Raw genomic sequence first — 56,931 nt, 5'->3', positions numbered from 1 at the left:
GGCACCCAGGTCGTGGTCGTCGGAGACGACGACCGGGCCGAGTGGCGCTCGGTGCATATCCGGCGCGATTTCGGGACGACGATCGAGATCGACCAGGGCCTGACCGGGCAGGAGCGGATCGTGCTCGGGCCGCCGGCCGACCTTCGCGACGGCCAGCGGATCAAGCGCGATGGCGGCCCCGGCGAGGCCAAGCCGGTGCAGGCGGCGGCGCGCTGAGGGCGCTCAGTTCACCCGGACGATGAGCTTCATCTTCGGGTGGATGCCGCACAGCACGAGGAAGGTGCCGTTCTTCTCGAACGTCACCGGCGTGCGGCTGCCCGGGACCTGATCGCCGGAATCGAAGTTGAAGGCGTCCGACTCGATGTAGATGTGGTGGAGCAGGTCGCTGTCGTCGTTGACGATGGTGATCGTGTCGCCGCGGGTGACGACGAGGCTGTTGGGCTGGAACGCCCGGCCCTTCTGCGACACGAGGTGACCGCTCGCTTCCAGCCGGCCGACGAAGGCCATGCCTGCCAGAACGCCCGCGACCAGCGCCGCCGCCGTGCCGGCGACGGCGCGTGGGGCCGAGCGTGGGCTCGCGCGGCCGATCACCGATTGCCTGAGGTTGGGCATGGCGTCCTCGAAGATAACGCCTCATGGTTGCGCGGCCGTGGTTAAGATTCTGCTGATGTCGACGGCGGCTTTCGCGTGCTCCACAACGTAACTGCAGCGTTGCATCGGGCTTCGGTACGAGCCTCGGTGCCCGATCCAGCCGCCGATACGCGGCGCACCGGCTAATGGCGCCTTAACATTTCGCATTTAACTTGGCCGAGCGCGGGCAGAAAGAAGCTACGTCTCGATGCGATGGAATGGGACCGGACCGAATAGGAGGCCACGCTCGGCAACGAGCGGGATGCCGCGCATGGTGGATGCGCGGGTGACCATCCGTGGCCGGATCCTCCTGGCGTTCCTGACCATGAGCCTGATCACCGGCGCGCTCGGTCTCTACGCGATCCGGGGCCTTCAGGATGCGGGCGAGCTCGTCAACCGCACCTACGACGAATCGCTGATGTCGATCAATTACGCGCGGGCCGCGGCAGCGGACTTCGCCAAGATGCGCTCCGCCTTCGCCCGGCGCATGGTGACCGGCGATCCGGCGGCCGCCTCCAAGCTCGATGCCGAGATCAACGAGCTCGCCGCGACGCTCTCCGACGACCTCGGGATCGCCGTCGAGCGCTCGCAATCCGACCGTGTGATCCGTTCGGCCAAGGCCGTCCAGGAGGGCGTGGAGCTCTGGGAGTCGATGCGCCACGGCCTCGACGGATCGACCGGCAAGAGCGCCGCCTGGGACGCCCTCGACCGCCAGGCCGGCATCGTCGACGGGCAGATCGAGCTTCTGGTCAACTATACCGCCGGCGACGGTTTCGTCTTCCGCCAGACCGCCCGGACCGTCGTCGCGCAGGAGATCCGCTTCAACGTGATCGCGATGGCGGTGGCGCTGATCCTGTCCGGCTTCGTCGCCTACCTGCTGAACCGCCGGATCATCGGCCCGCTCGCCTCGGCCTCGGCGGTCGCAGAGCGAATCGCGGCCGGCCGCCTCGACGACGCGGTGCCGACCGGCGGCCGCGACGAGCTGGGTGCGCTCCTGCGGGCCATGGCGACCATGCGCGACAACATCCAGGCGATGATGGAGCGCGAGGTCAGCCAGCGCCGCTCCGCCGAGGCCCTTCTGGCCGACGCGCTCCAAAGCTCGCGCGAAGGCGTCGTGGTCGTCGACGCCCACGGGCGGATCGCTCTGGCCAACGCCCAGGCGCTGGAGTTCTTCAGCGGCCTGCGCTCGGCCGTCGAGGTCGGATCGTCGGTGATCGCGCTCGCCAACGGCGAGATCGACGCGCCGGCCCCGATGATCGACTGCGCGCGGACCCTGTCGCGCGATGGCGAGGTCCTGCTCGCCGACGGCCGCTGGTTGCGCGTCAGCCGCAGCGCCACGCAGGAGGGCGGGTTCGTCGCCGTGTGCAGCGACATCAGCGTCCTGAAGGAGCAGGAGGCCGGGCTCACGCAGACGAACCTGCGCCTCGACGCGGCGCTCGACAACATGAGCCAGGGCCTGTGCCTGTACGATGCCGACCACCGCCTGATGGTGGTGAACCGGCGCTACGCCGAGATCTACAACCTGCCGCCCGGTTCGGTCGTGCCGGGCATGTCGGCCGAAGCGGTGCTCCAATGCAGCCTCGGCGCCGGCCACCATCCGGGCTCGACCCTCGCCGATATGCTGCGCGAGGCCGCCTGCATCTTCGGGACGAGCCGCCAGCGCACCCATTTCCAGGAACTCGCCAACGGCCGGGTCGTCGCCATCGAGCAGCGGATGACCGCCGATGGCGGCTTCGTCGCGACCTACGACGACGTGACCGAGCGGCGCCAGGCCGAGGCGCGGATCGCCTATCTCGCCCACCACGACACCCTCACCGGCCTGCCGAACCGGATCCTGTTCAGCGAGCAGGTCGACGCCGCGATCGCGCAGGCCGGGCGCGGCACCGGCTTTGCCGTGTTCTGCCTCGATCTCGACGATTTCCGGCCGGTGAACGACACCCTCGGCCACGTGGTCGGCGACGAGCTGCTGCAGGCGGCGGCCAACCGGATCGGCGCCTGCATCCGCGAGATCGACAGCTGCGCCCGCCTCGGCAGCGACGAGTTCGCGATCCTGCAGCGCGGGATCGACACCGCCGAGGATGCCGCCGTGCTCGCCCGCCGCCTCGTCGAGGTGCTGGGCGCGCCCTTCGTCCTGTCGAGCCACACGGTGACCCTCGGCGTCACCCTCGGGATCACCCTGGCGCCGTACGACGGCACGAGCTGCGAGAAGCTCCTGATGAACGCCGACGTCGCGCTGGCGCGGTCGAAGGTCGACGCCCGCGGATCGTTCCGGTTCTTCGAGCCGGAGATGGATGCGCGCCTGCAGGCACGCCGGCTGTTCGAGGTCGACCTGCGCGAGGCGGTCGCCAACGAAGCCTTCGAGGTCCACTACCAGCCGATCTACTGCCTCAACGCCGAGCGGATCTGCGGCTTCGAGGCGCTGCTGCGCTGGAACCACCCGGTGCGCGGATGGGTGTCGCCGGTCGAGTTCATCCCCGTCGCCGAGGAGCTCGGCCTGATCGTGCCGCTGGGCGAATGGGTGCTGCACCGCGCCTGCGAGGAGGCCGCCCGCTGGCCCGAGGGCCTGAAGGTCGCCGTGAACGTCTCGGCGGTGCAATTCACCTCCGCGAGTCTGATCACCGTCGTGCGCGAGGCCCTGCAGCGCACCGGCCTGCCCGGCCAGCGCCTCGAATTGGAGATCACCGAATCGGTGCTGGTCGCCAACCCGGGCGCGACGACGGCGATCCTGCACAATCTCAAGATGCTCGGCGCCCGCGTCTCGATGGACGATTTCGGCACCGGCTACTCGAGCTTGAGCTACCTGCGCAGCTTCCCCTTCGACAAGATCAAGATCGACCAGTCCTTCGTGCGCGACCTGTGCGCCGAGAACGGGACCGAGTTCATCGTCCGTGCGGTGATCGGCCTGGGCGCCAGCCTGCGGATGACCACGACGGCCGAGGGCGTCGAGACCGAGGCGCAGCTGTCCAAGCTGCGAGCCGAGGGCTGCGACGAGGTGCAGGGCTACCTGTTCAGCCGACCGGTTCCCTCGGTCGAGCTGCCCGCCCTGATCACCCGTTGGAACGGCGCGGCGCGGGCGATCGCCTGATCCGCGCCGGCCGGTTCGGCCGACGCGGATTCGATCGGTCGAGTCGCGGGCCGGCGGTCCTACTCCGCCGCGTCGAGGCGCGGGCGTTCGATCACCGTGCGGCCGCGCTTGACCAGCTCGGCCGTGCGGAACGCCACTTCCAGGGCCTGCTCCGCGTTGAGGCGCGGGTCGCAGTAGGTATGGTAGCGATCCTGGAGGTCGTCGGCCGTCAGCGCGCGGGCGCCGCCCGTGCATTCGGTCACGTCCTTGCCGGTCATCTCCAGGTGGATGCCGCCCGGGATGGTGCCTTCGGCCGAATGGACGCCGAAGAAGCCCTCGATCTCCTGCATCACCCGCTCGAACGGGCGCGTCTTGTAGCGGCCGGCCGAGATCGTGTTGCCGTGCATCGGATCGCAGACCCACACGACGCTGCGCCCCTCGCGCTCGATCGCGCGAACCAGGCGCGGAAGATGCTCGCCGACCTTGTCCGCCCCGAACCGGCAGATCAGGCTGAGCCGACCGGCCTCGTTGCCGGGATTCAGCTTGTCGACGAGCCGGATCAGGCCGTCGGGCTCCATCGACGGCCCGCACTTCAGGCCGATCGGGTTGCAGATGCCGCGGGCGTACTCGACGTGGGCGTGATCGGGCTGGCGCGTCCGGTCGCCGATCCACAGCATGTGGCCAGACGTGGCGTACCAATCGCCGGTCGTCGAATCGACGCGGGTCATCGCCTCCTCGTAGCCGAGCAGCAGCGCCTCGTGGCTGGTATAGAAGTCGGTGGTCCGCACCTCCTGGTGCGTCTCGGGATTGATCCCGATGGCGCGCATGAAGTCGAGCGCCTCCGTCATCCGCTCGGCGACGTCGGCGTAGCGAGACGATTGCGGGCTGTCCTTGACGAAGCCCAGCATCCAGCGGTGGGAGTTCTCGAGGTTGGCGTAGCCGCCGGTCGCGAAGGCGCGCAGCAGGTTGAGCGTCGCCGCCGACTGCCGGTACGCCTCGAGCTGCCGGCGCGGGTCCGGGATGCGCGCCTCGTCCGTGAAGGTCAGGCCGTTGACGATGTCGCCGCGGTAGCTCGGCAGGCTCACGCCGTCGAGCGTCTCGGTCGGCGAGGAGCGCGGCTTGGCGAACTGCCCGGCGATGCGCCCGACCTTCACCACCGGCGACGCGCCGGCGAAGGTCAGCACCAGTGCCATCTGCAGGAACACGCGGAAGAAATCGCGGATGTTGTCGGCCGAATGCTCGTCGAAGCTCTCGGCGCAATCGCCGCCCTGAAGCAGGAAGGCCTGCCCGGTGGAGACGCGCGCGAGCGCCGTCTTGAGCTTGCGCGCCTCGCCGGCGAAGACCAGGGGCGGGAAGCTCGCGAGCTGGGCCTCGACCGCTTCGAGGGCGGCCGGATCCGGATAGGCCGGCACCTGCTGAATCGGCAGGTCACGCCATGTCTTCGGTGTCCAACGCTCGCCCATCACACAACTCCCCCGCACCGTGCGGCGATCTTTCCTCCACGCCGAAGCCTGGCGCGAAGCGCGGCTTATAGAGTGCTTTTTTCCGGGGTGCGAGATGAGGCCGGCGCAGGCCAGGGCGGATCGGGGGTCAGGTCCCGTATCCGCCTCCGCGAAGATCAGCCTTCGCCGTCCTCGACCTCGATGCCGTGCTCGGCCAGGATCCAGAAGATCGCTTCCAGGTCCTCCGCCGAGACGTCCCGGGGCGGAAGCGCCTCCTCCAGGTCCTCGTAGGTCAGGCAGCGGCTGCGCCGGGCCGCCGCCTTCGTCAGCAGCGCCTCGATCGCGCCCTGGATGTCGGGCGCCAGCGCGTCCCGGCTCGGCAGGGTGGTGGTGAAGGCCGGCCGGAGCGCGTCGGCCAGGAGGCCGTCGATCACGCGCTGACGCCGCGCCTGCGCGTCGCCGGCGGTCGGCACCGGCTCGGCCGGGCCGGCCTTGCCCGGCTCGCGCTTGCCGGGGTCTTTCTTGCCGGAGTCTTTCTTGCCCATCGATCGGATATGGCTCGTGAAACCGCGCCGTCGAGACCCGGCGCGACCGGGATCGTCAGCCGACGGCGACGGGATGCTTGGTCACCTGCGGGACCCGCATGGTGACCAGTTCCTCGGACGCGGTCGGATGCACCGCGATGGTGCGGTCGAAATCGGCCTTCGTCGCGCCCATGGTCACCGCGATGCCGACCGCCTGGATGATCTCGCCGGCATCGTGCCCGAAGATGTGGACGCCCACGACCTTGTCGCTGGCGCAGTCGACCAGCACCTTCATCAGAATCTTCTCGTCGCGTCCCGACAGCGTCGCCTTCATTGGCCGGAAGCTCGCCTTGAACACGTCGATCTTGCCGAAGATCGCGCGGGCGGTGTCCTCGTTGTGGCCGACGACGCCGATCTCCGGGGTCGAGAACACCGCGGTCGGGATCAGGCGGTGGTCGACGCAGGCCGGCTTCTCGCCGAACACCGTGTCGGCGAAGGCGTGGCCCTCGCGGATCGCGATCGGCGTGAGGTTGGCGCGATTGGTGACGTCGCCGACCGCGTAGATCGAGGGCACCGCGGTCCGCGAGTAGGCGTCGACCGGGATCGCGCCGGCGGCGTCGGTCTCGATCCCGACGCGGTCGAGGCCGAGCCCGCCGACGTTCGGGCGCCGGCCGGTCGCGATCAGCACCTGGTCGACCGTGATCGTCTCGCCGTCGTCCAGCGTCGCGGCGATCCCGCCCGCGACGCGCTCGAGCTTCGCGAGGGTGCGCCCGAGCTTGAGCGACATCCGCCTGGCGTAGGCTTCGCCGAGCGCGTCGCGGATCTCGTCGTCGAAGCCGCGCAGCAGCCTGTCGCCGCGATGGAGCAGCGTCGTCCGGCTGCCCAGGGCCGCGAACACGCCGGCGAACTCGACGGCGATGTAGCCGCCGCCGATCACCAGGATGCGCTCGGGCAGCGTCTCCAGCTCGAACACCTCGTTCGAGGTGATCGCCAGCTCGGCGCCCGGCACCGCCGGTTTCTTCACCGGATGGGCGCCGACCGCCACCAGGATCACCTTGGCGGTCACGCGCGCGCCGCTGCCGACGAGGCGGATCGTGTGCGCGTCCTCGATCACGGCGCGCTCCGGCACCACCGTGACCCCGGCGCGGATCAGGTTGGCGTCGTAGATCCCTTCGAGCCGGGTCACCTCGGCGTCGCGCCTCCGCTTCAGGACGCTCCAGTCGAAGCGCGGTGCCTCGACGGTCCAGCCGAACCCGGCGGCGTCCTCGAACTCGTCGGCGAAGCGACCAGCATAGACCATCAGCTTCTTCGGCACGCAGCCGCGGATCACGCAGGTGCCGCCGACGCGGTACTCTTCCGCCATGGTCACGCGGGCGCCGTAGCCGGCCGCGATCCGCGCGGCGCGAACGCCGCCCGAGCCGCCGCCGATGACGAACAGGTCGACGTCGTAGGTGTCGGTCATGACGGGGTCCGATCGGGCGCGGCCGAGGGCCGGGGAAGGGGTGCCTGCGCGGTGCGGTGCCCGGCATCGCGCAGCCAGGTGATGGCAGCGCCGAGGCCGGCGGTCCACCACGCCGCCCAGGTGTTGTGCTCGACCAAGGCGATGGCCGCCGCCGCCGCGATCAGGGCGAGCGCCGTCGCGCGCTCGGCCGGATCCGAACCCGCGACCGGCGCGAGCATCAGCATCGAGACGGCCGCCACGAGCACGGCGCCGACAACGCCGAGCTCGGCCCAGACCTGAAGGAACGCGTTGTGCGGATGGCCGACCGCCAGAAGCGTGCGCATCTCGGGATCGAGGCGTTGGGCCACCGGCGTCTCGGCGAAGCGGGCGGAGGTGCCGAAGCCCGCCCCGACCCACGGATCCGCCGCGACCGCGGCGCCGAAGCTGCGGGCGATGGCGACGCGGGCGCGCGACGAGGAATGCACCAGCCGCTCGTGCGCGGCCTCCGGCATGAAGCGATCGAGCAGGTCGCCCTCCACCGGCGCCAGCGCCACCGCGAGGCCGAGACTCAGCCCGGCCACGCCGACGGCGAGCCGGCCCGGCACGAGCCGCGCGAGGGCGAACATCGCCCCGCCGGCGATCAGCCCCATGGCGGCGGCTCCGCTCACCGAGCGCAGGATGCCGAGGGCCGCGAAGGCCAAAGCGACGAGGGCGAGAACCCGCCGGCCCTGCCGCCACAGCGCCAGGGCGAGCGGGCCGGCGACGACGGCGAGGGTCAGCGCCGGGCGGTTGTAGACGAATTCCGCCACCCGCTGACCGAGCGCGCGCTGCAGCGGCAGGCCGGTGGCGAGGCCGACGGCGATGGTCAGCCCGGCGAGCACCACCATCGCCGCCGCGAGCGGGGCCGCGAAGGCCGGGATGCGCCCCGGCGCGAGGCGGACGAGGAGGTAGGCGGCGACGAGCGTCGGCAGGAACTCGCCGGCCATCCGCAGCGACAGCGCGGGGAACGGCGTCCAGGCCAGGGTGAGCGCGCACCAGGCGAGGAACGCCAGCGCGGCGAGGCCGATCGGCCTCGCGAGCGGCGGGACGAGGCGGCGCGGGACCGCGCCGGCATCCTCGACGCAGCGCCCGGCGAGGAACAGGACGGCCGCGATGGCGACGACGAGGGGGCTCGACCGGTTGGCCAGCGCCATCGCCAGGGGCATCACGGCGAGCGCGACGGCGCCCGCTGCATAAAGACGTCGGGACGGGGACACGGGCCGGCCGCGCGGTCGATTCGTGTGCCTACTGGAGCTGGTGCCCGCGCTTGCCCATCTCGGCGCGCACGCGGACCATGACGTATTCCGAGACTTCCTGGGTCCAGGTCTGCATCGCCTGCACCATCTCGTCGAGGATCTGAGGCTGGGTCTCGACGTAGCGCTTGCCGGCGGGCGAGCGGAAGAAGGCCGCGATGTCCTGCAGCTCGGCTTCGCTCAGCTTGTTCGCGTAGATTCGCGCCGCGGTGTCGATGATGCGCTGCTTCTGCAGCTCCATCTCGGGGTTGAGGCCCTGCAGCACCTCGTCGAGGTCCTTGCTCAGCTCGGGGCGGGTGACGGTCTGCTGCTTGATCTGCTCGGCGAAGGCCGGAATGATCGAGTCGAACGAGCGCGCGATGCCGGAATTGAGCATCACCTCGCGGGCGAGCGCGAGATGGTTGGCGCCGATCGTCGGGGCGCCGCGCGTGGCCGGGGCGGCGGGCGCGGCCGGCGTCGCGGCGGGCTTCTGAGGCGCAGCCTTCTGGGCCTGGGCGAGGCCGGGAGCAGCGGCGACTAGGGCCGCGACCAGCACGGGGAAGAGGCGGCGGGAGAGGACGGGCATTCCGGGCATTCCTGAAGCGAGGGGAAGAGCCGGCGCCGGCATCCGAGGCCGTCGCCGGGGCGCCGTCGGGCGCGCTGATGCAGCTATTCGAGGCTGCCGATCACGGTGATCTCGGCCTGCCCGTCGCGGTCCTCGGCGAGGATGGCCGCGGTGGCGATCCCGAGGAACAGGCCGTGCTCGACCACGCCCGGCACCGACCAGAGCAGCGCCGACAGCCGCTCGGCATCGGCGATCCGCCCGAGGCGCGCGTCGAGGATGTGGTGGCCGCCGTCGGTCGTAAGCGGCGCGCCGCCGGGGGCCATGCGCAGCGCGACCGCACCCGTGCAGCCGGCGCGCGCGATCGCCGCCTCGACGGCGCGCCGGGTCGCCGTGAGGCCGAAGACGTTGACCTCGATCGGCAGCGGGAAGGCGCCGAGCGTCCCGACGCGCTTGGCGGCATCGGCGATCACCACCATGCGGCGGCTGGCGCAGGCGACGATCTTCTCGCGCAGCAGCGCCGCGCCGCCGCCCTTGATCAGCCGGAGATCGGCATCGACCTCGTCGGCCCCGTCGATCGTCAGGTCGAGCTCGGGCAGTTCCTCCAGCGTCGCAAGGCGGATGCCTTCCCGCGTCGCCGCCGCGTGGGTCGCCTCGGAGGTTGGGACGCCGACGACGTCGAGGCCGTCACGAACCCGCGCGCCGAGCAACGCGACGAAGGCCGCCGCCGTCGATCCGGTGCCGAGGCCGAGCCGCATTCCGGGCTCGACGAGATCGAGGGCGCAGGCGGCGGCCGCGCGGCGCAGGTCCGGGCCGCTCACGACGACGTCCCGCCGTCGGGTCTCACGAAAGGATGCATGCGCAGGGTGCCGGTCCGTCCCGTTGGGATGCGGCACGCCCTAGCATGGCCGCCGTCGCGCCGGGAAGCCGCGGTACCGGCCGAGACCGGTATTCGGATGACGATCCCCCCGGTGGGATCCGGCTTCGTTAGAACCGGCTGCCCCCCTGCGGCGGCGTCGCGCTCGCGCCGGCCCGGCCCGGGACGCTGCCGACGAGCGGCGCCTCGGCGGCCCCCTCGGCCGACGGGTTGGTCTGCTGGGTGCAGACGACCTGCTCCTTCTTCACCAGCACGAAGCAGATGCTCATCTCGCCGGTGCGGTAGTTCACGCGGAACACGCCCGCCTCCCGGGTGTGGCGCGTCGCCACGAGCCCGTATTCCGACGGGGGCTGCGCACCGGCGCCCTCGCCGGCCGCGAAGCAGACCGTGAGGCCGATGCCGCCGGCGCCTTCCTGCAAGCCGTACTGGCACGAGGTGACCTCGCCGGTGACCTTGTCGACCCGATACATGCGGTTGAGGTCGGCCTGGGGCGCCGGAACGAACTCGAACGAGGCGGCGGCGGCGACACCCGGCGCGAGCAGGCCGAGGCCGAGGGCGAGCAGAGGGAGTTTCATGGGGGGTCCCGGAGGGTGTGACGCCCCTCCTTTCGAGGGGGTTTCGGGCAAGTGTGGGGCGCTGCACGCCGTCTCGCGCACGACGCGCACGGTTTCGAAACCTGCCCGCAACCTTGCCCCGCCGCGGGCGGCCGGCTAGCGAGGGCCCCTCCCCCCGCCGCCCCGGAAAGACCCGATGCCCACCCTGCCGAAGATCGCCGTGTTCGACCTCGACGGCACCCTGGCTGAGACCGCGGGCGACCTCGTCGGCACGCTCAACGTGCTGCTTGTGCGGGAAGGCCTGCCGGAACTGGCGCTCGAGGAGGCCCGCGACCTGATCGGCGCCGGCGCCAAGGCGCTGATCCGCCGCGGCTTCGAGGCCGCCGGCCGCGAGCTGACGCCGGCGCGGCACGAGACGCTGTTCGGCGACTTCCTGGAGCATTACGGCGCGCATCTGTGCGAGCGCTCGCACCTCTATCCCGGCGTGGTCGAGGCGCTGGATCGGCTCGAGGCCGAGGGCTTCCGGCTGGCCGTCTGCACCAACAAGGTCGAGGGGCTCGCGGTCGACCTGCTCGACCAGCTCGGCATCGGCGGCCGTTTCGCCGCGATCTGCGGGCGCGCCACCTTCCCCTACAGCAAGCCCGACCCGCGCCACATCACGCTGACCATCGCTCGGGCCGGCGGCGATCCGGAGCGCGCGGTGATGGTCGGCGATTCCCGCGCCGACATCGACGCCGCCAAGGCCGCCGGCATCCCGGTGGTGGCGGTCACCTTCGGCTACACCGACACGCCGGTGGACCAGCTCGGGCCGGACCGGGTGATCTCGCACTTCTCGGACCTGCCCGGTGCCGTCGCCGAGCTGATGTCGGCTCAGGCGTAGTCCTCCGGCACCCGGACCTTGCCCGCGCGCAGCAGCGTGTAGAGGAACGGCACGAACAGCAGCGTCGCCGGCGTGCCGAAGGCGATGCCGCCCAGCACGGCGCGGGCGAGCGCGGCGTTCTGCTCGCCGCCCTCGCCCGTGCCGAGCGCCATCGGGATCAGGCCGAGGAACATCGCGCCCGCCGTCATCAGCACCGGGCGCAGGCGCGTCTCGCCGGCGAGCAGGGCGGCGTCGACCGCCGAGCACCCCGTCGCCTCGCGATGCTCGCGGGCGAAGGTCACGAGCAGGATCGAGTTCGCGGACGCGATGCCCACCGACATGATCGCGCCGAACAGCGACGGGATCGAGAAGGTGGTGCCGGTGATGAACAGGCTCGCGACGATGCCGCAGAAGGCGAGCGGCAGGGCGGCCAGCACCACGAAGGGATCGCCCCAGCTCTGATAGTTCACCGCCATCAGCAGGTAGACGGCGATCAGCGCGATGCTCAGGCCGACGCCGAGGCGCAGGAACGCCGAGTCCATGTTCTCGATCTGCCCGCGCACAGTGATCTTGTCGGGCACCGGCAGCGCCTTCTGCTCCTCGTCGACGATGGTGCGGATCTCCCGCGCCACCGAGCCGAGGTCGGAATCCTGCACCGCCGCGTAGATGTTGTAGGTCGGCGCCGTGTTGACGTGGTTGACCACGGTCTGCGTCGCCTCGCGGCGCAGGGTCGAGACGCTGGAGAGCAGGGTCAGCACGCCCGGCTGGTCGCTGTTGGCGCGCACCAGCAGCGGCGTGTTCTGCAGGTCGGTGAGCGAGGCGTTGCGGTATTCCGGCGTCTGCACCCAGAGCTGGTACGGGATGCCGGTCTTCGGGTCGGTCCAGAAGTTCGGCGTCACCTGGAAGGAGCCCGACAGGGAGACGTTGAGCCCCTGCGCCACCTGCTGCTGGGTCAGCCCGAGCTCCGAGGCGAGGCGGCGGTCGACGTCGACGAAGAACTGCGGCGTGCCGACGATCTGGTGCAGGTGCACGTCGACCGCGCCCTTCGTCTCCTTCAGGCGGCGGACGATGTTCTGGGCGACCGCGAGGTCCTTTTCGGCGTTGCGGCCCGAGACCTGGATGTCGATCTGCGCCAGCGTGCCGAAGTTCAGGATCTGCGTGATGATGTCGGAGGGCTGGAAGTAGACGATCACGTCGGGGAAGCGCTCGCGCAGCACCTCGCGCAGGCGCTTCGTGTAGGCGCCGACGTCGCCGTGTCCCTCGCGCAGGTTCACCAGCATCTGGCCGTCGTTGTAGCCGACGAAGGAGCCGTCCGAGAACGCGAAGTTGTAGTTGTTCGAGGGCAGGCCGATGTTGTCGAGGATCTGCTCGATCTCGCCGTCCGGGATCACCTCGCGCACCGTGGCGCCGACGGCCGCGAAGACCTGCTCGGCGGTCTCGATCCGCATGCCGGGCCGGGTGCGCAGGTGCAGCGTGAGCTGGCTCGAGGCGACCTGCGGGAAGTAATCGCGCCCGACGAAGGTGAACAGCCCGGCTGTGCCGAGGAACACCAGCAGGACGACGGCGATCGTCGCGACGCGGCGGCGCACCACGACGTGGAGCAGCCCGAGATAGCCGCGGTGGAAGCGTTCGAAGCGCGCCTCGAAGCCGTTCCGGAAACGCCCGGCGACGTGGATCACCGGGCGCCCGAGCCAACCGATGGCCCGCGCCACCCGCCCGCGCCGCGGCGGCGCGACGGCGTCGTGCTCGCCGCCATGTCGCTCGACGTACTCGCGCGCGACCAGCACGTCGATCAGCACCGGCACGAGGGTGCGGGAGAGCAGGTACGAGGTCAGCATCGCGAACACGACCGCGAGCGCCTGCGGGGTGAACAGGTACTTCGGCGTGTCGGCCAGAGCGAAGACCGAGACGAAGGCGGCGCAGATCGACAGCGTCGAGATCAGCGTCGGCTTCGCGATGCTGGCGGCGCCCTCGACCACGGATTTGCGGAACGGCTCGCCCTCCTCGAACAGCCGATAGGTGTTCTCGATCGCCACCGTCGCGTCGTCGACGAGGATGCCGACGGCGAGCGCGAGGCCGCCCAGCGTCATCACGTTGATGGTCTGGCCGAGGGCGGCGAGGATCGCGAGCGAGGTCAGGATCGAGAGCGGGATCGAGATCAGAACGACGATGGTCGAGCGCCATGAGCCGAGGAACAGCAGGATCGTCAGGCCGGTGAGGCAGGCGGCGATCGCCGCCTCGTGGATCACGCCCTCGATCGCGGCGGAGACGAAGACCGACTGGTCGAATAGCGGCTTGATCGCCATGCCGTCGGGCGCGGCGGCCTGGATCTCGGGCAGCACCTTCTTGACGTTGTTGACCACGTCCAGCGTCGAGGCGGTGCCGTTCTTGAAGATCCGCATCAGCACCGAATGCAGCCCGTCCGAGCGCACGATGTTGACCTGCGGCGGCCCGCCGTCGCGGACGTAGGCGACGTCGCGCACCAGCACCGGCTGGCCGGCCACGACCTTGATCGGGATCTCGTTCAGCGCCGCGATCGCGTCCGGGGTCGCGTTGAGCAGGACCGGATATTGCTGCTCGCCGATCTTGACCAAGCCGGAGGGCACGGTGAGGTTCTGCGCCGTCATCGCGTTGGTGACGTCGAGCGCCGTGAGGCCGAGCGCCCGCAGCGCCTGGAGGTCGAGATCGACCATGATCTGGCGCGGCGTGCCGCCGAACGGCGACGGCAGCGTCGAGCCCGGCACCTGCACGAGGCGCTGGCGGATGCGGTACTGCGCGTAATCGTAGACCTTGGTCAGGCTCTCCTTGGTCGAGGTCAGCGCGAGCTGGATCACCGGCACCGAGGAGGCCGAGAACCGCAGCACGATCGGCGGCTGCACGCCCGGCGGCATCGCCGAGCGGATCGAGTTCATCGCCGAGACGACCTGGGTGATGGCGAGGTCGACGCTGACCTCGCCGTCGAAGTAGATCTTCTGGATCGCGGTGCCCTGGAGCGTCGTCGACTCCATCCGCTTGATGTTGTTGACGTTGTTCGAAAGCGAGAACTCGGCGTAGGTGGTGATCCGCCGCTCCATCTCCGGCGTCGACAGGCCGGTATAGGTCCAGACCACCACGACCACGGGGATGTCGACGATCGGCAGCACGTCCTTGGGCGCGACCACGATCGCGCCGCCCCCGGCGAGCATCATCAGCACGGCGAGCACGTAGGTCGTGATGCGGAACTTCAGTGCGTACTGGACGAGGCCCATCTGGTCTCCGCGATCCGGCCACGGCCCGGATCATCGCATCATGAATTCAGGCGCCACCGAACGCGAGTATTGTTTCGCGATCATGTCCGCGCGCTGCGGCTGCGAAGAGGCCGCAGGCCCTTGCGGCGTGGTCGAAGGCCGGCTCAGACCCGCCGTCGCTGGCTCGGACGGGGTTTCGGTGCAGGCTTGTCCGGCCCGTCCGTCGCCCCGGGGCAGATCCCGCGCAGCTGCATCCAATCGGCGTCGCTCAGGATGTGCCTGTCGGGGTCCCGGGCCCCGGCGAGGGCGCGGATCGTCGCGGCACGCTCGCGGGTGAAGGGATGGCTGCGCAGGAGGGCCGGGTCGGCATCCGCCTCGTCCTTGGCGATCCGCTCGAGCATCGAGGCCAGCGCCGCCGCGTCGCCGCCGCCCGACCGCATCGCGGCGACGGAATAGGCGTCGGCCGCCCGCTCGGCATCGCGGCTGTAGCCGGCCGAGAGCACGGCCTGGCCGAGGGCGACGATCACGGTGGAGCCGGTGAGGTCGCCGAGCACGAGGCTGAGCAGGAACGACGTGCCCGAGGCCTGGATCAGCGCCCGGGTCGGATCGCGCAGCGCCACGTGCCCGAGCTCGTGCGCCAGCACGCCGGCGAACTCGTCCGCGCTCCGCGCCTTGGCAATCAGCTCGGAGAACACGACGACGCGCGCGCCCGGCAACGTCACCGCGTTCGCGGTGTCGTGGCGGCGGACCGTGACCGCGAGATCGGGCGGCAGGCCGCGACCGGCCGCGAGGCGGGCGACGAGGCGGTCGAGCACGGCCCGGCCGGCCGGCTCCGCGCAGGGCGGCGGATCGCCCATCAGGTCGAGCACCTGCGCCTCCACCGCGGTGCCGAGGCGCGTTTCGATGCCGGCCGGCACCAGCGGCGCGAGAACGCCCGCCGCGATCGGAAGGCCGAAGAACACGGTGAGCAGGACCGCGATGCCGACCGCAAGCGAGCCGGCGACGAGGCGCCAGGTCCCTCCGCCCGCGTCTGCGCGCTTGCGCAGGTCGGGGCAGCGGGTTTCGAGACATGCGGCGAACGACGGGTCCACGATCTCGACATGGCCGGGATCGCCCGCGATCCCGAGGCGCAGCAGCGGGGCCTGCGCCGCGCCGGCCCGCAGGTCGATCAGGTTCCAGTCGCGATGCACCTCCGGCCCGGTGATCTCGAGGCGCTCGCCGAGGTGCAGCGTCACCGCGTGCGGCGCGGCGCTCCGTCCGTCGAACCAGCGGCCGGACGCGGTGAGCGCCATCAGAACCCGATCTGCAGCGCGCCGCCGACGTCGAGCGCGTCGGCGAGGCCCTCGTTGAGGCCGCTGCCGGGCCCGTGGCTCGCGGCGAGGATGCGGTTCAGGCCGTCGGCATCGGCCACCTGCGTCGTGGTCGCGACCGCGGCCCAGAGTCGGGCCTGGACGACGCGCACGTACAGCACCGCGAAGGCGAGCGCGCCGCCGAGATAGAGCAGGCCGCCGCCGAGCACCGCCGCCCAGGCCAGCCCGTCGCCGCCTGCGGCCCGCGCGGCGAGGCCGGCGAGCAGCGCGATCAGGCCGACCACCACGACGAAGCCGAGGAGCGACAGCGCGTAGACGAGGTAGGGCCAGTAGAATTGCCGCGCGCGGAGCGTCGAGACGAGGCGCACCGGCCCGAGGCGCGCCGCGTTCATGAAGACCCGCGTCTCGCGCGCCCGATAGAACGGCACCAGCAGGAGCGAGAGCGGAAGGCAGAAGCCGGCGGTGATCCCGAGCGCGACGGCGAGGGTCGCGATCCGGGTGCCGGCATAGGCGGGGTTCAGGATGAGATCGCCGGCCTTGCCCCCGGGCTTGGGCAGCATCAGGTCGATCGGCAGGACGAAGTCGTTGGCGGCGATCAGCGCCAGCAGCAAGGCGAGCACCGGGCCGAGCGCCACCGCGTAGAACAGCAGCCAAGGCCCGAAGAGCGCGCGCCCGCGCGCGTCGGACGCCATCCGGCTGGTGCCGATCAGGGTGTGGCCGATGCGGTAGCGCTCGAGGCCGGCACGCATGAACGGGAAGGCGAGGCCCAGCGTCGCCAGCGTCAGCGCCCACCACAGGGCGGCCCGGCCGGCATAGGCGAGGCCCGAGCCGTCCTGGCCGAGGCGGATGCCGCGCCACAGCGTCCGCATCGCCCGGTAGCGGCGCCCGCGGTAGATCGCGAACTGCCCGAGCAGGAACAAGATGACGAAGGACAGGATCGCCGAGTACGGCGCCAGGCTCGGCAGCGCGATCGCCAGGCCGAACAGCCCGACATAGATCACGATCAGCAGCCCGAGGGCCGCGAGGAAGCCGAGAAAGAGCTCGCGCCCGGTGCCGGTGTAGTCCGCCGGGCTGCCGTCGACGACGGTGCGGCTCCAGAAGAAGCGCCGCAGGTCGGTCATGTACCAGAAGCGGTAGATGCCGAAGGTGACGAGCGAGAGCAGGAACCCGACGAACGCGAGCCCGGTGAGGCCGCGGAGCCGGGTGTCGAAGGCAACCTGTCCGGTCCGCGACATGGATCCCCTTCCGGGCCTGCGATCGACGGCCGGTCAGCGCAGCAGGGCCGATTTCTCGACCTGGAGGGCGGCGGCGATCTCGTCGAGCGCCTTGTGCTCGACCTCGCTGATGCCGCCGAAATCGGCGACGTCGGCGGCGATCAGGAAGATGTCCTGGCGCTGGTCGAGCGGCCGGTCGGCGATGGCCGCGACGTGGCGCAGGTTCTCGATCCGCCCGGCGCGGGTCTTGGCGCGGGCGATGCCCTCGTACAGCTCCTGCTCGATCCGCAGGGTGTCGTAGGATTTCTGGAGGATCGGGTTGGCGCGCATGCCCGAGATCGCCGACTCGACCTCCTCCTCGTCGACGTCGCCGTCGGCGATCGTCACGTTGGCCGCGGCCGAAACCGCGGCAGCAAGAAACAGGCCGTCGCCGGCATAGGACATGATCGTCCGGCCGAACCGCAGAATGGCGTCCTGGAAGATGCTCATTGCCTACCTCGCGCTCGCCTGACTCACGGGAAATGCCCGTTCGGAGTCAAGCGTTTCCCGCCCGCGACCTGGCCGCATCCTCGAACGATCCGTCCGTCACGCCGTCGCATGGTCAACAGCAGCGGAATCCGCTGGTGTTGCCGACGCCGAACCGCGCGTTCTCCCGATGGCGGAAGAACTCGATCTCGGTCATCGGCGCCTGGTCGGGATGCGTCCGCGCGACGTGGGCGGCGTAGGCCGCGTAATCGCCCTGCCCCACCATCAGGCGCGCGCCGTCGCAGACGCACTTGGACAGCGCCTTCCAGCGGTCGCGCAGGTTCTGCGAGGTGGCCTCCATCGGCCCTACTCCGCCGCGACGATGCGGGCTTCGCTTTCGAGGGCCGTCCAGCGGTCGGTGCGCAGCGCCTTGACGCAGGCGGCGATGCCGAACCCAGCGATCGCCACGACGAGGCCGATGAACAGCCCGGCGAGCACCGCGTCGATCCGGTCGTTCAGCACGATCTGGCCCATCTGGCCGAGGTCCTTGGCCGGCGCCAGAATCTTGCCCTCTGCCAGCGCGCTCGCGTAGCGTTCGGCATGGGCGAGGAACCCGATCTTCGGGTCGGCGGAGAAGATCTTCTGCCAGCCCGCGGTGAGGGTGCAGATGCACAGCCACGCGGTCGGGATGATCGTCACGAACGCGTAGCGCTCGCGCTTCATCTTGAAGATCACCACCGTGCACAGCGTCAGCGCCACGGCGGCCAGCATCTGGTTCGAGATGCCGAACAGCGGCCACAGCGTGTTGATGCCGCCGAGCGGGTCGGTCACGCCCTGGTAGAGGAAGTAGCCCCAGGCGCCGACCGCGATGGCCGTCGCCAGGATGCTCGGCACCCAGGCGTTGGTCTGCTTGAACGACGGCACCGCCAGCCCGACCAGGTCCTGCACCATGAAGCGGCAGGCGCGGGTCCCCGCATCGACCGCGGTGAGGATGAACAGCGCCTCGAACAGGATCGCGAAGTGATACCAGAACGCCATCATCGCCTTGCCGCCGATGGCGCTGGAGATGATGTGCGCCATGCCGACGGCGAGGGTCGGCGCGCCGCCGGCCCGCGCGACGATGGTACGCTCGCCGACGTCGCTGGCGGTCTGGGCGATCACCTCGGGCGTGGTCGGGAAGCCGAGCTTCGTCACCGCGGCGGCGGCGGTCTCCGGCGTCGTGCCGAGGAGCGCGACCGGCGCGTTCATCGTGAAGTACACGCCCGGATCGATGACGGTGGCCGAGACCAGCGCCATCACCGCGACGAAGCTCTCCATCAGCATGCCGCCGTAGCCGATGAAGCGCGCATCCGCCTCGCTGGCGATCAGCTTGGGCGTGGTGCCCGAGGCGATCAGCGCGTGGAAGCCCGAGACCGAGCCGCAGGCGATGGTGATGAACAGGAACGGGAAGAGCTGGCCCGCCCAGACCGGCCCGGTGCCGTCCACGAACTTGGTCACCGCCGGCATCTGCATGTGCGGGGCGACGAAGGCGATGCCCAGCGCGAGGCCGACGATCGTGCCGATCTTCAGGAAGGTCGAGAGATAGTCGCGCGGGGCCAGCAGGAGCCAGACCGGCAGGATCGAGGCGACGAAGCCGTAGCCGATCAGCATCCAGCAGAGCTGCGTCCCGGTGAAGGTGAAAACCGGGCCCCAGACCGGGCTGTCGGCGATCGCGCCGCCGCCGAAGATCGCCGCCATCAGCAGGACGAAGCCGAGGATCGAGACCTCGCCGATGCGGCCGGGGCGGATGTAGCGGGTGTAGACGCCCATCAGCATCGCGATCGGGATCGTCGACATCACGGTGAAGGTGCCCCACGGGCTCTCGGCCAGCGCCTTGACGACGATGAGCGCGAGCACCGCCAGCAGGATCACCATGATCAGGAACGTGCCGAACAGCGCGATGATGCCCGGGACGGTGCCGAGCTCGGTGCGGATCAGCTCGCCGAGCGAGCGCCCGTCGCGCCGCATCGAGACGAACAGGACCATGAAGTCCTGCACCGCGCCGGCGAGCACGACGCCGGCGAGGATCCAGAGCAGGCCGGGCAGGTAGCCCATCTGCGCGGCCAGCACCGGGCCGACGAGGGGGCCGGCACCTGCGATCGCCGCGAAGTGGTGGCCGAACAGGACGCTCTTGTTCGTCGGGACGTAGTCGAGCCCGTCGTTGTGGAGGACGGCCGGCGTCTCGCGCTTGGGATCGAGCCGCATCACCTTCTCGGCGATGAACAGCGCGTAGTAGCGATAGGCGATGAGGTAGACGCAGACCGCCGCGACGACGAGCCAGAGCGCGTTCACCGCTTCGCCGCGCTCGACGGCGACGATGGCGAGCGCCGCCGCCCCCAACGCACCGACCAGGGCCCAGGGGCCATGCCTACCGATCGCGCCCATCGTTCCACTCCCGAAGCCGGCACGGGGGCCGACGATCCCGCGCGTGATGCCGCAATTTTGGATTGAGGAAAATCCCCATCGCGGCAGCGAGTGGACAACCGCGCGGCGTTGTCGCGATCCGCTTCGCTTCGTCGGCGCCGCGGTTTGACGCTGCGGTGCGCGATACCTAGACCGCTCCATCAGCACACGAGACGGAGACGGATGATGGCGAAGGTCGCGTTCCTGGGGCTCGGCGTCATGGGCGCCCCGATGGCCGGACACCTGGTCAAGAAGGGCCACTCGGTCACCGTCTACAACCGCACGGCCGCCAAGGCCGAGGCGTGGGTGGCGGCCAACGGCGGCGCGCATGCGCCGACGCCGCGCGAGGCTTCCGAGGGCGCCGAGATCGTCTTCGCCTGCGTCGGCAACGACGACGACCTGCGCGGCGTCGTGCTCGGTCCGGACGGCGCGCTCGCCGGCATGGAGGCCGGTGCGATCTTCGTCGATCACACCACCGCCTCGGCCGAGGTGGCCCGCGAGCTTGCCGAGGCCGCGACCGCGAGGGGGCTGGGCTTCATCGACGCCCCGGTCTCCGGCGGCCAGGCCGGCGCCGAGAACGGCATGCTCACCGTGATGTGCGGCGGCGGCCAGGGCTGCTACGACAAGGTCGAGAGCGCGATCGGCGCCTATGCGCGCGCCTGCCGGCTGATGGGGCCGGTCGGGGCGGGCCAGCTCACCAAGATGGTCAATCAGATCTGCATCGCCGGCCTCGTCCAGGGGCTGTCCGAGGGCGTGCACTTCGCCAAGAAGGCGGGGCTCGACGTGGAGGCGGTGCTTTCCGTGATCTCGAAGGGGGCCGCCGGCTCCTGGCAGATGGAGAACCGCGGCTCGACCATGAACGCGGGGAAGTTCGACTTCGGCTTCGCCGTCGACTGGATGCGCAAGGACCTCGGCATCCTGCTCGACGAAGCGCGCCGCAACGGCGCCAAGCTCCCGGTCTCGGCCCTCGTCGACCAGTTCTACGCCGACGTCCAGGCCATGGGCGGCAACCGCTGGGACACGTCGAGCCTCGTCGCGCGCCTGGAGCGCTGAAATCCCTCAGGCGATTTCCGCCATCGCCGCCTCGGGCGCCAGCCAGCGCCACTCCGCTCCCATCTGGTGGCGGAACCAGGTGAACTGGCGCTTGGCGTAGCGCCGGGTGTCGGCCTGCCCGCGCACGATCGCCTCCTCGAGCCCGATCGCGCCGTCGAGATGCGCGATCAGGCCGGGCACCCCGTGGGCGCGCATCACCGGCAGCAGCGGGTCGAGGCGGCGCTCGCGCAGCGCCGCGACCTCGTCGAGGGCGCCCCGCTGCATCATCATGCGGAAGCGCGCGTCGATGCGGGCGCGCAGCAGTTCGCGCTCGGGCGCCAGGAAGATCTTCAGCAGCCTTCGCCCCGCGAGCGGACCGGGCACGCGTGGCCCGTGGAACGCGGCGATCGGCCGGCCGGTGGCGGCGAGGATCTCGAGCGCGCGCATGACCCGGGCGCGGTCGCTCGGCCGCAACAGGGCGGCGCCGGCGGGGTCGCGTTCGGCGAGATCGGCGTGCAGCGCCTCGGTCGGGCGGCCCTCGCTCTCGGAGCGGATCGCGGCGCGCACGGCCTCCGGCACCGGCGGGAGGTCGGACAGGCCCTCCTCCAGGCTGCGGAAGTACAGCCCGGTTCCACCGACGAAGACGGGCAGTCGCCCGTCGAGACCGGCCAGCAGCGACGCGGCGTCCCGCGCGAAATGCCCGGCAGAGTAGTTCACCGCCCCGTCGACATGCCCATAGAGGCGATGCGCGACGCTTGCCTCCTCCGCCAGCTCCGGTCGCGCCGAGAGGATGCGCAGGTCGGCGTAGACCTGCATCGAGTCGGTGTTGACGACGATCCCGCCGTGACGGAGCGCCAGCGCCGTCGCGAGCGCCGACTTGCCCGACGCGGTCGGCCCTGCAATGAGGATCGCCTCCGGCCGCCCCTGCGACGACGCACTTGAAAGCGGCAACACGAAATCGTCGGCTCCGATGACCCTTGTCGCGACCCTGATAGCAAACGAGGCCCGCCCCGCCATCACCGATGCGGTGCTGGCCGAGGCGCGCCTGGTTCTCGCGACCGAGCATCAGCCGCGCATCCTGCACGGCGAGGTCGCCGCCGAGTTGCTGGTGCCGGGGGCTGCGGTCGCCGCGCCGGCGTTCACCGCGCGGTTGCGGACGGCGCTCGCGGGCGAGCCGATCGACGTCGCGGTGCTGCCGGCGGACGCCCACCGGCGCAGGCGCCTGTTCCTCGCGGACATGGACTCGACCATGATCGAGCAGGAATGCATCGACGAGCTCGCCGACACGATCGGCCTGAAGCAGCAGGTCTCGGCGATCACCGAGCGCGCGATGCGCGGCGAGATCGCCTTCGAGCCCGCTCTGCGCCAGCGCGTCGCCCTGCTTCGCGACGTATCGGCTGGCGTCGTCGACGCGCTGATCCGCGACCGGCTGACCCTGACGCCGGGCGGTCGCACGCTCGTGCACACGATGAAGGCGCACGGCGCACGCACCTGCCTGGTGTCGGGCGGCTTCACGCTGTTCACCGGGCCGATCGCCGAAGCGCTCGGCTTCGACGAGCATCACGCCAACCGGCTCGGGCTCTCGGACGGGCGCCTGACCGGCCTGGTGGACGACCCCATCGTCGGGCGTGCCGAGAAGCGCGCGACGCTGATCGCGCTCCGCGATGGCCTCGGACTGGACGTAGCGGAGACGATGGCGGTCGGCGACGGGGCCAACGACCTCGACATGCTCGGCGAAGCGGGCCTCGGCGTGGCGTTTCGCGCGAAGCCGGCTGTGGCCGCCGCGGCGCGCGCCCGGATCGAGCACGGCGACCTGAGCGCGCTGCTCTACCTGCAGGGCTACATGGCGAGCGAGTTCGTCGCCTGACCGCTGTCAGTGCAGGCTGCGGACGAGCGCGACGACCGCGCCGAGGATCGCGACCGTCTGGAACCCGATCATCCCGAACATCCACTTGATGATGTCGGACTTCGCCGTCGCGATGTCCACGCGGGTTGCTAGACGCAGGGCATCGATGTCCGCCTTCGTCGAGAAGCGCAGCGCATCGATGTCATGTCGGACCGCGACGATGTCGGCCTGCGTCGTCACGCGGAACGCTTCGATGTCGTGCCGGACATCCGCGATGTCGGTCTTGGTCGGAATGCCGCTGGCGAACACCTCGGACATGGCGTCCGCCATCCCCTCCGCCTGCTCCGGCGTGAGGTGAGCCTTCTCGCGCAGGTTGCGCACGAACTTCAACGTATCGAAGGCGATGGCGTTCACGGGACCGGCCGGCTCGCGCGCGGGCATCCGCAGGATGCGAAGGGTGACGGGTTCGGTCCTTGCGGGCAAGGCATCCGCCGGCTTTCGTCCGCCACCAAAGAGAACGCCGCCGCCCGGATCGGGCGGCGGCGTCGGTTCGTGCCGTTATCTTCGCGAAAAGGTCAGTCCAGGCCGATCGCCACGAACCGGACGTCGCCAGTCGCGCTGGCGACCAGCAGAAGCACCGACTTGCGGGAATCCTTGCGAAGAGCCTCGACGCGCTTGGTCACGTCGGCCGGCGTGTTGACCGCCTCCTGCCCGACCTCGACGATGACTTCGCCCGGCTGGATGCGCTTGTCGGCCGCGGTCGAGTTCGGGTCGACGCGGGTGACGACCACGCCCTTCACGCCGTCCTTGATGCTGTACTTCCGGCGAAGCTCGTCGGTAAGGCCCGAGAGGTTGAGGCCGAGCGCCTGACGCGTGGCGCTCTCGGCCTCGGGCTGGCGAAGGTTGGCGAGCTGCGGCTTGTCGCTGTCCTCGAGACGGCCGAGCGTCACGGCCTTGGTGCTCTCCTCACCCTTCCGGACGACGACGACGTCGACCTTCTGCCCGACCGGGGTCGAGGCGACGATGCGCGGCAGGTCGCTCGAGGCCTTCACCGCCGTGCCGTTGAACTTGACGATCACGTCGCCGACCTCGAGGCCCGAGGTCTTGGCCGGCCCCTTCTCGTCGACGCCGGCGATCAGCGCGCCCTTGGCGCCCCCCTTCAGCCCGAGCGCTTCGGCGGTGGCGTCGTCCACGTTCTGGATGCGCACGCCGAGCCAGCCGCGACGGACCTCGCCGAACTCGCGGAGCTGGTCGATCACCGGCTTGGCCGAGCTCGACGGGACGGCGAAGCCGATGCCGACGGAGCCGCCGGTCGGCGACAGGATCGCCGTGTTGATGCCGATCACCTCGCCGTCCGTGTTGAACAGCGGGCCGCCCGAATTGCCCTTGTTGATGGCTGCATCGGTCTGCAGGTAGTTGTCGTAGGGACCGGACTCGATGTTGCGGCCGCGCGCCGAGACGATGCCGGCCGACACCGAGCCGCCGAGGCCGAACGGGTTGCCGATCGCGATGACCCAGTCGCCGGCGCGCATCTTGTCCGAATCGCCGAACGGCACCGCCTTCAGCGGGCGCTCGGCCGTCGGCTTCACGCGCAGCACGGCGAGGTCGATCTTGGAATCCTTGCCGATGATCTCGGCCTTCAGCTTCGTGCCGTCGTGCAGGATCACCTGGATGTCGTTGGCGTCACCGATGACGTGGTTGTTCGTCACCACGATCCCGGACGCGTCGATGATGAAGCCGGAGCCGAGCGAGCTCGACTTGCGCTGCTGGCGCGGGTTGTCGCTCTCGCCGCGCTGCTCCGGTCCGCCGCGCCCGCCGCGCTTGTTGAAGAATTCCTCGAACAGGTCCTCGAACGGGGTCCCGGGCGGCAGCTGCGGGCCGGCGCGGTTGCCGGGGCGCGCTTCGACGGTGGTCGACGCCGAGATGTTGACCACCGCGTCGTCGACCTTCTCCGCGAGGTCGGCGAGCGAATCCGGCCCCTTGGCATAGGCCGGCATCGCCACGGACGAGGATGCGATCAGGATCGCGGCGGCGACGGACCGCGCGGATCGGCGGAACCGGGCGAGGGGATGCGCGGGCGCGCTCGCGGCGGGGTGCATGATCGACCTCTTCAAGAACGCGTTTCCGGTGCTGTCGGGTGCCGCCGATCGGCGGCCGGCGGTTCGATGGCCGCCTTAAGATCGGCGGCGGCCCGCCCCGTTCAAGGGCGGGCCGCCTGCGTCATGGTCAGCGTGCCGGGCCGGTCGAGCCGGTCGTCGCCGCCGGATCGGACCCGTGCGGCGCCCCGCCCTGCGCCGCCTTGCCCTGCGGATCGCTGAAGTAGCGGAAGAAGTCCGAGTTCGGGCTCATCACCAGCCGGGTCTCGTTCCCCTTCAGCCCGGTCTCGTAGGCCTGCATCGAGCGGTAGAAGCTGAAGAAGCCCGCATCCTTCCCGAAGGCCTCGGCGAGGATGCGGTTCTTGTCCGCGTCGCCCTGGCCGCGCAGCTTCTCCGCCGTCTGGGTCGCGTCGGCGAGGATCACGGTCACGTCCCGGTCGGCCTTCGCCTTGATCGTCGCGGCGATCTGGTCGCCGTTGGCGCGGATGTCGGCGGCCTCGCGCTCGCGCTCCGTCTTCATCCGGCGATAGACCGCGACGCTGTTCTGGGCGGGCAGGTCGACGCGCGTCATCCGCAGGTCGACGATCTGCACGCCGAGCGCCTTGGCCTCCCGGTTCACGTCCTCCTGGATCTGGTTCATCAGGCGTGTGCGCTCGGTCTTGACGATGGCGTCGCGTGTCGAGCGCGCCAGGACGTTGCGCAGGGACGAGTTGGTGAAGCTCGCGAGGCGCTGGTTGGCCAGCGCGACGTTGTTCACCGACTGGTAGAACCGCAGTGGATCGACGATCCGGTAGCGGGCAAAGGCGTCGACCTCGAGGTTCTGCCGGTCGGCGGTCAGGAGCGTCTGCACCGGCAGGTCGAGGTCGAGGACGCGCTTGTCGAAGAGCACCACGTTCTCGACGAAGGGCAGCTTGAAGTAGAGCCCGGGCTTGTCCTCGCCGGTCTGGTTCAGGACGGCGCGGACGCGGCCGAACTGAAGCACCAGCGCCTGCTGCATCTGCCCGACGGTGAAGACCGAGGCATAGAAGGCGAGTGCGAGGGCGGCGGCGACGACCGCCGAGCCCGTGCGGATGGCCTGTGCGTTCATCGGGCCGCTCCATTGGTCTGCGCCGGGGCGGGGGTGCGGGACCCGAACTCGGCCAGCGGCAGCACCGGCACGACGCCCGCGGCACCGGTCGCGCCGGAGCCGGCGACGCCCTGATCGATGATCACCTTGTTCACGGAGCCGAGCACCTTCTCCATCGTCTCCAGGAAGATCCGCTCGCGGCTGATCGCCGGGGCGGTCTTGTAGGAGGCGTAGACCTCGTCGAAGCGCGCGGCCTGGCCCGTCGCGTCGGCGGTCGCCTTGGTCTTGTAAGCTTCCGCCGCCTGGACGATCTGCGAGGCACGGCCGCGGGCCTGCGGGACCTCGCGGCTGGCATAGGTCTTCGCCTCGTTCTGCGCCGTGTCGGCGTCCTGCTGGGCCGCGTTCACGTCGATGAAGGCGGGCCGGACTTCCGGCGGCGGGTTGACGCTGACGAGCTGCACCACCTCGATGCGCACGCCGGCGCCGTACTCGTCGAGCGCATTCTGGGTGATCTCCTTGACCTCCTGCGCGACGCTCGACTGCTCGTTCGTCAGGATCGCCTGAATGTTGCGGCGGCCGACCACCTCGCGCATCGCGCTCTCGGCGATCGCCTTGATCGTGCCTTCCGGGTTCTGAAGATTGAACACGTAGTCCGAGGCCTTGAGCGGGTTCACGCGCCACTGCACCTCGAAGTCGAGGTCGACGATGTTCTCGTCGCCCGTCAGCATCAGGCTCTCGTCGGGCATGTCGCGCGAGCGCGCCTGGGTTCCGCCGCCGGAGCGGAAGCCGACCTGGATCGAGTTCACCTGGCCGACGTTCGGCTTGATCACGCCGCCGACCGGATAGGGGAAGTTGTAGCGCAGGCCCTCGCCCTTGGAGCCGACGTAGCGCCCGAAGATCGTCTCGATGCCGACCTGGTTGGGGGCGACGGTGTAGAAGCCGGTCGCAAGCCAGAGGCCCACCGCCAAGGCGCCGATCACCACGAAGCTCTTGCCGCCGCCGAGCGAGCCGCCCGGCATCACGCCGCGCAGGCGGTCCTGGCCGCGGCGCAGAAGATCCTCGAGATTGGGCGGTGTCTTGCCGCCACCGCCACCGCCGCTGCCCCAGGGGCCGCCGCCATTGCCGCCGCCGCCACGACCCCAGGGACCTCCCCCGCCGCCACTGCCGCCGCTCTGATTGCTCCAAGGCATGCTAGCCGTCTTCTCCTGCCTGCTGCGGGATTGCCCGCGCGCCAACGGTTCGAACCGCCCGAACGGCCCGCGACCGTGTCCAAACCTGCCCGGATGAGGCAGCCACCGGAACGAGCGGAGGCCTACGCACCTGCGAGGGACCGTCGCCTGCTGTCAAGGCAAGCAGGTGGGCATCGGCGCCGCCTTTGGCAACCGCGACCGGACGCCCCTCCACATCCGAGGGAAATCGTGGTTTTCACGGGATGCGTTCGAGGTCCACGAACGTGTAGGCATGCTCATCGTGCGGACCGGCCGGATGCGCCTCGCGGAAGGTCTCGCGAAACAGGGTCCGGTCGAAGGCGGGGAAGCGCGTATCGCCGTCCGGGCTCGCCGCGACCTCGGTCAGCCTGAGGGCGTTGGCATGGGGGAGCGCGAGCCGGTAGATCGCGGCGCCGCCGACCACCATCAGCTCCTCGGCCGCCGCGGCCGCCAGCGCCTGCGACCAATCGTGAACCGTCTCGATCCCATCGGCCGCGAAGGCGGGATCGCGGGTCATGACCAGCGTGCGGCGACCCGGCAGGGGGCGGCCGATCGAGGCGTAGGTCTTGCGCCCCATCAGCATCGGCTTGCCCATGGTCACCGCCTTGAACCGTTTCAGGTCGCCGCGCAGGTGCCACGCGAGCCCGTTGTTCCGGCCGATCACGCCGTTCTCGGCCAAGGCTACCACCAAGGTGATCTTGACCGGCCGCATACCGGCCCCGTGCGTCGGGGACGGCATCAGACGGCCACCGGCGCGCGGATGGCGGGATGGGGCTCGTAGCCCTCGATCGCGATGTCCTCGTAGCGGAAGGCGAACAGGTCGCGGACCTCCGGGTTGAGGCGCAGCGTCGGCAGCGGCCGCGGCGCGCGCGTGAGCTGGAGGCGCGCCTGGTCGAGGTGATTCCGGTAGAGATGCGCGTCACCGAAGCTGTGGACGAAATCGCCGGGGCGCAGCCTGGTGACCTGCGCGATCATCGCGGTCAGCAGGGCGTAGCTCGCGATGTTGAACGGCACGCCGAGGAAGACGTCGGCCGAGCGCTGGTAGAGCTGGCACGAGAGCCGCCCGTCGGCGACGTAGAACTGGAACAGGCAGTGGCACGGCGCCAGCGCCATCCGGTCGAGGTCGGCCGGGTTCCAGGCCGAGACGATGAGACGGCGCGAATCGGGATTGCGGCGGATCTCGTCGACGACCCAGGCGATCTGGTCGACGGTGCCGCCGCCGGGCTTCTCCCAGGAACGCCACTGCTTGCCGTAGACCGGGCCGAGATCGCCCTGCGCGTCAGCCCACTCGTCCCAGATCGTCACGCCGTTGGCGCGCAGCGCGCCGACATTGGTGTCGCCGGTGATGAACCACAGCAGCTCGTGGATGATCGAGCGCAGGTGCAGCTGCTTGGTGGTGACCAGGGGAAAGCCCCGGCCGAGATCGAACCGCATCTGGTGGCCGAACACCGAGAGGGTGCCGGTGCCGGTGCGGTCTTCCTTGGCGCAGCCCTCGTCGAGGATGCGGGTGAGCAGCTGGTGATACGCGTCCATCATCCGACTTCCTGCCCGCGTTCGCGGGCGTTGCCAAGAGCGGGTCGCGGGCGGAGGGCCGACGGCGCGCGTGCGGCTTCGCGGGACTGGATGGAGCGGTCCGACCTGCTATCACTCGTTCATGGCTTCACGTGCGTCCGCTCCCCGTCCTCGCGAACAGGCACAGGGCGCGCGACCTCCCTCCGTCGAGCGGCTTCTCGGTGACGAAGCCTCCGTCGCGCTGGTCGAGAGGTTCGGCCGAACCGCTCTCCGGGACGCGATCCGCGACGATCTCGCCGCGATCCGGGCCGGCGGGGATGGCGTGCCGGAGGCGGCCGAGATCCTCGCCCGCGTCGGCCATGCTCTGGCCCGGCAGGCGCGCCCGTCCTTGCGGCCGGTCTTCAACCTCACCGGCACCGTTCTGCACACCAATCTCGGCCGCGCCCTGCTGCCGCCCGAGGCGGCCGCCGCGGTATCGGCGGTGATGACGGGCGCGAGCAACCTCGAGTTCGACCTCGCCACGGGCGAGCGCGGCGAGCGCGACGACCATGTCGAGGCGCTGATCTGTCGGCTGACCGGGGCGGAGGCGGCGATCGTCGTCAACAACAACGCGGCGGCCGTCTTCCTCGTCCTGAACGCGCTCGCGATGCGCAAGGAGGTGGTGGTCTCCCGCGGCGAGCTCGTGGAGATCGGCGGCTCGTTCCGCGTGCCCGACGTGATGGCGCGGGCCGGGTGTCGCCTGCGCGAGGTCGGCACCACGAACCGGACCCACCTGCGCGACTTCGACGAGGCGCTCGGCCCGCGCACCGGCCTCGTGATGCGGGTCCATCCCAGCAACTACGAGATCCGCGGGTTCACGGCGCAGCCCCGCGAGGAGGCGCTCGGCGCGCTCTGCCGCGAGCGCGGCGTGCCGCTGGCGCTCGACCTCGGCAGCGGCAGCCTGATCGATCTGGCCGCGCATGGCCTGCCGCCGGAGCCGACCGTGCGGGCCGCCCTCGCCCATGCCGACCTCGTCACCTTCAGCGGCGACAAGCTCCTCGGCGGTGTCCAGTGCGGGATCGTCGCCGGGCGCGCCGACCTGCTGCGGAAGGTTCGCAAGAGCCCGCTGAAGCGCGCGTTGCGGGTCGACAAGATGACCTACGCCGCGCTCGAGGCGACGCTGCGGCTCTACCTGCATCCCGAGCGCCTGGCCGAGCGCCTGCCGACGCTGCGCCTCCTGACGCGCCCGGCCGAGGCGATCGACGCCCAGGCGCGCCGGCTCGCGCCGGAGGTGGCGCGTCGCCTCGCCGGCCGGGCGGAGGTCGCGGTCGCGGCCTGCAGCAGCCAGATCGGCTCGGGCGCGCTGCCGGTGGAGACCCTGCCGAGCGCCTGTCTGGTCCTGACCCCGGCCGCGGGCGAGGGCGGGCGCCGCGGCGGTGCCTGGCCGAAGCGCATGGCCGCCCTCCTGCGCGATCTGCCGGTCCCGGTGATCGGCCGGATCGCCGACGGCGCCCTGCACCTCGACCTGCGCACGCTCGAGGACGAGCCCGGCCTGCTCGCGAGCCTCGACGCGCTCGCCGCCTGAGACGGCAAGTGGCGCCATGCAATAAGTGGCTCTATGCAATGAGGTTTGCGACGGAATTTCACGTTCGCCCCCTCACCGATCGGACATATCGTGCTATGCGGGACGTCCGGGGCGACGCGCGAGCGCGACGGAGACCCGCGCGTGACGATGTGGGCGACTGAGATGGCGTGCATGACGGAGGCGACGCGGGAGGCGCCCGAGGCGGAAGCCGAGCGGACCAGGGATCCCCTGCTGCTCGACAACCAGCTCTGCTACGCCCTCTATGCGGCCGCGCACCGGATGACGAAGTCCTACCGCCCGCTGCTGGAGCGGATCGGGCTGACCTACCCGCAATATCTCGTGCTGATGGTCCTGTGGGAGACCGACGGAGTCACCGTCTCCGAGATCGGGCGGCGCCTGCGCCTCGATTCCGGCACGCTGACGCCGGTGCTCAAGCGGCTCGAGGCGGCCGGCCTGCTCCAGCGCAACCGACGCCGCTCCGACGAGCGCGAGGTCGAGATCGCCCTGACCGAGAAGGGGCGTGCCCTGCGCGCCGACGCGGCGGAGGTGCGCCAGAGCGTCATGTGCCAGCTCGATCTGACCGAGCCCGAGGTGCAGGCGATGCGCATCGACCTGAACCACCTCATCGACAGCCTGTCGAAGGACTGACCGCACGGCTCGCCTAGGGAGCGGCTTCCTTGGCGATGCCGGCGAGGCCCGCCTCGTAGACGCCGGCGATGTCGGCGACCGCCTCGGCCTCGGTCATCCCCTCCGCCTCGAAGCGCGCGGTCCAGGTGACCGTCGCACCCTTGCCGATCGGCGTGACCGAGAGCGTCGACGTGTAGTCCTTCGTCGGCAACGGCCCGGAGACGAGCCTGTAGGAATAGCTCAGCGCCGTCTCGTCCCGCGCGGTCTCGATCTCGATGAGCGTGCCGAGGCCGCCCGCCGCGACGAGGGCGCGCACCGGGGCGCCGTCTTCCGACGACAGCGTGCAGCGCGTCACCTGCGGGTGCCACCGCGCGATGTCGCAGAAGCCACCGATCAACGACCAGATCGCGGCGGGCGGCGCGGCGACGATGCGGGAGCGGGTCACTTCCAGCGCCGAGGCGGCCCCGGCATGCGCGACGATGCCGAGCGAGACCGCGATGACGAGGTGTCCGGGCGACGGCTTGCGGATCCCGGTCGTGCGCGCTCGCGTCTGCATGGTCGGCCTCGTCCGCTTCACGATCTCCACCTAGGGCGGCGCGCCCGGCAATCACGCCTTTGCCGCGAGGATCGCCCATCCGTGCGGCGAAAGGCGGATGCGGGCCTGAGACTCGCCCTCGCCGATCACCTCGCCCTGCCCGGCTTCGAGGCCGAGCGCGCCCGGCGCCGGCTGCTCCGACGGCTCGTCCGACAGGTTGAGGGCGAGGAGGAGCCGTTGCCCGTCGCCGTGCGCTTCCAGCGTCAGGGCGGTGTTGGTCAGATGCAGCGCGCGCGTCCGCGCCGTGTGCAGCCACGGATGCCGCCGGCGCAGGGCGATGAGGTCCTGATGCAGCCGGTAGGTCGGCCAGCCTTCCGGCGCGAGGTCGTCGGGGCTCGGGGGGAAGGCCGGGCGGATGGCGTCGTCGCCGCCGGCCCGGTCCTCCTTGATGCCGCGGAAGGCCTGCTCGTCGCCGGCATAGATCGAGGGCGTGCCGCCGACGGTGAGCAGCACGGCCAGGGCATGGGGCAGGTGCCGGATGTCGGCGATCCGGCTCGCGATCCGGGTGACGTCGTGGTTGCCGACGAAGGTCATCGGCACGAAGGCGTCGAGAAAGTCGTCGTGCCGCTTCAGCGCGTGTGCCAGCTCGAACAGGTTGCAGTCGTTGAGACCGCTCCAGATCGCCTTCCACAGCTCGTACTGCGTCACCGAATCGAGGCCGGTCTCGGCGACGATGCCGGCGTAATCGCCGTGGATCACCTCGCCGACGAGGTAGGCGTCCGGATGCGCCGCGCGGACCCGCGGCAGGACGCGCGTCCAGAAGGCGCGCGGGACGGCGTAGGCCGCGTCGAGGCGCCAGCCGTCGGCGCCGCGGGCCAGCCAGTGGTTCATCACCGCGACGACGTGGTCGGCGACCTCTGGGTGGTCGTGGTTCAGGGTGACCAGGGCGCTGTAGCCCTCGAAGCAGCGGTGGTCCGGCACGTCGCCGGGGTTGGTGCCCTCCGGCCAGGACAGGTGGAACCAGCCGGCCCGGGCGGCGGACGGGCCCTCGTCGAGGACAGTGCGGAACGCCGGAAAATCCTGCCCGACATGGTTGAACACGCCGTCGAGCAGGACCTTCAGCCCGCGGGCATGGGCCGCCGCGATCAGCCGGTCGAAGTCGGCCTCGTCGCCGAGCCGCGGGTCGATGCGCAGGTAGTCGATCGTGTCGTAGCCGTGGGTCTCGGACGCGAAGATCGGGCCGAGCGCGAGGCCGGTCGCGCCGAGATCGGCGGCGTAGTCGAGCCAGGCGACGATGTGGTCCAGGCGATGCGCGACCTCGGCGCCGCGTCGACGCGTGCCTTCCGCCCCGACGAAGCCGAGCGGGTAGACCTGCCACCACACGGTGTCGCGAATCCAGTCGGGCATGAAGGTGCGTGATCCTCGGCCGGCGCGGCCCTGCCCCGTGACATAGGGCGCACCCGGCAAAATCAGCGGCGCAGCCGGTTGCCGAGCACGAAGCCGTACAACCCCATCAGGATGATGCCGGCGGCGCCTTCGATGCCGACGAGCAGGTTGGTGAAGCGGCCGATCGGCTTGACGCCGATCTCCGGCGGGTTCGCCGTCATCATGTTGAGCGCGCTGTAGCTCAGCCAGTCGACGGCGTTCCGGGTCGGCTCGGTCGACCCGTCCGGGATCAGGCCGCCGGCGAAACCGAACAGGACCGCGAAGACGACGATCAAGATGGCGAAGGCGCGGGCGATCCGCGACAGGCTCTCGCCGTAGTCGCACAGCCACTCGACGAAGCGGTCCGAGGTCCAGCGGTAGCCGTGGCGCAGGAACGCCCGCCCGTCCCGTGCGGTCCAGGCCGCGTTGGTCTTCTCCCCGGCCTCGAACCGCCCCATCCTTCGGCCGCGCTTGTACGCCCAGCTCGCCTCGTCGTGGCTCCCGATGCTCTTCAGGTTCTGCTCCAGCGCGAGGTAGCTCGCCTGCGCGCCGGCGTAGTCGCCCGCGGCCTCCTCGCCGACCATGCCGCCGAGCTGCTCGATCCGCATCCGCGTGCCGTTGAGCCAGGCGCCGGCGAAGCGGGCATGGTGCAGCTTGCACGTGACGAAGTTGAGCCGGACCAGGCTGGTCTCCGAGAGGTCCGCGCCGGAGAGGTCGGCGCCGTCGAGCTTGACGTTCGAGAGGTTGGCGCCGCGAAGCCGCGAGCCGACGAGGCGCGCCTTGGTCAGGCTCGCGCCCTCGAAGTCCGCGTGCGTCAGGTTCACGTCGGAGAGGTCGGCCTCGTCGAGCCGCGCCCCCTTGAAGCTGGTGTCGTCGGCATCCGCCCCGGTGAAGTCCGCGCCCCACAGGTCGGCGCCGGAGAAGTTCGCGCCGTCGAGCAGCGCCTGCGGGAACTTCGCGAAGCGCAACGCCGCGTCGTCGAAGCGTGCATCCTCCAGCATCGCCTCGCGGAAGCTCGCCTGGCCGGCGACGATGCCCCGGAAATCGGTGCCGCTGAGGTCGGCCTCGCCGAGGTCGGCCTCTTCCAGGTTCGCGCCGGCGAAGGTGGCGGAGCGGCCGACCGCGCCGGAGAGGTTCGCCCGCCGCAGGTTCGCGGCCGAGAGGTTCGCCCCTTCCATCCGGGCCCTGTCGAGGACCGCGTCGGCGAGGTTCAGGCCGCCGCATTCGGGGTCCCACCACGCCGGCGCGGGCGCCTCCGGGTCGATGCGCTGCGCGAGCGTTGCGCCCGCGGCGTCGATGCGCACGAGATCGAGCCCGTGCTCGCCGGTCCCGAAGCGGGTGCTCCCCGCGGCGGCGATCCGGTCGAGGACCGCTTCGGTTCGGGCGTCGCGCGGGGCGTCTGCGGCGCGCGGCAGCGGGGTCTCGTTCCGGTCGGACAATCGGGGGCGTGCTTTCGATGATGGCCGGGGCGAGCCGTAGCACGGCCGACCGCCCGCCGCCGACCCTGCGCGCGCGCGATGTTTGCCGCATGCGCCCGACCGGACCCTTTCGCACCGACGGACGGTTCTTCCCCGATGATCGCGCCTTCGGCCCGATCCGCGAACGCGAAGTTGGAGTCTCGGGAATGACGGATTCGGTGCAGCTCGATCCCTACGAGGGGCCGGCCGGCGGCTGGGGGTCGGCGAAGTCGCTGACCGAGATCCTGCTGCGCGAGCAGATCCCCGTCACCGGCGGGTTGATGCTGCGCCACCAAAACAAGCCCGGCGGGTTCATGTGCGTCAGCTGCGCCTGGGCCAAGCCCGGCAAGCCGGCGGTGTTCGAGTATTGCGAGAACGGCGCCAAGGCCACCGCGTGGGAGGTGACGCGCAAGCGCGTCGGCGCCGACTTCTTCGCCGCCCATACCGTGACCGAGCTCGCCGGCTGGCGCGACTACGATCTCGAGGAGCTCGGCCGCCTCACCGTGCCGCTGCGCTGGGACGCGGCGACCGACCGGTACCGGCCGGTCTCGTGGGACGACGCCTTCGCGGAGATCGGCGCCGAGCTGAAGGCGCTCGAGCCGAAGCAGGCGGTGTTCTACGCCTCGGGCCGCGCCTCGCTCGAGACCTCGTACATGTACGGCCTGCTGGCGCGGCTCTACGGCAACAACAACCTGCCCGACTCGTCGAACATGTGCCACGAATCGACCTCCGTGGCCCTGCCCGAGAGCATCGGCTCGCCGGTCGGCACCGTTTTGCTGGAGGCGTTCGAGCATACCGACTGCATCCTGTTTTTCGGCCAGAACCCCGGCTCGAACGCGCCGCGGATGCTGCACCCGCTGCAGGACGCCAGCCGGCGCGGCGTCCCGATCATCACCTTCAACCCGTTCCGCGAGCGCGGGCTGGAGCGCTTCACCAATCCGCAGGCGCCGCTCGAGATGCTGACGCGATCCGAGACGCGGATCTCGTCGCAGTACCTCCAGGTGAAGGCCGGCGGCGACCTCGGGGCGATCTACGGCATCTGCAAGGCGCTGCTGGCGCTCGACGACGCGGCGATCGCGAGCGGGGCGGAGCGGGTTCTCGACACCGCCTTCATCGCCGAGCACACCCAGGGCTTCGAGGCGTTCGCGGCCTCCGTGCGCGAAAAGACCTGGGACGAGCTCGAGCGGCATTCCGGCCTGACGCGGAAGGCCCTGGAGCAGACGGCCGCGACCTACGCCAAGGCGAAGGCGACGATCGGCGTCTACGGGATGGGGCTGACGCAGCACCGCATGGGCGTCGAGACGGTGCAGGCCCTGGTCAACCTGCTCCTGATGCGCGGCAACATCGGGAAGCGCGGCGCCGGCATCTGCCCGGTCCGGGGGCACTCCAACGTCCAGGGGCAGCGCACGGTCGGCATCACCGAGAAGCCGGAGCTGGTGCCGAACGACAAGCTGCGGCAGCTCTACGATTTCGAGCCGCCGATGGAGAAGGGCCTCAACACCGTCGAGGCCTGCGAGGGCATCCTCGACGGGTCGGTGAAGGCGTTCGTGGCGCTCGGCGGGAACTTCATCCGCGCCGTCCCGGAGACCACGCTGATGGAGGCGGCCTGGAAGACCCTGCGCCTGACGGTGCAGATCTCGACCAAGCTCAACCGCAACCACCTGATCCACGGCGAGGTCGCCTACATCCTGCCCTGCCTCGGCCGGATCGAGATCGACCAGCAGGCCGGAGGACGGCAGGCGGTCTCGATGGAGGATTCGACCGCGTGCATCCACGGCTCGAAGGGCTATGCCGAGCCGGCGGGACCGGAACTGCTTTCCGAGCCGCGGATCGTCGCCGGGATCGCCAAGGCGACGCTGGCGCCCAATCCGCGAATCGACTGGGATCGCTGGGGCAGCGACTACGCCAGCGTGCGCGACGCGATCGAGGCGACCTATCCGGATCAGTTCAAGGACTTCAACGCGCGGATGTGGACGCCCGGCGGCTTCCGCCGTCCGATCCCCGCGGCCGACCGCGATTGGAAGACCGAGAGCGGCAAGGCGAACTTCGTCACCCCCCGCGGGCTGTCGGCCGATCCCGACACCGAGCAGGCCGATCCGGACGTGATGCGCCTCATCACGATGCGGTCGAACGATCAGTTCAACACCACGATCTACGGCTACGACGATCGCTTCCGCGGCGTCAAAGGCACGCGCATGGTGCTGTTCATGAACCGCGACGACATCGCCCGCCTCGGCCTGCGCGATGCGCAGAACGTCGATCTCGTCGGTGCGGCCAACGACCAGGTCGTTCGGCGGGTGGATGGGTTTCGGGTGCTCGCCTACGACATCCCGAAGGGTTGCGTCGGCGGCTACTACCCCGAATGCAATCCGCTGATCCCGCTCTGGCACCATGCCGAGCGCAGCAAGGTGCCCGCGGCGAAGTCGGTCCCGGTGCGGATCGAGGTCGCCTCGGCCTGAGACCGGTCGCGGGCGAGGGACGACCGGCGCCTGGCGGGCGCCGATCCGACGGGTGATCGATCATGGAACGCCGGCCCGAGCCTTTCGGGTCGGCGTTGGGCCGTCAGCCCTCGGCCTGTATCTCGGGCGCCATGTAAGGACGGCCCTCGGCGGTCAGCGCCCGGTCGACGGCCTCGATCGCGACGAGGATGCGGGTCAGGTCCTCGGCCATCGAGACCGGCGCGAGATCGATCCCGGCGAGCCGCTTGGTCATCGCGTTGCGCTGGCGTGCGAGCACGGTTCGGGCGCGGTGCAGGTCTTCGATTTCGTCGGCCATCATGATGTGAGTTTCCCTTCGGCCCGGCACGGTATCCGGCCGGCAGCAAAAAGCCCCGCGACCCTCTCGGCCGCGGGGCTCTCCTTCAGTTCGGCACGATGCCGTTACGGGCAGGAATGCCGCTGGCCGTCGTTGCCGAGGTAGGTCTGCGACCGCACATCGTAGGAGCGGAAGCGCTGGATGCAGTAGCTCACCGATTCCTGCGGCCCCGGCGCCACCTCGGTCTGAACCTCGGTGTATCCCGGATTGTAGCCGTAGCCGTAGCCGGCTGGCGCATAGCCGCCGCCGTAGTAGTTGTCGTCGTAGCCGTATCCGCCGTAGCCGTAACCCAGGCCGCCGCCGATCAGCGCGCCGGTCGCCAGCCCGAGGCCGAGCCCGGCGGCGCCGTATCCGAGGCCGCGACCGTACCCGCCGCGGTAACCGCGCCCATAACCGGCGCCGTAGCCCCGGCCGATCCCGCGGTTGGCGAAGCCCGCGTTGTTGGCGAAGCCGCGGTTTCCGCCGAATGCGCCGCGATTGGCGAAGCCGGCATTGCCGCCGAACGCGCCTCGGTTGGCGAAGCCGCCGCCGATCCCGCGATTGGCGAAGCCACCGCCGCCGATGCCGCGACCCGCGAAGCCGCCACCACCGAAGCCACGGCCGCCGCCGAATCCGCCCCCGCCGAAGCCGTGACCGCCGCCGATGCCGCCGCCGCGACCGCCGAAGCCGCGGGCGTCGACCGTCGCCGGAAGCATCGCGAGGGCGCCGACCATCAGCGCGGATGTCAGAACAATCCGTTTCATAAGACTCTCACTCGTTCATCGACATGATGTTGTCGGATAAACAACGCGCGAGAGAGAGAAACGTACCGTTGTATCGTGTGCCCGCGGCGAAACATCCAATCGTCGCGGTCCTCCGTTCAGAAGAAGGCCTGCAGCCCGGTCTGCGCACGCCCGAGGATCAGGGCGTGGACGTCGTGCGTGCCCTCGTAGGTATTGACCGTCTCGAGGTTCTGGGCGTGCCGCATCACGTGGTACTCGCCCATGATGCCGTTGCCGCCGTGCATGTCGCGGGCGGTCCGCGCGATGTCGAGCGCCTTGCCGCAATTGTTGCGCTTGATCAGCGAGATCATCTCCGGCGCCATCTTGCCCTCGTCCATCAGGCGGCCGACGCGCAAGGACGCCTGCAGCCCGAGGGTGATCTCGGTCTGCATGTCGGCGAGCTTCTTCTGGATCAGCTGCGTCTGCGCCAGCGGACGGCCGAACTGCTTGCGCTCCAGGGTGTAGGACCGCGCCCGGTGCCAGCAATCCTCGGCGGCACCCATCGCCCCCCACGAGATGCCGTAGCGGGCGCGGTTGAGGCAGCCGAACGGCCCCTTCAGCCCGGAGACGTTCGGCAGCAGCGCGTCCTCGCCGACCTCGACGCCCTCCATCACGATCTCGCCCGTGGTCGAGGCGCGAAGCGACAGCTTTCCCTTCAGCGTTGGGGCGGAGAGCCCCTTCATGCCCTTCTCCAGGATGAAGCCGCGGATCGCGCCGTCATGCGCGTCGGACTTCGCCCAGACCACGAACACGTCGGCGAAGGGCGCGTTCGAGATCCACATCTTGGCGCCCGACAGGCGGTAGCCGCCGTCGATCTTCTCGGCTCGCGTCTTCATCCCGCCGGGATCCGAGCCGGCATCGGGCTCGGTCAGGCCGAAGCAGCCGATGAACTCGCCGGATGCGAGCTTCGGCAGGAACTTACGGCGCTGCGCCTCGGAGCCGTAGGCGTGGATCGGGTACATCACCAGGGACGACTGCACGCTCATCATCGAGCGGTAGCCGGAATCGACCCGCTCGACGGCGCGGGCCACCAAGCCGTAGGCGACGTAGCCGGCGCCGGCGCAGCCGTACTCCTCCGGGATCGTCACGCCGAGCAGGCCGAGCGCGCCCATCTCTCGAAACAGGTCCGGGTTGGTCTTCTCCTCGGCGTAGGCCTCGACGATGCCGGGCAGCAAACGCTCCTGCGCGAAGTCGTGCGCAACGTCGCGGATCGCGCGCTCGTCCTCGGTGAGCTGGTCGTCGAGCAGGAACGGGTCGTCCCAGACGAAGCCGGCCGACGCCTTGGCCGTGGGGCCGGCGCTTCCGGCAGGCGCGCGCATCGGTGCGTTCATGGTCGGTCCCTCTCCGAGACTGTCTTCGCCGGTTCGGTGGTCCGCCGGTCCGTTGCTCGCGAAGATAGACGGATGCGCGCCGACTTCCACCGCGCCCGGCGCGGCGAAGGGTCAGCCGCGCGCCGCTGTCACGCCCGGCCGAGCAGGGTCAGCCAGGCGATGGTGGTGAAGGGCGCGAGCAGCGTCGAGACCAGCAGGGAGGCCGCGATCAGCCCGGTCTCGGTGCGGTAGCGCATGGCGAGCAGGTAGGCGTTGATGCCGACCGGCATCGCCGCGAACAGGGTCGCGACGCCGGCATAGGCCGGCGGCATCGCGAACACCTTGGTCGCCAGCAGCCACACGATCAGCGGATGCACGACGAGCTTGAGCAGCGCGATCACCACGGCACCCGGCAGGTCGAACAGCACCCGGTAGCGCCGCAGCCCGGCGCCGAGCGCGATCAGCGCGCAGGTCGAGGCGGTCGCCGCGAACATGTCGATCAGCGACTTCGGGATACCGGACGGGACGACGCCGCCCTGCTTCAGCGCCATCCCGATGAGCAGCGCCACGAAGATCGGGTTGCGGATCAGCACGAGAGCGAGGCCGCGCAGGCGCTGCCACAGGGAGCGACCGGCCTCCGCCTCGATCAGGAAGGTGGCGCAGCCCATCATCAGCGGCAGGTGGACGGCGAGCAGCAGGAAGAGCGGGAACGCGCCCTCCTCGCCGTAGGCCTGCAGGATGGTCGGCACGCCGACGAAGATCGTGTTGGACTGGCTCGCAGCGAAGCCGTGCAGGATCGCGCCCTGCCGCCCGATGCCGTCCCGCCGCCGCGCGATCAGCGAGCCGGCGAGCCACGACACGCCGGCGCCGCCGAAATAGGCGATCCAGTAGCCCCAGGCGATCTCGCCTTCGAGGCCGGGCCGGGTCAGCGTCGCGATGATCAGCGACGGCACGGCGATGGCGAAGACGTATTCCGACAGGCCCTCGCTCACCTTGTCGGAGAGCAGCCCGGCGAGCGCGGCGCCCCAGCCGATCAGGATGATCCCGAAGATCGGGACGATGATCATCACGGCGTTCACGGGATGGCAGACCGGTTCGTGTTCGAGGAGGTGCCGCGCATAGCACGCCCGCTTCGGGCGTCGCGCTGCGCCCGGCGCATGGCCGCAGCGAACCCTTGCGCCGGCTACGGCCCGGCGACCTCGGTCCGGGCCTTCAGGATGTCGATCAGCGCCCGGTCGCGGCGGGCTTCGAGGTCGGCGAGCGAGCGTCCGGCCGCCTCCGCCGCGACGCCCTCGACGATGGCGTCCTTCACCGCCTCGCTCAGGTCGGGATGGCCGAGGCTCTCCCAGCGGCGGACCTGGCTCGGGCCAAGATGGTCGAGATAGTGCCGGATGCCGCCCGCGCCGCCGCCGAGATGGTAGGTCATGTGCGGCCCCATCGCCGCCCAGCGCAGGCCCGGCCCGTTGCAGAGCGCGGCGTCGATGTCGGCGACGCTCGCGACCCCCTCGGCAACGAGGTTCACCGCCTCGCGGTACAGGGCCGAGGCGAGGCGGTTGGCGACGTGGCCCGGTATCTCGCGCCGCAGGATCACCGGGCGCCGTCCGAGCCCGGCGTAGAACGCCGCCGCGCGCTCGGCGACCGCGGCGTCGCCGGTGACGATCTCGACCAGCGGAACCAGGTGCGGCGGGTGGAACGGGTGGGCGACGATCACGCGCTCGGGCGTGCCGCAATCGGCGACGATCCGGCTGCGCAGCATCGCCGAGGTGCTCGACGCGACGATCACGCCGGGGGCCGCCCGCGCGTCGAGCTCGGCCAGGATCGCGCGCTTGACCGCCTCGTTCTCCGGCGCGTTCTCCTGGACGAAGACGGCGCCGGACACGGCTTGGTCGAGCGTCTCGCAGATCTCGAGGCGACCCGTGCCGGTCGGGCCGAGCTCGGCCAGCTGATCGCGGTATCGGGCGACGGACGCAAGCATCCGATCGGCGAAGCCGGGGGCGGTGTCGTAGGCCGCCACATCGAAGCCGTGCGCCAGGAAGAGCGCCGCCCAGCTCGCGCCGAGCGTGCCGCAGCCGACCACGGCTATCGGGCCGGTTTCATCCGTTTCAACAGCTGTCACCGCGTCGCCTCCCTGCGCTTTACTTTCAGTCGAGCCCGCGCCTAGTCAATGCGACGCCCGGCGTACAGCGTCGGGCCAAACGCAGGCGGGACAACCTGCGACCGGAGGACATCGATGTTCAAGCGCGCTTCGGCCGCCGCCGCCGCAATCCTGTTCCTGGCCGCCGGAGCGGCGCAGGCCGACGACGTCGTCCGCCTCGGGAACCTGAAGTTCGCCCATTACGGCGCGATCTCGTACATGAAGGAGATCGCCCCGAAGTTCGGCCTGAAGATCGACGAGAAGCAGTTCGCCAAGGGCGCCGACATCTATCCGGCGATGGCGGTCGACCAGATCGACATCTCGGCCTCGGGCGCCGACGGCGCGGTGGCGGCGCGCGGCAACGGCGTGAAGCTCTACGTCGTGGCGGGCTTCGCCAACGGCGGCGTGCGGATCCTGAAGCGGCCGGACCTCGACGCGGTGAAGACGCTGAAGGACGTGAAGGGCCTCAAGGTCGCCACCGTCCGCGGCGGGACGCAGGACCTGATGCTGCTCGCCGAGCTCGACAAGCACGGCATGACCTGGGGCGAGCGCGCCGGCAAGGACGTGCAGCTGATCTACTTCAACAACTACGCCGACCTGAACCAGGCGCTGGCGCAGAAGTACGTCGACGTGATCTGCCAGTCGGAGCCGCAATCGACCCAGGCGATCAGCGCCGGCTGGGGCGTCGAGGTGGTGAAGCCCTACGACACGCCGATCGGCATTCCGGTGCGTCCGCTCGTCATGACCGAGAAGATGTACAACGAGAAGCCCAAGATCGCCGGACGCGTCCTCAAGCTGTTCGTGGCCGCGACCAAGGCGTTCATCGACGACCCGGCGCTCGCCGAGAAGTACGTGCGGGAATCGGTGTTCAAGGGCCAGCTCTCGAGCCAGGACTTTCGCGACGGCATGGCCAACGCGAGCTACACCTACGACGTCCCGGCCGGCCACATGCAGACGACCACCGACTACATGATGAAGTACGGCCTGGGTAAGATGGTGACCCCGCCCAAGAGCGACGCCGAGTGGGTGAAGACCGATCTTCTCGACAGGGCCAAGGCCGAGCTGAAGATCAAGTGATGCGGCTGTCCTCGCTTCGCGGCGCCGTCGTCCCGGTCGGGCTGCTGGTCCTCTGGGAGATCCTGAGCCGGGTCGGGGTGTTTTCGCCGATCGTCCTGCCGCCGCCGAGCGCGGTCGCGGTGAAGTGGTATGCCGGCCTCCTGCCCGCCCTCCCCTACGAGCCGGGCCAGGAGAGCTACGCCGCCTGGCTCTTCTCCGGCGAGATGCCGCACGACGCGGTGTCGAGCCTGACGCGGGTGCTCTCGGGCTTCGTCATCGGGGCCGGGCTCGCGGTGCCGACCGGGCTGATGCTCGGCACCAGCGACCGGCTCTACGCGCTGTTCAATCCGCTGCTGCAGGTGCTGCGCCCGATCCCGCCGATCGCCTACATCCCGCTCGCCATCGTCTGGTTCGGGCTCGGCAACCCGCCGGCCCTGTTCCTGATCGCGCTCGGCACCTTCTTCCCGGTGCTGGTCAACACCATCGCCGGCGTCCGGCAGGTCGACTCGATCTACATCCGCGCAGCCCGGAACCTCGGGGCGAATTCCTGGACGATGTTCCGCCGCGTGATCCTGCCGGCGGCGAGCCCCTATGTGCTGGCCGGCATGCGGATCGGGATCGGCACGGCCTTCATCGTCGTGATCGTCGCCGAGATGATCGCGGTCTCCGACGGCCTCGGCTACCGCATCCTCGAGGCGCGCGAGTACATGTGGTCGGACAAGATCATCGGCGGCATGCTGACGATCGGCATCCTCGGCCTGATCATCGACGGCGCGATGAGCCGCCTCAACGACCACCTGCTGCGCTGGCATCGCGGCCTCGAGCGATAGGCCGTTCATGTCCGCAGAGATCGTCGTCGCGAACGCCGTGAAGGTGTTCGGCTCTGGAACCGCCGCGGTCGCGGCGCTGCAGGACATCACCGCCACGGTGCCCGAAGGCCAGTTCCTGTGCCTGCTCGGTCCGTCGGGCTGCGGCAAGTCCACCCTGCTGAACGCCATCGCCGGCTTCACCCCGCTGACCGACGGGCGGATCACGCTGGGCGGCCGCCCGGTGACCCAGCCGGGGCCGGACCGCGGCATGGTCTTCCAGGAATACGCGCTGTTCCCGTGGATGAACGTCGAGGACAACGTGCGCTTCGGCCTCGACATCAAGGGGGTGCCCAAGCCCGAGGCGACCGTCACCGTCGACCGCATCGTCGCGACGCTCGGCCTTTCCGACTTCCGCAAGCGCTATCCGAAGGACCTGTCCGGCGGCATGCGCCAGCGCGTCGCGATCGCCCGCATCCTGGCCCTCGACCCGCCGGTGATGCTGATGGACGAGCCCTTCGGCGCGCTCGACGCCCTGACCCGCCGAACGCTGCAGGACGAGCTGCTCCGGATCTGGTCGGAATACCGCAAGACGATCGTGTTCGTGACGCACTCGATCGAGGAGGCGATCTACCTCGCCGACCGCATCCTGGTGATGACCTACCGCCCGGGCCGGATCAAACGCGACGTCGTCGTGCCGATGCCGCGCCCGCGCGATCCGGCGAGCCAGGACTTTAACGCGATCAAGCGCGAGCTCGGCGCGCTGGTGATGGAGGAGCAGCAGCGCTTCACCAACGCCGAGTTGCACGCCCCGGCCGTCGATTAGGCGCGCGGCCGGCCATCCTCAGATTCGCCGTTTTCGGTGCGCACAGCCGCGGGGCGGCCTGCCGACCCGGTCGCGCCGAGGAGACCGGCCCGCGGTGATCCGCTTCGAGAACGTCACCAAGATCTACAAGACCGACGGCCACCGCCGCACGATCCTGGAGCGGGTGTCGCTGACGCTGAAGCCCGGCATCAGCTACGGCATCCTCGGGATCAACGGCGCCGGCAAGTCGACGACGATGCGCATGATCGGCGGCACCGAGGAGCCGACGAGCGGCAAGATCAAGCGGAACCTCCGGGTCTCCTGGCCGCTCGGCTTCGGCGGCGGCTTCCACCCGATGATGACGGGGCGCGACAACGTGATCTTCGTCGCCCGGGTGTACGGCGAGGACCCGAAGCGGGTGCTCGACTACGTCGAGGACTTCTCCGAACTCGGCAGCTACCTCGACGTGCCGATCCGGACCTACTCCTCCGGCATGGGCTCCCGCCTCGCCTTCGGGATGAGCATGGCGATCCCGTTCGACTGCTACCTGATCGACGAGGTCACGGCGGTCGGCGACGCGCGCTTCCAGCGGCGCTGCTCGGAGGTGTTCGCCGAGCGGCGCAAGTCGGCCGACGTCATCATGGTGTCCCACTCGATGGAGACCATCCGCGAGTGGTGCACGCAGGGCATCGTGCTGATCAACGGCCGCGCGATCATCTACGAGGACGTCAACGACGCGATCGAGGTCTATCGCCGCCTGAACGCGTGAGGATGCGCGGCGCGGCGGACATCGTTTCGCCGCGCACGAAGCCGAGGGTGGTCGCCGCCTCCGCCGGGACAACGGAAACAGCAGGTCCATGAACGTCGAGATCCGCAATCCCCAGGGCCAGCCGCTGACGACCGCCGACCGGTCCAAGGCGGTGGCGGAGTCGCTGAGCCAGATCGCGCGGCTGTCCCGCTTCGCCGACCGCAAGAAGGGCATCCGCTCCTACCAGAGCCACGTGAAGAGCGATCCGTGGCTGCCGATCCTGTTCGTGCTCTGCTTCGTCCTGCCGACCGCGCTCGGCGGGATCTATTACGGCCTCATGGCCTCCGACCGCTTCGTCACCGAGGCGCGCTTCGCGCTGCGCCCGGCGCTCGGCGGCGCCGAGAAGGCGACCCCCGACGCGGTCGGCACCAACGCCGGCGTTCCCAAGGAGATGCTGGCCCAGGACGTGCTGATCACGCACCAGTACGTCCTCAGCCGGCCGATGCTGGAAGTCATTCAGGCGAAGCTGCCGATCCGGGAATGGTTCAGCCGGGATCAGATCGACTTCCTCTCCCGCTTCGACGCCGAGAAGCCGATCGAGAAGTTCCTGAAATACTGGCGCGAGCGCGTGAACGTCGAGCTCGAGGGCAGCTCCGGCATCATGTCGCTGACGGTGTCGGCATTCGACCCGGCCGAGTCGCTGGCGATCACCAAGGCGGTGATGGCGGAAGCCGAGCGGATGGTGAACGAGCTCAGCATGCGCGCGCGCACCGACGCGGTCGCCGAGAGCAACCGCGAGATGCGCCTCGCCGAGGAACGCCTCGCCAAGATCCGCCTCGCGGTGCGCGACCTGCGCAACCGGGACGGCGTCCTCGACGCGCAGAAGGCCAACGAGACCAATCTGAAGGTGATCGGCGAGCTTCGTGCCGCGCGCATCAACCTGTCGGTTCAGCTGACGATGTCGCTGCGCGACCTCGCACCGGAATCGCGCCGGATCCAAGACATGAAGGCGCAGATCAAGGACCTCGACGACAACATCAGCCGGATCGAGCGTCAGTCGGCGAGCCAGGATCCGGAGCAGAAACGCCTGCTTTCCGACGCGCTGACGCGCTTCGAAGCCTTGGACAACGAGCGCAAGGACACCGAGAAATACTACGCCAAGGTCATCGCCGCCAACGAGCGCGCGCGGATGATCGCGGCGCGGCAGATCGAGTTCTTCAGCCCGATCGTCGAGCCGGTGCTGGCGGAATCCTCGACGCAACCGCGGCGCCTGCTGATGAGCAGCCTGGTCGCGGCGGGCGCGGCGGTGTTCTTCGCCGCCGCCCTGTTCGCCCGCAAGCAGATAACCTGATCGCCGCAAGGCGACCAGGTTCGGGCGGTCAGCGGCGGTCCGATCCGAAGGTCTGGGTCGGCGCAGGCGGCGTGCCGGCGGCCTTGTGCTCCTCCGCCGGCAGCAGGGTGTGACCGCTCTCGGTGTCGAGCCCCGTCGTGGTCGAGCCTGCGGCGCCGATCGCGGTCGACCCGATCTCGCCCCTCGCCCCGTCCGAGCCGGTCATCCCGCCGGTCCAGCCCTGTGCCCGCCAGCCCTGCGCCCGCTCGTCGAGATCGATCGAGCCGTGCCGATCAAGGATGGCGAGGACGCGGTCGGCATGGCCCTCGTCGACGCGCGCGGTGACGAGGGTCCCGCCCCGGCGCACGCCCTCCGCATACGTCTCCGCCTCGTGCTCGCTGAGGCCGGCGCCGGTCAGCGCGCCGAGCAGCCCGCCCGCCGCCGCGCCGACGCCGGCGCCGGCCGCGGTCGCGATGAGCCAGCCCGCCGCCACCACCGGGCCGATGCCGGGAATCGCCAGCATCCCGAGCCCCGCCAGGAGGCCGGCGCCGCCGCCGAGCACGGTGCCGAGCGTCGCGCCGGTGCCGGCGCCTCCGACGTTGGCGTCGTTCGGGTCGGACGAGCGCGTCGGATCCCCGACGGGGGCCAAGCGCCCGGCGTGCCGATCCTCGGCGTTGTTCGCGACGATGCTGATGTCGCCGTGCGGGATGCCCTCGGCCTCGAGCTTGTCGACCGCGCGGGCCGCCGCGTCGTAATCGTCGAACAGGGCGGTGATGGCTCGCATCGCCATGGGCATTCCTCCGGTCTCGAACCTCGGATCGCGCAAACCGCCTGGACGGCGGACCCGATCCCGAGCCCGTTCAAGCCCCGGGATCCGAGCCGGGTTCCAGCTTGGCCTTAGGCATCGATCGCGTCCGTTAAGGCGCCGCTAACCATCCGCCCGGCAGATCTTGCCGGGTCCGCCCGTCGCGGGCGGGAGCGGTGGACATGAGCGAGACGGCGATCGCGTCGGAGCGGAGCGGAGGCCTGTCGGCGCTCGCCGGCTTCTCGATGCCGAACCGCGCCAGCCTCGATGCGCTCACCAAGCGCACCGACCTGTTCTTCGCCACCGCGGTGATGGGCATCCTCGCGGTGCTGATCTTCCCGCTGCCGTCGGTGCTGCTCGACTTGCTGCTCGCCGTGTCGATCATCATGTCGGTGCTGATCATGATGACCGGGCTGTTCATCGACAACCCGCTCGAGTTCACCGTCTTCCCGACGCTGCTGCTGATGGCGACCATGCTGCGGCTGGCGCTCAACCTCGCCTCGACCCGGCTGATCCTCGGGCACGGTCACGAGGGCACGGCGGCGGCCGGCCACGTCATCGAAGCCTTCGGCAACTTCGTGATGGGCGGCAACTTCGTCATCGGGATCATCGTGTTCGCGATCCTGATCATCGTGAACTTCGTCGTGATCACCAAGGGCTCGGGCCGCATCGCCGAGGTCGCGGCGCGGTTCACCCTCGACGCGATGCCCGGCAAGCAGATGGCGATCGACGCCGACCTTTCGGCCGGCCTGATCGACGAGAAGGTCGCCAAGGCGCGGCGCTCGGCGCTCGAGGAGGAATCGTCGTTCTTCGGCGCCATGGACGGCGCCTCGAAGTTCGTCCGCGGCGACGCGATCGCGGCCCTGCTCATCACCTTCATCAACGTGGTCGGCGGCATCATCATCGGCGTCGCGCAGCAGGACATGGCGATCGGCACGGCGGCCAAGAGCTACACCCTGCTCACCATCGGCGACGGCCTCGCCTCGCAGGTTCCGGCGCTGATCGTCTCGACCGCGGCCGGCATCCTCGTCTCGAAGGCCGGCGTGAAGGGCTCGGCCGACAAGGCGCTCGGCAAGCAGCTCGCCAACTACCCGAAGGCGCTCGGCATGTCCTCGGGCGTGATGGTGCTGATCGCGCTGATGCCCGGCATGCCGATGCTGCCGTTCCTCGCCCTCGCCGGCGCCTCCGGCTACGCCGCCTGGCGGTTCGCGAAGACCGCCCGCGAGGCGCCCCCGCTCGATGCCGCCGGCGTGCCGATGGACGCGGCGGCGGTGGCGGCCGCGGCCAAGGAGAAGGAGGAGACGGTCACCGACCTCCTGAAGCTTGACGAGCTGAAGCTCGAGATGGGCTACGCCCTCCTCGCCCTCGTGAACGGCGAGGGACAGGACCGGCTGACCGACCAGATCAAGGCGCTGCGCCGACAGCTGGCGGCCGATCTCGGCTTCGTCATGCCCTCCGTTCGGATCCTCGACAACGTGCAGCTCGACGCCAACGCCTACGTCGTGCGCGTGAAGGAGATCGAGGCCGGAACCGGCCAGATCTTCCCCGGCCAGTTCATGGCGATGGACCCGATGGGCGGGCAGGTGCAGCTTCCCGGCCAGCACATGCTGGAGCCGACCTTCGGCCTGCCGGCGACCTGGATCGACGCGTCCCTGCGCGATCAGGCCCAGCTCAAGGGCTACACGGTCGTCGATGCGGCCACCGTCGTCTCGACGCACCTCACCGAGATCATCAAGGCGCACGTCTCGGAACTTCTCAACCACGTCGAGGTCTCGAAGCTGCTGCGCGAGCTGTCCAAGGAGCACGCCGACCTGGTCAAGGAGGTCGTGCCCTCGCAGATCAACACCACCGGCATCCAGCGGGTGCTGCAGTTCCTGCTGGCCGAGCGCGTCTCGATCCGCGACCTCGGCGCCATCGTCGAGGGCATCGCCGAGGTCGCCGGATCGATCAAGAACCCGCGCGACATCGTCGAGCACGTCCGCGCGCGGCTCGGCCGCCAGATCTGTGCGCAGTATCAGGGCGCCGACGGCATGCTGCCGATCATCACCCTGTCGCCGGCCTGGGAGCAGGCCTTCCTCGATTCGATCGTCGGCGAGCGCGACGAGCGCTACCTGGCGATGCAGCCCTCGAAGCTCACCGAATTCGTGCAGACGGTGCGCGACCGGTTCGAGACCGCCGCCCGCATGGGCGAGATGCCGGTGCTCGTCACCTCGGTCCAGGCCCGGCCCTTCGTCCGCTCGATCATCGAGCGCTTCCGCCGCGAGACGCCGGTGATGAGCCAGGCGGAGATTCACGCGCGGGCGCGGCTTCGCAACGTCGGCTCGGTCTGAGGTCCGGCGGCGGATAATCGAGCGGCAGGCTTCGAACGCCGCGGCGATAGGGAAATCGCGCGCGTTGCAGCGGATCCGGACCCGTGAAGATCAGGCGAACCCGGAAGGCGACCGGGCTCGCGCAGAGCAGGTAGTCGCGCAGGTTCGGCTCGTCCGGCAGGAACCACGCCGTGGTGAGGTAACGCGCGTCGTCCCGCACCCATCCGGGGATCGGCAATCCCCAACGGCGTGCAAGATGCTCGGCGATCGCACCGAGATAGGCCTCCGCGCGCCGATCGCCGACGAGTCCGGGATCGCCGGCGATCATCGCCGCCTGGCGCTCGATCTCGCCGTCGAGCGCGTAGAATGCGTCGAGAAACTCGCGGCTGTGATGATCCCATTCGCCATCCTCGCGGATGCGGATGGCGAGCGCGTGCAGCGTGGCGGGTCTCACGGCGACGCGTCCAGGACGCCCGGAAAGCGGAGTTGCGCATCGATCGGCGGGGCTTCGTCGTAGATCGACGCGTAGAGGGCGTGCAGGCTTTCCAGGTCGAGGATCCCGAGATGGGCGGCGAGCGCGCGGGCATCGTCCATGTCGCGCGTTCCGCGATCGAGGCTGCTCAGGGCGCGGAGCTTCATGGCGAGGAGATAGTGCGGACGGGCCACGAGCGTCCTCAGCCCCGGGGGGCCCTCGCTGGGATAGGTGCCCGACACATCGAACAAGCTCTCGGGCTCGTCGAGGGGCGTGAACATGCCGACGGCATTGTTGAGCCAGTCGGGATCGAGGCCCATCAGCCCGGCGACCCGGGCGACGGATGGCGCGAGCGTCGCCTCGTCGAAACCTTCCCGCACCACCGCGTCGACGTCCCGCGTCGATCGCCGCCATGCGACGCGAAGGATCAGAGCGCCGCCACGGTGCACGGCCAGTTCGACGAAAAGGCCGCGCGCGGCCAGATCCGCTCCGAGGGCCTCAAGGGCCTGCCGCAAGCGCTCGTGGCCGAGCGGTTGCGCCATAAGCCCTGTCTCTCACACCGTCTTCTGCTTCAGGTCCCGCTCGATCTTCGCCGGATCGAGGCCGGGCGCGACGAGCGGCGGGTCCGGCGTGGGGGCTGCCGACGTCCCGGTCCCGCGCAGGGCGCCGGCCAGGCGGTTGCGCTCGTAGAGCAGCACCACGATCACCGAGATCAGGAACGGAAGCCAGAAATAGAACATCCGGAAGACGAGGAGCGCGGCGATGATCGAGGGCCGAGCGATGTCGGGCATCGCCACCACGAAGACCAGCTCGAACACGCCGAGGCCGCCCGGCGCGTTCGAGACCAGCGCCGCCGAGAACGAGGCGAGGAAGACCGCAAGGACCACGAGGAAGCCGGGATTGTGCGCCTCGGGCAGCGCGAAATAGATGATGCCGGCGGCCCCCAGCAGCTCAAGCGGGGCCGCGATGATCTGCCGGATCATGATCGGCGGGCGCGGGTACTCGAGCTTGAACGACCGGATCGTCAGCGGCTTCAGCCGGAGCAGCGAGCCGGCGATGTATAGCGCGACCGCGCCGAGCAGGACAGCGCCGAGGGTGCGGGCGGTGCTCGGGTTGGTGAGGATTGCCGGCAGGTAGCCCTGGAGGCGCGTCAGGGTATCGGGGAGCGCGACGAGCACGAAGCCGCCGAGCAGGATCGTCCCGAGGCCGAAGGTGAAGGAGCACAGGGCCACGAGCACCGCGACCTGCGCGGCCGACAGGCCCTTGGCGGTGTAGGCGCGGTAGCGCACCACCGCCCCGGAGAATACCGAGGCGCCGATGTTGTGCGACAGCGCGTAGGTGGTGAAGGAGCAGACCGAGACGAAGAACGTTGAGATGTGCGTCACGCCGAGATGCAGCAGCGCGATCCGGTCGTACCAAGCCAAAGCGGCGTACGCGACCAGCGTCGACAGGGCGGCGAGCAGGAAGCGGTGCGGCGGGATGGCGGCGAGGCTACCCTTGATCTCCGACAGCGAGATGCCGCGCAATTCACGAAACAGCAGGTATCCGGAGACGATCACCGCGGCGAGGCCGACGATCGGCCAGATGAAATCGCTGATCTTCTTCATGGACACCGACACCTCGGGGGGAACGCCCCTGATGCGTCAGGACGCGACGCATCGCAAGCACGCCCGCGGGAGCGCGCCTGCGCGGTCTGATGTCATCGGATCATGACGGTTTCGTGCCGCCTTGCCTCTCGCGCGCCCGCGCCCGCGCCTGAGGCGCTGGGGCGCGGCTCGCCTCAGGCGCGGGCGCGGGCGAGGCCGATCCCGTCCATCGCCGCCTGCTCGCGGACGGCTTCCGCAGCGCGCTCGGCCGAGCGCTCGCGATCGTCGAGGATCTCGACCTTCTTCAGGTCCTCGAACGCCTCGCCGAGCTCGGCCTTGGCCTCGGCGAGCTGGCCTTCCAGGGCGATCGCCGATTGGCGCATGTTGTCCCGGCGCGTGGCGGCGGCGCGGGCGTAGGTCGGGTAGGCGAAATGCCCGATGTCGGTGATGCCGGCGCGGGCCTCCTCGTGGACGACCTCGCGGTCGAGCTCCATCGCCATGCGCTGGAAGTCGGCCATCATCATCTCGATCTGGGTGACGCGGCGGCGCTTCTCGTCGACCTGAAAGCGGCGCAGCCGGATCAGCGTGTCACGCGATTTCATGGGATACGCTCACTCCACACAACGCAGGAGATCCAGGCATATGACCCGAGGAGCGGAGGCGGCGAAGGGCCGCCGCACCGCACGTCTCAGGAACCGCCCACGATCTCCGCGAGCCGTGCGTAACCATCGCCGATGGAGGTTGCTTCTTCCTTACCCTGCCCCAGAAAAGCCTCCAATCGCGGCATGAGCGCCACCGCCTCGTCGACCTCGGCCGAGGCGCCGGCGCGGTAGGCGCCGAGGCGGATCAGCTCCTCCATGTCGGCGTAGGTCGCGAGCAGCTTGCGCGCCCGCCGCACCACCGGGAGGAAGGCCGGGTCGCAGGACCGCGGCATGGTGCGCGAGACCGAGCGCAGCACGTTCACCGCCGGATAGCGCCCGCGCTCGGCGATGGAGCGCTCCATCACGATGTGCCCGTCGAGGATGCCGCGCACCGCATCCGCCACCGGCTCGTTGTGGTCGTCGCCCTCCACCAGAACCGTGAACAGCGCCGAGATCGTCCCCTCCCCCACGCCGGGGCCGGCGCGCTCGAGCAGGCGCGGCAGCTCCGAGAACACCGTCGGGGTGTAGCCCTTGGCGGTCGGCGGCTCACCGGCGGCAAGGCCGATGTCGCGCTGGGCCATGGCAAAGCGCGTGATCGAATCGATCATGCACAGCACCTTGGCGCCCTGATCGCGGAAATGCTCGGCGACGGAGAGGGTCACGTAGGCGGCGTTCCGGCGCATCAGGGCCGGCTCGTCCGAGGTCGCGACCACGACCACGGACCGGGCGAGGCCGGCGGCGCCGAGGTCGTCCTGTAGGAATTCCTGAACCTCGCGGCCGCGCTCGCCCACGAGACCGATCACCGCGACGTCGGCGGCGGTGTAGCGGGCGAGCATCGACAGCAGCACGGACTTGCCGACGCCGGAGCCGGCGAAGATGCCCATGCGCTGCCCGGCGCACATCGTCAGGAAGGTGTTGAGGCAGCGCACCCCGAGATCGAGCGGCGTCCCGACGCGGCGTCGGGCATGGGCGGGCGGCGGGTCGGCCCGCAGCGGGTAGATCTCCGGCCCGCTGGCGAGCGGGCCGAGGCCGTCCACCGGGCGGCCCAGCGCATCGACGACGCGCCCGAGCCAGGCCGGCGAGGGCCGGATCGCGCCCGCGGCCTCGTCGCGGACGAAGGCGGGGCAGCCGCGGCGGACGCCCTCGAGCGAGCCGAACGGCATGGCGAGCGCCCGGTCGCCCTGGAAGCCGATGATCTCGCACGGGATCAGCCCGGCGCTGCCGGCGCCCTCGACATCGAGCCGCCCGCCGAGCCGCATCGCGGCGACGGGGCCTGCGACCTCGACGAGCAGGCCGCGAATCGCGACGACACGCCCGTAGGTCTCCAGCGGCTCGACGCGCTCCAGCCCGGCGCGGATTCCCGAGAGCGTCCGTGCCGCGGTCCCACCCTGGTCCTGCGTCATTCCTGAAGCCCTAACGGTTCGTTTACCTCCCTCCTTAACACTGCGGTCATCGGGCTTGTAGCGGGGCCGATCGCAGTGCCGGTCCGGGTCCCTCGATCCGCTCAGGACATGCGTGCCGGATGTGGCGGAACGGTCACAAACGGGTGCGGCCCGTTACGGGTGAAGGACTTGGCTGGGGCGGGGGGCGCGGCGTCGGCCGCGGACGGTTTGTGCGGTGAGAACAGACCGCAAACACCGGACGCAAAAAGGTCGAGGCGGGGTCAAACGATCGCTTGCCACACAGAATCAGGTTTTGTTAACGATTAACGAATAGCGTTTCACGTCAATGACGATGGGGCGTCCGTCCACAGGCCGGTGGCGGACGAATGGCGGCGACGTGTCCGAACGCTGATACGGCCGGCCGGGCTGGGGATCGACGATGCGGGTACTTCTGATCGAGGACGACGGCGCCACGGCGCAGAGCATCGAGTTGATGCTCAAGTCCGAGAACTTCAACACCTACACCACCGATCTCGGTGAGGAAGGAATCGATCTCGGCAAGCTCTACGATTACGACATCATCCTGCTCGATCTGAACCTGCCCGACATGTCGGGCTACGAAGTGCTTCGCAACCTTCGCGTCGCCAAGGTCAAGACGCCGATCCTGATCCTGTCGGGCATGGCCGGCATCGAGGACAAGGTGAAGGGCCTCGGCTTCGGCGCCGACGACTACCTCACCAAGCCGTTCCACAAGGACGAACTTGTGGCCCGCATCCACGCGATCGTCCGCCGCTCGCAAGGCCACGCCGAGTCGGTGATCGATATCGAAGGCATGGTCATCAATCTCGATCAGAAGGTCGTCGAGATTGCTGGAACGCGGGTCCCGCTCACCGGCAAGGAGTACCAGATGCTGGAGCTTCTTGCTCTGCGGAAGGGCACGACGATCACCAAGGAGATGTTCCTCAACCATCTCTACGGCGGCATGGATGAGCCCGAACTGAAGATCATCGACGTGTTCATCTGCAAGCTGCGTAGGAAGCTCGCCAACGCATCGGGCGGCAAGAACTACATCGAGACGATCTGGGGCCGTGGCTACGTGCTACGTGAGGGTGTGCCCGAGATGCGGGCTATGGCGAGCTGAGGAGCTATGCTGCTGAAAGCACAAGGCTTGAGCCGCCACGAACGCGAACGAGCCTAGGCGGACCGATAGCTGCCGCTCTTCGGGTTAGGAGGCGGCCGGGGCGGGATCCGGATCTGGATTAGCTTGCCGGTTTGAGGGTCAAACACCACCACCATGCTCAGCCCCCAACGATCGAGATGCCGGACCTCAGTAGGACGCCTAAGGACAGAGGCTTGATCCCTTGAGCGATCGCGCACGATCCTGCCTAGCGGCATTGCCTATCATACTATGAAACTTAGGGTTGTAAACTGCGTGAATAAACAATCAAGAGAACGGGGTAGGGAGGTCGACCCGTCGGACTTTCGATGCAGGTCGCAGGCTTGCGGCGATGCCCGCGATCGCTCAAAACTGGAGGTAGTAAAGAGTATGCTGGCGGATGAAGATGGGTACTGGATCGACCACGCGGATCGAACAATCTAGCTACCTTAGATCGCTTACAAGATAGACATGATAGCGGTCATTTGTCAGGCAATTAAGATTTGTGTTAATATAAGAAACCAACGCAGTCCATAGGTACGTTAAATCATAAATATGTATTTAAGCGCCGAACAATCTTTGTTCACTATTCAGTGGGGTGGGTGTATCAGTCTCGGCAGTGTCAACGCTTCTCTTTCATTCTTCGTTTCTTTGTCCCGAATTACTAACAGTACAGCGCCAATCAGTGCGGCGAAGCTTCCCCCGAAGGGCATCGACAAAATTATGGCGATTGTGCCGTAATCAGCCATCCAAGCAGCCGTTGCTGCCCCACCGAAAAGGGCTGCTAATGCGAGCACAATCATGACATCCTCCTCTGCAACTGCTGGTTGCATAAGATCATGCTCAAAGAAAGGCCGGAGTTCCAGTCTGCTGCCTCGCACGAGTACGTACCTGCCGGTAGGGTAAACCCGCATGGCATCAGGGTGCCGAGTTGATGGAAAAAAGCGAGCTGACCTAACGGACCGCAGCGAGTGTATCGGCTGCCATACGATCGATCAGGGTCTGACGTCTGGCTTGCCGGAGAGTGATACGGGTTAGCCTCACTCACCCGCCAAGCGATCGGCTGGGATCGTGGCGAAGTGCTGCCGCTTCTCACCCTCCACGCCCTGATCTGGTCCGCATCGAACGGTGCCACCGGCCTTTGGTTTAGGAGCTGCCGTCTTGGCGACGTGGCCGGGGCGCACGGTATCAAGGAGCTGTCCGATCACGCCGTGACAACCGGGTTGAGCAGGTGTGCCGGGATCTCCCACATGCCTCGCATGGGAGCCTTAGGCATCCCCACCCCGGACAGGTGCCATCCGGGCTCATGGGGCTGCATCCCCCTAAGGCTATCGAACCCTCTTAATAATCCAGTGTGCCGCTCACAGGAGTATGGACCGTGAAGGCAACTCCCTCGTGAACCCAGCTGCCGCCGGCCTGGGCTTGCTCGAAGGCCGCGGTCTCGGCGTCACCCGCGATGTAATGGTGCTCGCCCGTGGCGGTATCGAGGAAGCGCTGCACGGTCAGCGCGTCGGCCCCGGCCAGCGTCGGATCGGCGTAGGCCTGGAACGCCACGCCCTCGTCGTGGAAGAGGTCGTTCCGTGTCTCAGATCCGAGTTTGCGACATGCCCCTCCCCAATGAAACCGGCCAAGACGTCGGCGAATGGATAAATTACCGCCTGTGAACAGCCTCATGAGCAGCAGTCCAAAGCTCAGAAAGCTAGGCAACTTTTGCATCTTTTCAGGAATATGGCTTAATTAAGTCGGGATCGGTTTTGGTTGATGATCCGTTAAGGCGCAAATGTGAACGCGCCGGCAGTGCCTTCGGTATGCCTTGAAGCTCGACGCTGACCTGCCAACGGAGCTTTGAACCAATGACAGATACTCGCTGGAACGCAGTGGTTCCGACCACGGCCGTTGCACCGCAGCATCTGAGCGAGGTGGTCACACAGGCGGTGCTGCCACTCGGAAAGGCACGGCGTCTGGAACGGCTGGGCAAGCGCAGCCTCGATATCAGCGTGGCCGGTACGGCACTGTTTCTCCTGTTGCCGTTGCTCCTGCTGCTTGGCTTGCTCGTCTGGGCTGGGGACGGCAAGGCTCCGATCTTTCGTCACATGCGGATTGGGCGAAAGGGCCGCCGTTTCGGGTGCCTCAAGTTCCGCTCGATGGTTCCGGACGGTGATGCAGTGCTGCGGGCCCACCTGGCTGCCAATCCGGCCGCCCAGCGGGAATGGGACGAAACGCACAAGCTCGCCAACGATCCGCGCGTGACTCCGCTGGGTTTGGTGCTGCGCAAGACCAGCCTCGACGAACTGCCCCAGCTCGTGAACGTGCTGCTGGGCGAGATGAGCCTGGTTGGCCCCCGTCCGATCGTTCAGGCCGAGGTCGAGCGCTACGGCTCTGCTTTTGCCACCTGCTTCTCGGTCACGCCTGGGGTCACGGGTCTGTGGCAGGTGTCGGGGCGCAGCGATTGTTCGTATGCCGAGCGGGTGGCGCTGGATCTCGATTACGCTACGCATTGGGGGCTGGGTCGCGACATCGCCATCATGCTGCGCACGATCCCGGCGGTCCTGGCTCAACGCGGCAG

At 69.6% G+C, this 56,931-nt stretch carries 52 protein-coding genes (1 of these 52 only partly in view); 16 read left to right on the top strand and 36 right to left on the bottom strand.

What is annotated here, in order from left to right; genetic code table 11:
* A protein-coding gene (locus tag MKK70_RS05295) for an efflux RND transporter periplasmic adaptor subunit (RefSeq protein WP_243946220.1) crosses the window boundary here: on the top strand, positions 1-216 show its end. 1,059 nt of this gene lie to the left of the window's left edge; the window shows 216 of its 1,275 coding nt (coding positions 1,060-1,275); the start codon falls outside the window, past its left edge; the stop codon is at positions 214-216.
* Positions 217-222: 6 nt separating this feature from the next.
* On the opposite strand, the gene MKK70_RS05290 is transcribed toward MKK70_RS05295, so the two are convergent.
* Positions 223-612, bottom strand: coding sequence for a plastocyanin (locus tag MKK70_RS05290; protein WP_313899075.1), 390 nt, complete (start codon positions 610-612; stop codon positions 223-225).
* A 280-nt stretch (positions 613-892) separates the two neighbouring features.
* On the opposite strand from MKK70_RS05290, the gene MKK70_RS05285 reads away from it, so the two are divergent.
* The gene (locus MKK70_RS05285) at positions 893-3,715 is read left to right on the top strand and encodes an EAL domain-containing protein (RefSeq protein ID WP_243933307.1); all 2,823 of its coding nucleotides are present in this window, start codon (positions 893-895) and stop codon (positions 3,713-3,715) included.
* Between the two features lie 59 nt (positions 3,716-3,774).
* Here MKK70_RS05285 and MKK70_RS05280 read toward each other — a convergent pair whose 3' ends face one another.
* The 7 genes from MKK70_RS05280 to MKK70_RS05250 form a co-directional block, all read right to left on the bottom strand.
* Entirely contained in the window at positions 3,775-5,157 is a 1,383-nt protein-coding gene (locus MKK70_RS05280; protein ID WP_147842865.1) for a class II 3-deoxy-7-phosphoheptulonate synthase, read from the bottom strand.
* A gap of 155 nt (positions 5,158-5,312) precedes the next feature.
* Complete coding sequence (locus MKK70_RS05275; protein ID WP_147842866.1) at positions 5,313-5,681, bottom strand: RNA polymerase sigma factor region1.1 domain-containing protein; 369 nt, start codon at positions 5,679-5,681, stop codon at positions 5,313-5,315.
* A 55-nt stretch (positions 5,682-5,736) separates the two neighbouring features.
* On the bottom strand, positions 5,737-7,122 hold the full coding sequence (gene gor / locus MKK70_RS05270; RefSeq protein ID WP_243946219.1) for a glutathione-disulfide reductase: 1,386 nt from the start codon (positions 7,120-7,122) through the stop codon (positions 5,737-5,739).
* Positions 7,119-8,306, bottom strand: coding sequence for an O-antigen ligase family protein (locus MKK70_RS05265; protein WP_243946218.1), 1,188 nt, complete (start codon positions 8,304-8,306; stop codon positions 7,119-7,121). The genes gor and MKK70_RS05265 overlap by 4 nt, the downstream gene beginning before the upstream one ends.
* Before the next feature lie 79 nt (positions 8,307-8,385).
* Positions 8,386-8,958, bottom strand: coding sequence for a DUF2059 domain-containing protein (locus MKK70_RS05260; protein ID WP_405042593.1), 573 nt, complete (start codon positions 8,956-8,958; stop codon positions 8,386-8,388).
* Positions 8,959-9,041: 83 nt separating this feature from the next.
* Positions 9,042-9,755 (bottom strand): ribose-5-phosphate isomerase RpiA, encoded by a 714-nt coding sequence (gene rpiA / locus MKK70_RS05255; RefSeq protein ID WP_243946217.1) that lies wholly within the window; start codon positions 9,753-9,755, stop codon positions 9,042-9,044.
* Between the two features lie 166 nt (positions 9,756-9,921).
* Complete coding sequence (locus MKK70_RS05250) at positions 9,922-10,386, bottom strand: hypothetical protein (protein ID WP_147842870.1); 465 nt, start codon at positions 10,384-10,386, stop codon at positions 9,922-9,924.
* Positions 10,387-10,561: 175 nt separating this feature from the next.
* Between MKK70_RS05250 and gph the strand changes: the two genes are divergently transcribed.
* Positions 10,562-11,245 carry a phosphoglycolate phosphatase gene (gene gph / locus MKK70_RS05245; RefSeq protein WP_243946216.1) on the top strand — a complete coding sequence of 228 codons (684 nt, stop codon included), beginning with the start codon at positions 10,562-10,564 and terminating at the stop codon, positions 11,243-11,245.
* On the opposite strand, the gene MKK70_RS05240 is transcribed toward gph, so the two are convergent.
* From MKK70_RS05240 to MKK70_RS05215, 6 genes are all read right to left on the bottom strand, one after another.
* Positions 11,236-14,472 (bottom strand): efflux RND transporter permease subunit, encoded by a 3,237-nt coding sequence (locus MKK70_RS05240; RefSeq protein WP_243946215.1) that lies wholly within the window; start codon positions 14,470-14,472, stop codon positions 11,236-11,238. The genes gph and MKK70_RS05240 overlap by 10 nt on opposite strands.
* 143 nt (positions 14,473-14,615) lie before the next feature.
* On the bottom strand, positions 14,616-15,746 hold the full coding sequence (locus tag MKK70_RS05235) for a M48 family metallopeptidase (protein WP_409568247.1): 1,131 nt from the start codon (positions 15,744-15,746) through the stop codon (positions 14,616-14,618).
* A complete protein-coding gene (locus tag MKK70_RS05230; protein ID WP_243946212.1) occupies positions 15,743-16,996 on the bottom strand; it encodes a DUF898 family protein in 1,254 nt (417 codons plus the stop codon). Before MKK70_RS05230 ends, MKK70_RS05235 begins: the two co-directional genes overlap by 4 nt.
* Positions 16,997-17,029: 33 nt before the next feature.
* Positions 17,030-17,464, bottom strand: a complete 435-nt coding sequence (locus tag MKK70_RS05225; RefSeq protein WP_147844056.1) for a tellurite resistance TerB family protein — start codon at positions 17,462-17,464, stop codon at positions 17,030-17,032.
* Between the two features lie 112 nt (positions 17,465-17,576).
* Complete coding sequence (locus MKK70_RS05220) at positions 17,577-17,801, bottom strand: YbdD/YjiX family protein (RefSeq protein ID WP_243946211.1); 225 nt, start codon at positions 17,799-17,801, stop codon at positions 17,577-17,579.
* A gap of 5 nt (positions 17,802-17,806) precedes the next feature.
* A complete protein-coding gene (locus MKK70_RS05215) occupies positions 17,807-19,864 on the bottom strand; it encodes a carbon starvation CstA family protein (RefSeq protein ID WP_243946210.1) in 2,058 nt (685 codons plus the stop codon).
* A 204-nt stretch (positions 19,865-20,068) separates the two neighbouring features.
* Between MKK70_RS05215 and MKK70_RS05210 the strand changes: the two genes are divergently transcribed.
* Positions 20,069-20,935, top strand: coding sequence for an NAD(P)-dependent oxidoreductase (locus tag MKK70_RS05210; protein WP_243946299.1), 867 nt, complete (start codon positions 20,069-20,071; stop codon positions 20,933-20,935).
* Between the two features lie 6 nt (positions 20,936-20,941).
* On the opposite strand, the gene miaA is transcribed toward MKK70_RS05210, so the two are convergent.
* On the bottom strand, positions 20,942-21,865 hold the full coding sequence (gene miaA, locus MKK70_RS05205; protein WP_243946209.1) for a tRNA (adenosine(37)-N6)-dimethylallyltransferase MiaA: 924 nt from the start codon (positions 21,863-21,865) through the stop codon (positions 20,942-20,944).
* Between the two features lie 19 nt (positions 21,866-21,884).
* Here miaA and serB point away from each other — a divergent pair, with 19 nt between their 5' ends.
* The gene (gene serB, locus MKK70_RS05200; protein ID WP_243946208.1) at positions 21,885-22,781 is read left to right on the top strand and encodes a phosphoserine phosphatase SerB; all 897 of its coding nucleotides are present in this window, start codon (positions 21,885-21,887) and stop codon (positions 22,779-22,781) included.
* A gap of 6 nt (positions 22,782-22,787) precedes the next feature.
* On the opposite strand, the gene MKK70_RS05195 is transcribed toward serB, so the two are convergent.
* From MKK70_RS05195 to MKK70_RS05170, 6 genes are all read right to left on the bottom strand, one after another.
* Entirely contained in the window at positions 22,788-23,243 is a 456-nt protein-coding gene (locus tag MKK70_RS05195; protein WP_279603529.1) for a DUF1640 domain-containing protein, read from the bottom strand.
* A gap of 92 nt (positions 23,244-23,335) precedes the next feature.
* Positions 23,336-24,859 carry a Do family serine endopeptidase gene (locus MKK70_RS05190; RefSeq protein WP_243946297.1) on the bottom strand — a complete coding sequence of 508 codons (1,524 nt, stop codon included), beginning with the start codon at positions 24,857-24,859 and terminating at the stop codon, positions 23,336-23,338.
* Positions 24,860-24,986: 127 nt separating this feature from the next.
* Entirely contained in the window at positions 24,987-25,943 is a 957-nt protein-coding gene (gene hflC, locus MKK70_RS05185) for a protease modulator HflC (protein WP_243946207.1), read from the bottom strand.
* Complete coding sequence (hflK, locus tag MKK70_RS05180; RefSeq protein ID WP_147728693.1) at positions 25,940-27,112, bottom strand: FtsH protease activity modulator HflK; 1,173 nt, start codon at positions 27,110-27,112, stop codon at positions 25,940-25,942. The genes hflC and hflK overlap by 4 nt, the downstream gene beginning before the upstream one ends.
* A gap of 235 nt (positions 27,113-27,347) precedes the next feature.
* Positions 27,348-27,869 (bottom strand): dihydrofolate reductase, encoded by a 522-nt coding sequence (locus tag MKK70_RS05175; RefSeq protein WP_409568244.1) that lies wholly within the window; start codon positions 27,867-27,869, stop codon positions 27,348-27,350.
* Positions 27,869-28,663: a thymidylate synthase gene (locus MKK70_RS05170; protein WP_243946293.1), complete on the bottom strand. Its 795-nt coding sequence runs from the start codon at positions 28,661-28,663 to the stop codon at positions 27,869-27,871. The genes MKK70_RS05175 and MKK70_RS05170 overlap by 1 nt, the downstream gene beginning before the upstream one ends.
* Positions 28,664-28,784: 121 nt before the next feature.
* Between MKK70_RS05170 and selA the strand changes: the two genes are divergently transcribed.
* Positions 28,785-30,206 carry an L-seryl-tRNA(Sec) selenium transferase gene (gene selA / locus MKK70_RS05165; RefSeq protein ID WP_243946206.1) on the top strand — a complete coding sequence of 474 codons (1,422 nt, stop codon included), beginning with the start codon at positions 28,785-28,787 and terminating at the stop codon, positions 30,204-30,206.
* A 171-nt stretch (positions 30,207-30,377) separates the two neighbouring features.
* Positions 30,378-30,854: a MarR family winged helix-turn-helix transcriptional regulator gene (locus MKK70_RS05160; protein WP_147726067.1), complete on the top strand. Its 477-nt coding sequence runs from the start codon at positions 30,378-30,380 to the stop codon at positions 30,852-30,854.
* 13 nt (positions 30,855-30,867) lie between these two features.
* Here the strand turns inward: MKK70_RS05160 and MKK70_RS05155 are convergent, their stop codons facing one another.
* From MKK70_RS05155 to MKK70_RS05145, 3 genes are all read right to left on the bottom strand, one after another.
* Positions 30,868-31,389, bottom strand: a complete 522-nt coding sequence (locus MKK70_RS05155; protein WP_243946205.1) for an SRPBCC family protein — start codon at positions 31,387-31,389, stop codon at positions 30,868-30,870.
* Between the two features lie 51 nt (positions 31,390-31,440).
* Entirely contained in the window at positions 31,441-32,775 is a 1,335-nt protein-coding gene (locus tag MKK70_RS05150) for an alpha-amylase family glycosyl hydrolase (protein ID WP_243946203.1), read from the bottom strand.
* 62 nt (positions 32,776-32,837) lie between these two features.
* Positions 32,838-34,232 (bottom strand): pentapeptide repeat-containing protein, encoded by a 1,395-nt coding sequence (locus MKK70_RS05145; RefSeq protein ID WP_243946201.1) that lies wholly within the window; start codon positions 34,230-34,232, stop codon positions 32,838-32,840.
* 185 nt (positions 34,233-34,417) lie between these two features.
* Between MKK70_RS05145 and MKK70_RS05140 the strand changes: the two genes are divergently transcribed.
* Positions 34,418-36,709, top strand: coding sequence for an FdhF/YdeP family oxidoreductase (locus MKK70_RS05140; RefSeq protein WP_243936268.1), 2,292 nt, complete (start codon positions 34,418-34,420; stop codon positions 36,707-36,709).
* A 103-nt stretch (positions 36,710-36,812) separates the two neighbouring features.
* Here MKK70_RS05140 and MKK70_RS05135 read toward each other — a convergent pair whose 3' ends face one another.
* The 5 genes from MKK70_RS05135 to MKK70_RS30810 form a co-directional block, all read right to left on the bottom strand.
* Entirely contained in the window at positions 36,813-37,028 is a 216-nt protein-coding gene (locus tag MKK70_RS05135) for a hypothetical protein (protein WP_147726058.1), read from the bottom strand.
* Positions 37,029-37,129: 101 nt separating this feature from the next.
* On the bottom strand, positions 37,130-37,807 hold the full coding sequence (locus tag MKK70_RS05130) for a BA14K family protein (protein ID WP_243946199.1): 678 nt from the start codon (positions 37,805-37,807) through the stop codon (positions 37,130-37,132).
* A 116-nt stretch (positions 37,808-37,923) separates the two neighbouring features.
* Positions 37,924-39,156: an acyl-CoA dehydrogenase gene (locus MKK70_RS05125; RefSeq protein WP_147726060.1), complete on the bottom strand. Its 1,233-nt coding sequence runs from the start codon at positions 39,154-39,156 to the stop codon at positions 37,924-37,926.
* Positions 39,157-39,284: 128 nt separating this feature from the next.
* On the bottom strand, positions 39,285-40,202 hold the full coding sequence (locus tag MKK70_RS05120) for an AEC family transporter (RefSeq protein WP_279596327.1): 918 nt from the start codon (positions 40,200-40,202) through the stop codon (positions 39,285-39,287).
* 116 nt (positions 40,203-40,318) lie between these two features.
* Positions 40,319-41,251, bottom strand: a complete 933-nt coding sequence (locus tag MKK70_RS30810; RefSeq protein WP_243946197.1) for a 3-hydroxyacyl-CoA dehydrogenase NAD-binding domain-containing protein — start codon at positions 41,249-41,251, stop codon at positions 40,319-40,321.
* A 114-nt stretch (positions 41,252-41,365) separates the two neighbouring features.
* Here MKK70_RS30810 and MKK70_RS05110 point away from each other — a divergent pair, with 114 nt between their 5' ends.
* The 5 genes from MKK70_RS05110 (at position 41,366) to MKK70_RS05090 (ending at position 46,035) form a co-directional block, all read left to right on the top strand.
* Entirely contained in the window at positions 41,366-42,346 is a 981-nt protein-coding gene (locus tag MKK70_RS05110; RefSeq protein WP_243946195.1) for an ABC transporter substrate-binding protein, read from the top strand.
* A complete protein-coding gene (locus MKK70_RS05105; RefSeq protein ID WP_243946193.1) occupies positions 42,346-43,155 on the top strand; it encodes an ABC transporter permease in 810 nt (269 codons plus the stop codon). The genes MKK70_RS05110 and MKK70_RS05105 overlap by 1 nt, the downstream gene beginning before the upstream one ends.
* 7 nt (positions 43,156-43,162) lie before the next feature.
* Positions 43,163-43,957 (top strand): ABC transporter ATP-binding protein, encoded by a 795-nt coding sequence (locus tag MKK70_RS05100; RefSeq protein ID WP_147726064.1) that lies wholly within the window; start codon positions 43,163-43,165, stop codon positions 43,955-43,957.
* A gap of 94 nt (positions 43,958-44,051) precedes the next feature.
* Positions 44,052-44,705 (top strand): ABC transporter ATP-binding protein, encoded by a 654-nt coding sequence (locus MKK70_RS05095; RefSeq protein WP_147726065.1) that lies wholly within the window; start codon positions 44,052-44,054, stop codon positions 44,703-44,705.
* A gap of 88 nt (positions 44,706-44,793) precedes the next feature.
* The gene (locus MKK70_RS05090; protein WP_147726066.1) at positions 44,794-46,035 is read left to right on the top strand and encodes a capsule biosynthesis protein; all 1,242 of its coding nucleotides are present in this window, start codon (positions 44,794-44,796) and stop codon (positions 46,033-46,035) included.
* Between the two features lie 28 nt (positions 46,036-46,063).
* Here the strand turns inward: MKK70_RS05090 and MKK70_RS05085 are convergent, their stop codons facing one another.
* Positions 46,064-46,804: a general stress protein gene (locus MKK70_RS05085; protein ID WP_243946191.1), complete on the bottom strand. Its 741-nt coding sequence runs from the start codon at positions 46,802-46,804 to the stop codon at positions 46,064-46,066.
* Between the two features lie 197 nt (positions 46,805-47,001).
* On the opposite strand from MKK70_RS05085, the gene flhA reads away from it, so the two are divergent.
* On the top strand, positions 47,002-49,149 hold the full coding sequence (flhA, locus tag MKK70_RS05080) for a flagellar biosynthesis protein FlhA (RefSeq protein ID WP_243946189.1): 2,148 nt from the start codon (positions 47,002-47,004) through the stop codon (positions 49,147-49,149).
* On the opposite strand, the gene MKK70_RS05075 is transcribed toward flhA, so the two are convergent.
* The 5 genes from MKK70_RS05075 to fliI form a co-directional block, all read right to left on the bottom strand.
* The gene (locus MKK70_RS05075; RefSeq protein ID WP_243946187.1) at positions 49,061-49,582 is read right to left on the bottom strand and encodes a hypothetical protein; all 522 of its coding nucleotides are present in this window, start codon (positions 49,580-49,582) and stop codon (positions 49,061-49,063) included. The genes flhA and MKK70_RS05075 overlap by 89 nt on opposite strands.
* Positions 49,579-50,142 (bottom strand): hypothetical protein, encoded by a 564-nt coding sequence (locus MKK70_RS05070; RefSeq protein WP_243946186.1) that lies wholly within the window; start codon positions 50,140-50,142, stop codon positions 49,579-49,581. Before MKK70_RS05070 ends, MKK70_RS05075 begins: the two co-directional genes overlap by 4 nt.
* A 12-nt stretch (positions 50,143-50,154) precedes the next feature.
* Positions 50,155-51,207, bottom strand: coding sequence for a lysylphosphatidylglycerol synthase domain-containing protein (locus MKK70_RS05065; protein WP_147728231.1), 1,053 nt, complete (start codon positions 51,205-51,207; stop codon positions 50,155-50,157).
* A gap of 173 nt (positions 51,208-51,380) precedes the next feature.
* Entirely contained in the window at positions 51,381-51,788 is a 408-nt protein-coding gene (fliJ, locus tag MKK70_RS05060; RefSeq protein ID WP_147728232.1) for a flagellar export protein FliJ, read from the bottom strand.
* Between the two features lie 86 nt (positions 51,789-51,874).
* Complete coding sequence (gene fliI / locus MKK70_RS05055) at positions 51,875-53,230, bottom strand: flagellar protein export ATPase FliI (RefSeq protein WP_147843018.1); 1,356 nt, start codon at positions 53,228-53,230, stop codon at positions 51,875-51,877.
* 418 nt (positions 53,231-53,648) lie between these two features.
* Between fliI and ctrA the strand changes: the two genes are divergently transcribed.
* Positions 53,649-54,350: a response regulator transcription factor CtrA gene (gene ctrA / locus MKK70_RS05050; RefSeq protein ID WP_243946185.1), complete on the top strand. Its 702-nt coding sequence runs from the start codon at positions 53,649-53,651 to the stop codon at positions 54,348-54,350.
* 1,356 nt (positions 54,351-55,706) lie between these two features.
* On the opposite strand, the gene MKK70_RS30805 is transcribed toward ctrA, so the two are convergent.
* Complete coding sequence (locus MKK70_RS30805; RefSeq protein ID WP_243946184.1) at positions 55,707-55,919, bottom strand: hypothetical protein; 213 nt, start codon at positions 55,917-55,919, stop codon at positions 55,707-55,709.
* Between the two features lie 299 nt (positions 55,920-56,218).
* Between MKK70_RS30805 and MKK70_RS05040 the strand changes: the two genes are divergently transcribed.
* Positions 56,219-56,931: sugar transferase (locus tag MKK70_RS05040; protein WP_243946183.1), on the top strand; the 713-nt coding region annotated here is incomplete at its 3' end.

The organism is Methylobacterium sp. E-041 (assembly GCF_022829665.1).
Classification (GTDB): Bacteria; Pseudomonadota; Alphaproteobacteria; order Rhizobiales; family Beijerinckiaceae; genus Methylobacterium.
Note: the sequence above shows the minus strand (reverse complement) of the source record. Positions and strands in the feature narration are given on the sequence as shown.

Coding starts and splice junctions, on each gene's coding strand:
- MKK70_RS05290 (WP_313899075.1), bottom strand. CDS start 612: ATGCCCAACCTCAGGCAATCGGTGATCGGCCGCGCGAGCCCACGCTCG.
- MKK70_RS05285 (WP_243933307.1), top strand. CDS start 893: ATGCCGCGCATGGTGGATGCGCGGGTGACCATCCGTGGCCGGATCCTC.
- MKK70_RS05280 (WP_147842865.1), bottom strand. CDS start 5,157: ATGGGCGAGCGTTGGACACCGAAGACATGGCGTGACCTGCCGATTCAG.
- MKK70_RS05275 (WP_147842866.1), bottom strand. CDS start 5,681: ATGGGCAAGAAAGACTCCGGCAAGAAAGACCCCGGCAAGCGCGAGCCG.
- gor (WP_243946219.1), bottom strand. CDS start 7,122: ATGACCGACACCTACGACGTCGACCTGTTCGTCATCGGCGGCGGCTCG.
- MKK70_RS05265 (WP_243946218.1), bottom strand. CDS start 8,306: ATGCCCCTGGCGATGGCGCTGGCCAACCGGTCGAGCCCCCTCGTCGTC.
- MKK70_RS05260 (WP_405042593.1), bottom strand. CDS start 8,958: ATGCCCGTCCTCTCCCGCCGCCTCTTCCCCGTGCTGGTCGCGGCCCTA.
- MKK70_RS05250 (WP_147842870.1), bottom strand. CDS start 10,386: ATGAAACTCCCTCTGCTCGCCCTCGGCCTCGGCCTGCTCGCGCCGGGT.
- gph (WP_243946216.1), top strand. CDS start 10,562: ATGCCCACCCTGCCGAAGATCGCCGTGTTCGACCTCGACGGCACCCTG.
- MKK70_RS05240 (WP_243946215.1), bottom strand. CDS start 14,472: ATGGGCCTCGTCCAGTACGCACTGAAGTTCCGCATCACGACCTACGTG.
- MKK70_RS05230 (WP_243946212.1), bottom strand. CDS start 16,996: ATGTCGCGGACCGGACAGGTTGCCTTCGACACCCGGCTCCGCGGCCTC.
- MKK70_RS05225 (WP_147844056.1), bottom strand. CDS start 17,464: ATGAGCATCTTCCAGGACGCCATTCTGCGGTTCGGCCGGACGATCATG.
- MKK70_RS05220 (WP_243946211.1), bottom strand. CDS start 17,801: ATGGAGGCCACCTCGCAGAACCTGCGCGACCGCTGGAAGGCGCTGTCC.
- MKK70_RS05215 (WP_243946210.1), bottom strand. CDS start 19,864: ATGGGCGCGATCGGTAGGCATGGCCCCTGGGCCCTGGTCGGTGCGTTG.
- MKK70_RS05210 (WP_243946299.1), top strand. CDS start 20,069: ATGGCGAAGGTCGCGTTCCTGGGGCTCGGCGTCATGGGCGCCCCGATG.
- serB (WP_243946208.1), top strand. CDS start 21,885: ATGACCCTTGTCGCGACCCTGATAGCAAACGAGGCCCGCCCCGCCATC.
- MKK70_RS05190 (WP_243946297.1), bottom strand. CDS start 24,859: ATGCACCCCGCCGCGAGCGCGCCCGCGCATCCCCTCGCCCGGTTCCGC.
- hflC (WP_243946207.1), bottom strand. CDS start 25,943: ATGAACGCACAGGCCATCCGCACGGGCTCGGCGGTCGTCGCCGCCGCC.
- hflK (WP_147728693.1), bottom strand. CDS start 27,112: ATGCCTTGGAGCAATCAGAGCGGCGGCAGTGGCGGCGGGGGAGGTCCC.
- MKK70_RS05175 (WP_409568244.1), bottom strand. CDS start 27,869: ATGCCGTCCCCGACGCACGGGGCCGGTATGCGGCCGGTCAAGATCACC.
- MKK70_RS05170 (WP_243946293.1), bottom strand. CDS start 28,663: ATGGACGCGTATCACCAGCTGCTCACCCGCATCCTCGACGAGGGCTGC.
- selA (WP_243946206.1), top strand. CDS start 28,785: ATGGCTTCACGTGCGTCCGCTCCCCGTCCTCGCGAACAGGCACAGGGC.
- MKK70_RS05160 (WP_147726067.1), top strand. CDS start 30,378: ATGACGGAGGCGACGCGGGAGGCGCCCGAGGCGGAAGCCGAGCGGACC.
- MKK70_RS05155 (WP_243946205.1), bottom strand. CDS start 31,389: ATGCAGACGCGAGCGCGCACGACCGGGATCCGCAAGCCGTCGCCCGGA.
- MKK70_RS05150 (WP_243946203.1), bottom strand. CDS start 32,775: ATGCCCGACTGGATTCGCGACACCGTGTGGTGGCAGGTCTACCCGCTC.
- MKK70_RS05140 (WP_243936268.1), top strand. CDS start 34,418: ATGACGGATTCGGTGCAGCTCGATCCCTACGAGGGGCCGGCCGGCGGC.
- MKK70_RS05135 (WP_147726058.1), bottom strand. CDS start 37,028: ATGATGGCCGACGAAATCGAAGACCTGCACCGCGCCCGAACCGTGCTC.
- MKK70_RS05130 (WP_243946199.1), bottom strand. CDS start 37,807: ATGAAACGGATTGTTCTGACATCCGCGCTGATGGTCGGCGCCCTCGCG.
- MKK70_RS05125 (WP_147726060.1), bottom strand. CDS start 39,156: ATGAACGCACCGATGCGCGCGCCTGCCGGAAGCGCCGGCCCCACGGCC.
- MKK70_RS05120 (WP_279596327.1), bottom strand. CDS start 40,202: ATGATCATCGTCCCGATCTTCGGGATCATCCTGATCGGCTGGGGCGCC.
- MKK70_RS05110 (WP_243946195.1), top strand. CDS start 41,366: ATGTTCAAGCGCGCTTCGGCCGCCGCCGCCGCAATCCTGTTCCTGGCC.
- MKK70_RS05105 (WP_243946193.1), top strand. CDS start 42,346: ATGCGGCTGTCCTCGCTTCGCGGCGCCGTCGTCCCGGTCGGGCTGCTG.
- MKK70_RS05100 (WP_147726064.1), top strand. CDS start 43,163: ATGTCCGCAGAGATCGTCGTCGCGAACGCCGTGAAGGTGTTCGGCTCT.
- MKK70_RS05090 (WP_147726066.1), top strand. CDS start 44,794: ATGAACGTCGAGATCCGCAATCCCCAGGGCCAGCCGCTGACGACCGCC.
- MKK70_RS05085 (WP_243946191.1), bottom strand. CDS start 46,804: ATGGCGATGCGAGCCATCACCGCCCTGTTCGACGATTACGACGCGGCG.
- flhA (WP_243946189.1), top strand. CDS start 47,002: ATGAGCGAGACGGCGATCGCGTCGGAGCGGAGCGGAGGCCTGTCGGCG.
- MKK70_RS05070 (WP_243946186.1), bottom strand. CDS start 50,142: ATGGCGCAACCGCTCGGCCACGAGCGCTTGCGGCAGGCCCTTGAGGCC.
- MKK70_RS05065 (WP_147728231.1), bottom strand. CDS start 51,207: ATGAAGAAGATCAGCGATTTCATCTGGCCGATCGTCGGCCTCGCCGCG.
- fliJ (WP_147728232.1), bottom strand. CDS start 51,788: ATGAAATCGCGTGACACGCTGATCCGGCTGCGCCGCTTTCAGGTCGAC.
- fliI (WP_147843018.1), bottom strand. CDS start 53,230: ATGACGCAGGACCAGGGTGGGACCGCGGCACGGACGCTCTCGGGAATC.
- ctrA (WP_243946185.1), top strand. CDS start 53,649: ATGCGGGTACTTCTGATCGAGGACGACGGCGCCACGGCGCAGAGCATC.